The following is a 56528-nucleotide window of genomic DNA, read 5'->3' as shown; positions in this document are numbered from 1 at the left end:
CGATTCGGAGAACTATCCCTCGTTTGGGCCGGTGGAACTGGAGGATAATGGTTTACTGGAAATAGTGGTGTGATGACTGCCGATACAGGTCTCGACGATTCGCCGATTTCGAATGGAAGACGTTAACCAACATGTGAAGGGGTTTCCGCCTCAGGTTGGTTAATCTCCCCTGAGTGTCTGACGAGTGTCATACTCCACTATTTCCACTAATGGAATTACATGATGAGAGTGGACGAATATATCCACCCACCTACCCCCCCACTATTTCCAGTAAAACTAGTGACGAAGATGGGCGGGACTCTACTGTTGATTTCTTTCACTAGAACCAGCTCCAGCAGCAACCGCTTACTAGGTCTACTACGGACTAGCTTAAACGCCATCAGTATAAGCTTTTCCCTAATCCAGAGTTCTTTTTCATTAGATGCTTCTCTTTTGTGGCGCTTTACTGGAAATAGTGGGGAGGGGGTGTCCTATTGTTCTCGTCAGTTTCCCTTACCGCGGTATGGTGGTTCGCGTTCGTCCTGGATATACTGGAAACGGTGGGGTCTGTTCTATATATAAAGAAGAGTTTACTGGAAATACTGGAATCATGTGGTTCTCCTCTCTTGTGATCAGCCAACTGAGTTCTCAGTAAATTACTGGAAATAGCGGGGTGAGGTTCTCATCGAAAGTCCGATCGTCAGAGGAGCCCCCTCGTGACTGTCAATCAACATTTTCCATTAGACTGGAAACGGCGGGGTCAATATCGAATAGTGGAACCTGTGCCCCTGGTGGTTATACTGGAAATAGCGGAAATGACGGTCGGAACAGTTATGATTCTAGCCTGAATCAGTTGATCACAATATGACTCCGCGATTTCAGCCGGATGATACGTTATACAAACGTCGGAATACTCTCAAAGTCGAGTACGTTCCAGACGACATCGTCGGGAGAGATAACGAGATTGAGGAGTACGAAGCTGCTCTGCAGCCGATCATCAACGGCGAGTACCCCGACAACATCTTCATCTATGGCAAGACCGGCGTCGGCAAGACCGCTGTGACGAACTTTTTACTGAATGAGCTTCTGGAATCGGCGGAACATTTCGAAGTCGACCTCTCTGTCATCTCGCTCAACTGTGACGGTCTCAGCACGAGCTACCAGGCCGCGATTAGTCTGGTAAACAACCTTCGAGAGCCCGAACATCACATTGCCGAAACCGGTCACCCCCAATCCAAAGTCTATCGCCTGCTTTGGGATGAACTCAATAAACTCTCTGGGACCGTGATTATCGTTCTTGACGAGATCGACCACATCACGGACGATACGTTCCTTTACCAGATTACTCGTGCAGACAACAACGGATACATTGACAATATTCAACTCGGCCTCATCGGAATTAGTAACGACTCAACGTTCCGAGAGCAACTCGACGCGAAGGTTCAGTCATCCCTGTGTGAAACCGAGATTTCCTTCCCACCGTATGGCACGGAAGAGCTCCAAAAGGTCCTCGAACAACGGGCTGATATTGCATTCCACCAAAACGCCCTCGAGGACGGAGTTATTCCGCTGTGTGCTGCTCTCGGCCGCCAAGATGGTGGGGACGCTCGACGCGCTATCACGCTTCTCCGGAAGGCTGGCGATTTGGCCCGTACCGAGAACGCGGAGTCGGTTACAACCGAACATGTCGAACGAGCCCAAGAGAAACTCGAGGCACAACAAAGCATGGATATCATGCGTGGCCTCACTGAACACGAGCAACTCACTCTATATGCGCTAACTACGCTTGCTGCTGAAGATGCCACACCAGCCCGTTCACGTGTTGTCTATCAGCGATACAAAGAATTCTGTAAGTACCAAGGCCGGGATCCTCGTACGGCCCGTAGAATGCGTAGTTTCCTATCTGATTTCGAGATCCTCAACCTAACACTCTCACAGATGGTGCATCGCGGCCAGGACGGTGGTACATACCGTGAACATGAGCTCAACCGAAACATCGCGACCGTCGTCGACGCGCTACAGACGATCATCAGTGAATTCGGTGCCCATCGGAGTATTGTAGAATATCTTCCTGACTCTGGTGAAGAGTTTACCGCGATGTAGCGCAGGGAACTCTCTTGTACTTCTGCGGTTAGACGGCGTCGCTATCTCTGTCCATGACCTATCTAACCGATTTTGATCATATCCGCTCAAGTATTACAGTACGTTGTATACTCTGCATCGAATTCTCGTGGCGGTGGTTGCTGGAATTGTGAACCCATATCCTTCGATGTATAGGGGTTTTCTAATACGGTCAATAACTCCTTGAATTTGGATAGATCCCCAGTTTTGAGATACTCATCCAATGCCTGTTCAACCAGGTAGTTGCGAGGGATATACCGCGGATTGGATTCCTGCATCAACTCCTCATCTAGGCCGACAGCAGCCAATTTATCCCTAAGCCGTTCGAATTCTGCAGTTGCAAACACTGGGTCATCAAACGTACCAGGTGTCTCTAATTCGAGGAACGTATTGGTATAGTCTGCGTTCGATTTGCGAAGCCACCCCAGGAATTCATTGACAAGTTCTTCTTCGCCATCTGAGTTGATCCCCAGTTTCTTCCGCATCATCGTGTGATATTGCGCATCAAATCGATCCTCAAATTCGTCTAGTTTGGCTTTGAGTTCATCATACGTGAGCGCTGATTGTGTACACAGCGGTTGGAGTGCCTCTGCGAACCGTTCAAGATTCCACCGCAAGATAGGTGGCTGGTTTCCGAATGCATATCGCCCGTGCTTATCGATCGAGCTGAAGACCCTCTCCTCATCATAGTAATTCATGAAGGCACAGGGTCCGTAATCAAATGTTTCTCCATCGACACTCATGTTGTCCGTATTCATGACGCCATGGATGAATCCGACACGCAGCCAGTCAACAATCATCTCAATTGACGACTGCATGACTGCATCGAAGAACTCTAGGTATGTGCGATCGTTTGCATTTAGCTGCGGGTAGTGTCTGTCGATAACATAGTCAGTGAATCGCTGTAGTTCGTCGGATCCTTGACCTGCAACATACTGGAAGGTCCCGTATCGAATGTGGCTGTTCATCACTCGGACAAGGATGGCTCCAAGTTCTGTCCGTCGTCGTTCGACTGCTTCGTCAGTTTCGACGACTGCTAGACTTCTCGATGTCTTGATGTTTAGATTCTGCATCGCATATGAATACAGATATTCTCTGAGCATCGAGGTGACAGTTGCGTTGCCATCGCCTCTTCTGGAGTACGGCGTTCGACCAGACCCTTTCAGTTGAATATCGTATCTATTACCATCGTGTACATGTTCGCCGAGTATCATCGCTCTCCCATCTCCCAGGACGGTAAAATTTCCATACTGGTGGCCTGCATATGCTTGGGCGATTGGTTCTTCCAGGAGGTCCTGGCCTGCTAGAGTGTTAGCATTGAGCTCCGCTGTATCCAATCCAAGATCAGCACATAGCTCGTCATTAAGAACCAAAATTTCAGGATTATCGATATTTTTGGGCGTTACTCTCGAATAGAGGTTCAAATCTAAATTTTTATACGTGGTATCAAATGAAAAGGCCATTTATTCCCATATAACCCTATGTTGCTTGGCTTAATAACCTTGTCCTTGAAAATGTTATGGATGAACAGGCGCAAAACCTCGCCGTTTACGGCGTTGACGAGACGCGACGCGTCTCGTTCGCACACCAGAAATCTTCGATTTCTGGGGACGGGGATACGCGCCGTCACGGGATGACGCCTTCCACCGATTACTGCACGGCTGGATATTCCACGTCCAATTAACATCTTTAATCTTGACTGCTCCATAAGTACTTATGAACACAGGCGGTGGTGCAGAACAGTTCTCATAGCGTGATCGTTGAGCTAGCGACATCGTTTCCTCGATGGTGGTTAGCGAGCGCAACGGCAACCCGGAGGCAAAGAGTGAGGAAGACGTGCGATTTGACTCTGGCTCGGCCTCGGACCCGTAGGGATCCGAGGCCGAGGTCCTTGCAGACGCCGATCGCCGTTTCAACACGCGATCGCTGTGAATACGTTTCGTCGAGCTGACGCTGCCAAAGGCGGACTGTCTCACTATGCTCTTTGATTCGGTCTTCAACCCGGTATTCGATATCTAGCGGATCGTCAGTATTCCGTGGATTGTACGGTGCAACCGGCACGACCGCCTGCTCCAGCAGGTAGTCGTGCCAGTTCAGCATGTCAAACTCGGAGTCACCAACCATCCACCGTGGAGTTTCAACGGCGAGCGCGTCACGCGTGACGCGCATCGCCGTCTCCTGATCGACCTTCTTCCCGGACGTGAACGCTGCTGCAATCGGAATGTTGTTTGCTGCGGTCACGACACAGCACCCATAGCCGTAATAGAAGTCATCGTCAGTGTGGTCGTAGTTCCACTGAGCGTCCTCATCACGCTGACTAACCGGGATATCAGTTCCATCGATTTGGAAGAGCTTGCCGAGCGGGACTTGCTCGGCAAGCTCGTGGACTAACTCGATGAATACCTCTTCTGCAACGACTGCGAAGTCAGTGATGAACCGATCGAGCGTCCGCCGAGACGGCGGTCGCTCGAATCCACATTGTCGCCAGACATCTTCGTTCCGTAGCTCTCGCTCCATTGGCCGGAGTCCGTAGATGTCGCGGTAGAAGCAATGAAGGACGCCTTTCAGTAATTCTGGGGGCTCGTGTACCCGTGTTCGCCCCCTCGAATCGGGGGCGAACACGGGATAGTCTGTGAGAAACGAGAGATCAAGCGGCTCAAGAAGTGCTGTTGTCTCTGTCTCCAGAGCTTTGAAAACCTGTGCGACCGTATCGTTACCCGGTAGGACGGCTTTGCTGCTGGACACATCAAACTCGTCCTACCACTTCCTTGTGAAGACTTCTGCACCACCGCCTGTCCATCGACCAGCTTCGAGACGCCGAGACCACATTCTACGTGCCTGAGGTACTTGATGCGCTGGGCGTCTGAGCGACCCATTGGTTTGACCGATTCGCGCTCTGTATTCAGCACGATCGCTGAATCCTATCACTCATTAAGGATTTCAACAGAGCCGAAGAGATGTACACCTTTCCTGATTTCGAACGGCGCCAACCAAATGGTGGTTGCAAGCACCTTCGTCGTGTCGACCTAGAGGTCCGCACAGGACTCGTTCCGGTTCCAGATGGAACCTCCCTTCGGTGATTGAGACGACAGGAACACTCGCTCGAGACGGTTTTTAATGATTTCAGCAAAGCCTCTGCTGCCTATCGATTCCTATTCTCCCTGATCGGGCGTTTCGAAGGTTAGCACACCGAAATGTTTTCAAAGATAGATGACAGTGGCCAGTCATGGACATCGCTCCGCGACGCCTCATTCTCACCGCGGCCGTTGTCGTCCTCTTGGCTGCCGCCAGCGTCGGCCTCGCGTTCACCCTCCCTCTCGAGTCGACTGACCGGTCGATCCCGTTCGACACCACTGCCGGCACCGACGCCACCGCCCCCTACACCGAGACGGCGGCCGTCAATATCGATGGCGGAATATTCTTCGACTATTCGTACGTCGCGGCCGCCGAAGGCGCCGAGCACCTCGTCCTCGAGACGGACGGCGGCAACTACTACATTGAGCGATACTCGGCCGGCAACAGTTCCGTTACACACACCCGCATCAGCGTCGTCGACGAGGAGGAAGCCGACCGCCGCGCCGACAATTCCGACGGCGAGGTCGTCGACCGCTACCAGGAGGATAGCCGCCACGTCGTCCTCCTCAAGGGCGAGGAAATCACCTCGCCTGGGGAGTCCGCCGATTCCTGGCGGTACCTCGTCTGGTCGACGCTCTACCAGGCGGACTACGAACCAGCCAGCACCGCGGACGAGTTCGACGTGTACGCCGCCAGCGACGCCTGGCATTTGTACGACGGCCCCGGCAGAGACGTCCGTATCTCACACACCGACGGAGAGGTCGTCATCGACGGCGACCAACAGGTGCATCGGACAGACGTCTCCTACCGCGTCACACCCGGGATGTCGTATGCACACTACTATCGGAACCTCAACGACAGCGAGACCCTCTCCGTTGCCTACGACTTCGACGCTGTGGACGCCGAGGTCGACGCCCCCGACTGGATCGACGAGTAAACGCAGCGGCAACCATCAGTGACAGGAAGACGACGGCGGCGAAGGGAATGTCGAAACGACAGTACCCGAACACAACCAGACGGAAACCTATTACAGCCCAGAATCGTTTGAGTACAGCGATCGCTCAGCCCCCCTTGCTGAATCTGGCATATGATCGATAGGCCACATTATTAACCAGCCGAAAAAACAAGACCCCATGCGTATCAAGGAGTTCGATCAAGAGAACCCACCTACGAGCATCGACTTGGCCGCGACGAATTGCAGCTGGAATCGTGGCTCCACCAAAACGCTGACCTCCTTCTCGACGGAGGGTGTCATACAATTCATCTCATGGCGCGAGCTTGGTTCGGCCCGGATTTTTACCCTGTTCGTAGTTCGTGATGGCGACGATGACTCGAAGACACAGTCCAAGATACGCTTGTACCCGCGCATGGACGCGGCCTCGGGCGCGAAGCGTCCCGAGGCCGCAGTCTGAACACGCTCCAAACGTTCGCTCAACTTGCGTTCGACGCTTGTAGGTCTCAGCGAGGATCGAACGCTTGAGCGTCACATCCTCGGTAAATTCGCTGATTCGATCTTCGATTCGGTAGTCGATATCGAGCGGATCAGTGGTGTTTCGTGGATTGTACGGGGCGATCGGCACGATTCCTGCTTGAAGCAGGAAGTCGTGCCAGTCGAGGATGTCGTAGGCACTGTCTCCGAGCATCCAGATCGGTTGTTTGACGGCGAGCGCGTCACGGGTGACGCGCATCGCCGTCTCCTTTGAGGCCTGTTTCGCCTGCGTAAACTCCGCTGCGATCGGAATCTTTGGCCCTGCCGAAACAATCGTGAGGCCGAAGCCGTAGTAGTACTCCTCAGCCGTTGGATCGTAGTTCCACGAAGCGTCATCGTTCCACGCGAGGGCGTCGAGATCGGTTGAATCGATCCGGAAGGTAGAGTCGAGAAGGCCGCGGGCAGCGGCCTCCTCGACGAGGTGGTGGAATACGTCGTCAACAACGAGGGCGAGATCCGTGAGGAAGCGATCGACCGCGTCTCTCGACGGCGGTCGATCGAACCCACAGCTGAGCCAGACGGCCGTATTCTGGAGTTCTCGGGTAACAGGACGAGTCCCGTAGATCCCTTTGTAATATAGTAACCGTTAGAATTTTCCGCCCAGATATTGTTACTGTAGTCAATGGACCATCTCGACGAGATCTCCGTCGAAGAACTCCAAGACGCTCTCGACAGGGTTGAGGAGAACAAGCCGACACAGCGGTTACTAGCGGCGATCGCGTACAAAAACGGCGTTACGCAGACCGAACTTGCAGAGTGGCACGACACCGGTCGAAGAACGATCTACAGCTGGCTCATGCGACTCGATACGGACGAACCGTTTGAGCAAGCCGTTTCTGATGCTCACCGCTCCGGAAGAAACCGGAAGCTCTCAGAAACACAGCAGGAAGAATTCGAACAAACCGTTCACGAACCTCCCAAGGAAGTCGGGATCGACGCGCCGGCGTGGACGCCGGCGCTCGTCCAGCAATATCTTGAGGAAACCTACGATGTCGAGTACTCAATCCCGAGCTGCCGGCGGTTACTCAAAGAAGCGGGATTGAGCTATCAAAAACCACGCCGTACAGCCGCCGAATCTGATGCTGACGAGCAAGAAACCTTCCGCGAAGAGTTCAAAAAAAGCGGCGGGAGATGGACGCCACAGTAGTCTGTATCGATCAGACCAAGAAATCCGTGCAAGTCGAGCCGCGTGCCGCGTGGTTTCCTCGCGGCACGCGGCCGGCCGTCGAATTATCCGGCCAACGCGACTGGACGTGCCTGTTGGGCGCGATCACCGAAGACGGTGATCGCTTTTTCGCTCGATTCGAAGAGTACGTAACCGCCGAACACGCCAAACATTTCATTCTTGCATTATGCGAAGAATTTGCAGATGATTTGCTCATCGTGCTGGATGGAGCGTCGTATTTCCAGGCGTCGGCCGTCACGGACCTGGCGGCCCGTGACGACCTCGACTTCGTCACGTTACCGGCGTACTCGCCAGAGCTCAATCCTGTCGAGGAGTGCTGGAGACAACTCCAAGCCGCTCTCAGCAACCGTTTCTTTGAGTCACTCGACGATCTTACAACGGCGATTGATACAGCTCTTGACCAGATCTCTATACCAAAAGTGAGCAATTATTTCTAATTTTTACTATAGTAACGAACTGCCTGAAATGATCTTTTCCTTCGAAGATTTCTGGCGAAATCTTCCGTTTGAGTGTCTTCCAGAGCGGTTCGATTGCATTAAACATCGGCGAATACGGAGGGAGGAAGACGAACTCGATGCCGAGTTCGTCGGCCCGTTGTTGGGTGAGTTTTGCATGGTGTCCGCCATCGTTGTCAGCAATGAGCAGAATCCGTCCGACCGGATTCTGCTCGCGAATAGCCTCTAAGGCTGCGCAGATGCTCTCTTTCGTTGTTCGCTTCCGAAAGATCAGCGTACTCTTGCCAAGCAATGCGTAGAAGCCAAGCGTTTTCCACGGGACTGTGACCAGCGGTTTGTCGATCTCTACTGTTCGATCGTACGACCACATCCGCTGGGAGTTCTCGAACGGTTGTGGCCACGAAGCGTCAAAGAAGCCAAGAATGAGTGGCTCACCGCCACGGTCTTTCGTGAGCGCCTCTCCCAGGCGCTCACGAAAATCCTCCTCAGCGTCTGGCGATTGTCGCGGATCCATCGGTCGCGGTTTTGCGTACTGCATTCCATCAGCACGGAGAATTCGTGCAAGATGAGCTCGATCGTACGCAACACCGTAGCGGTCCCAAAGAAGATCGTCGATCTCCTGTGGTGTCCACGGCTGACCGTCTTCGAGGAGATCAAAGAACTCCTCAAACTGTTCAGTCGAGAGCTTCGCGGGGCGGCCGCCCGCGAAGCTCGGTCGAAGACCATCGACTCCACCTTCGTTCCAGGCTTTGAGCCAGCGTCCGCCGGTTGGCTGAGACGCGCCGACACGCCGTGCAGCCATTTCGTTGGTATCGCCGAAAGAGACGTTCTTGATGAAACAGAGTCGCCGGACGAGACGGGTCTCGTCCGACTTCTGAGCTTCATTGATCGCTTTATCAAGCTCTTTTTCCGACAAATGTTTCACCAGCTCAGTCCGACGATCCGTTCTCATCAGAGACTGTACGCGCTCTGTAGATTCAAACATAGCGCCCACCACTCATGCTCTCGTGGACGTCGGCGGGTCGCTCTGTGCCTCTGACAGTGTATGCGTCCAGTTCCAAATCGCGCCGTGAGACCGGTCAACACCGAGTAAATCGAGCACTGCGACGCCCTCCCGAACCGACAATCCCATCGAATGCAGGCACACCCCAAACACCCTGACGGTTGTCGGGGTGCGCTCGTTCTCCCAAACCTCATCACAATCCACGTCTAAGCTCTCTCTGAGCAGGTCGGCGAGTTGCTGGCGGAGATGCGTACTGTCCTCAGTGCGGATCGCGGAATCTATCGATTCCGACGATCCGCCAATCCCCAGCGACACACTTGGTTCACCATTGAGAGACCATTCATGAGACTGCTACGAAATCGGTCTGACGGCGGGTCGCTATCCAACTACATTTCTGTCTCAAGAGGGTGTCATACAATAGTTCTCAAGCGAATAATTCCAGCCTTTAGGCTGCAAATTGAACCCCGATACGGCGTTTTCAGGAGGTGAGGTGCAGAATGAGTCCCCTATAATCACCAGATAGGGGGTATGAGACGTATTCTATGACACCCTGGTCTCAATATTGCACCCAGTGTTTAACCTTGTCGAGCCATTCATCCTAGTCAATGGAACGCCTTCCCCGTCAGAAAGAGCGCGATACTGAAACAGAGCACGAAACCACTGGACAAGAGGGCGTTCGAAGCTGTCCTGAATGTGACTCAACGTCGCTCACGAGAAGTCCAGATGGGAGCGAAATTAGCTGTGAGGATTGTGGACTGGTTTTGGAAGAGGAGACTATCGATCGAGGACCAGAATGGCGGGCGTTCAACGCAGCCGAGCGTGACTCCAAATCACGCGTTGGTGCGCCGACGACCCAGACGATGCACGATAAGGGACTGACGACGACGATCGACTGGAAAAACCAGGACGCCTACGGACGGTCTCTCTCCTCGGAGAAGCGCAGTCAGATGAATCGGCTGCGGAAATGGCAAGAACGGATCCGAACGAAGGACGCTGGCGAGCGAAACCTCCAGTTTGCACTCTCTGAAACTGACCGAATGGCCTCTGCCCTGGGTGTTCCCCGCTCTGTTCGTGAGGTCGCAAGCGTTCTCTATCGACGCGCACTCGAGGAGGATCTTATCCGAGGGCGTTCAATCGAAGGTGTGGCCACGAGTACATTGTATGCCGCTTGTCGGATGGAAGGAATCCCACGATCCCTGGATGAGATTACCGCCGTCTCACGGGTTGATCGGATGGAGATCGGCCGCACGTATCGATACATCTCGAAGGAACTGGGCCTTGAGATGCAGCCCGTCGATCCAAAGAAATACGTCCCCCGCTTCTGTTCTGAGCTCGAACTTCCCGACGAGGTACAATCGAAGGCCAACGAAATCATCGATACGACGGCCGAGAAAGGGATGTTATCGGGGAAATCACCGACTGGATATGCCGCAGCTGCCATCTATGCCGCTGCGCTCCTTTGCAATAAGAAAAAGACCCAGCGTGAAGTCGCTGATGTCGCTCAGGTAACTGAGGTCACTATTCGAAATCGGTATCAAGAGCAAATCGCCGCAATGGGTATTCACGACTAACTCAGGCGATTGAGAGCTGGTTCACAAGTAGTAATCCTCCCGTTCGATAACATCAGCGAAGCCGACGGTTTCTTTCACATCTGTGATTTCGATGGTCACCCGTTCTCCCTTCTCTGTATCGGGGACGATAATCACATATCCTCGTTCGACGCGAGCAATACCATCACCTTGCTCTCCAATCCCTTCGATATCAACAGTGCGGGTTTCTCCCTCCTCAACAGGTGGCTCTGGATTACCCACCTCTCTTCTCTGTGTACTGTCCTCTTTAGGTGCAGATTCTGTCCCAAGTAGTGCAACGCGGTAGGTTTCACCCTCTCGAAGATTTCCAGTTTCAATCTCGCGGTCGGGAATTTCGATACTGTGTAAGCTACCACGGCCTGAAGGCCGTGGCATTCAGCGTGGACTCCCGTTCTACCCCGATAAAGGGGTAGGCGAATACTCGCCATTCACGTTCAACGTCCCGCTGTTCAAGCGCACGCCTACGGGTGCGCCTCCGCGCCCAGACTTTTGCTGGTCGCGGAGATACTTCAAGCCGATATTCTTCGCGGCGTTGTAATCCGCGTGGACATCGTACCCGCACTTCAGACAACCGAACTCGTCCTGTCCGTTGTTGTGTGGACGATTATTCCCGTGTGTGAACCCACACTTCGAGCAACGCTGACTCGTGTACGCCGGATTAATTTGTTTCACCTCAAGCCCTTCCGACTCGGCTTTGTACGTGACGTACTCGAACAAACGGTGGAACGCCCACTTGTGAACCGCCTTCGCGTGCGGTAGGCGTTCGCGGATGTCTTTGAGTTGCTCGAACACGATATGCGTGCAGTCGGTTTCGAGAGCTTCCTCAACCAGTTCGTTTGAGATCGTGTGAAGCATCTGCCCGAAGCGTCCGGTCTGTTTATCGCCGACTCGCTGAACGTTCTCGTGTGCCCACCGAGTTCCAGTCTGCTGAAGCGATCCTCGCCGTTTCTCGTATTCTCGATGCCAGTGGTTGAGTTCGCCGCCGCTCCAGAACTTGCCGGTTGAGGTGGTTGCGATGTTTGTGATGCCGAGGTCAACACCAAGGACGGAGACGTGCTTGGAGTTGCCTGTGTCGGCCTCATCGTTCTCCACGGCGGGCTTTGTCCGCACGTGAAGGTAGAAACAGTCCTCAACTGTCTCGTAATGGAGCGTAGCTCCCTTCACTCCGTAGTCATCGTTGAACAGGTACGCCGAGTGTGGCGTGTCACGTTGTTCGTCGGGCAGGACGAAATCTGCGGTGACTCGCCCGTCGATGGTGGCGAGTGTGGCGTGGTCGTCGTTGACGGTGACGGTTCGTGCGTCGTAGCTGGCGAACCGAGACGTGAACTCGGGTTTCGAGGCTTTCTTCCCTTCCTTCCAGCGTTCGACGACACCTTTGACGGCTTCTGCGGCTCGGTTTCGTGCGGCTTGCACGAGGTTGGCCGGAAGTGGTGAGTCGTCTCGAACGTCGTAGTAGGTGAGATCGTGGAGTTTCTGTTTACTGGTGATTTTCCAGTCAGGTTCCCACGCTACGTCTACGACGTGGTTGGCGGCGTCGAGGAAGTGGTCGATTGTCTGGTGGAGGAGGTCAGCAGCACTCTTGTCCACATCGAGCTTGATGGGGACGGTTCGAGTGCGTGAGTCTTCCACCATCTGTGTTTCATATGTAGACGCCTGTATTTATACTAATTTGGATTAGCGTGGGGGAGTCAGCCTACTATCGAACGCGGTTTGTGTCCGCTTGCGACGATATTGGAACGGGGCGGAGTTTTCGAGTTGTCCGCGCTCGTGCTCATCGCCGTTGCAACCCGAGAAGCGATGCTCTGGCACCAGGAATCACCACCACGATGGCGCGAGGATTTTGAGCGCGTCTGAACAAACCGGTGAGTACCGCATGCCGACACAACTGTGTGGATAATAGGTTGAATAGGCTTAGTAGGTGAGATAGGTACCTATTGGACTGCTAGCGAGGCAGCGATCGGTTTCCGCGGCGAGTTCCCGTGAGTATCTGGCTCACTCGAAGGTAGTTCGAGATTCTTCAACGCCCATCTCAAACACACTGAGTCACGCGAGTCGAAGCAGCCGAAGCCCATCATGTGTTCATCGCCCGACACTACGAGCAACCACTCAGGGTTCCGATTCCTCCTCGAGTGTGGCGAACACGAATTCAGTCTGACTACCTAGCGGATCGTTCGCAGTTTCGACCCGGATCTCCCCGAAGCCCGACGCGCGTAGCTGTGTCAGCGTTCGGTCGCGACCGGGCGCTGAAAAGAACATTCGACCGCCCATCCAGCCATGACGGACGGTCTCGAACCGACCGCCCGGTAACGTCATCAACAGATGCCCGCCATCTCGGAGAACGCGAGCGAACTCGTCGTACACAGCTGGGTGACGCTCTCGTGGGACGTGGAACACCGCGTGGTAGGCCGTGATCGCGTCGAACTGTTCGTCGACGATCGGCAACTCCGACATCTCGCCGTGGATCAATCGAGCCGTCGGTATCGTCTCCGCTGCAAGCTCGAGTCCGCGCCGGGAGACGTCGAGGCCGACGCTCCCCGACGGAAGATTCGAGAGCGTCCGTGCGCCGTCTCCACAGCCGATGTCGAGCACATCGGGATTGTCCGGGAGCAAAGCCAGTAACTCGTCGATCAACCGCGCGTCCGATCCGTCCGGATCCCGGGTTTCAGCGTATTGTTCCGAGACGGCATCCCAGGCACGCCGTACCTCGTTTCGGTCCATGTAACGTATTGGGGCGGCAAGGATATCAGTGAGACTTCGGAGGCATCGCTCCCGTGGATGAGAAACTCGAGTTCCTTGAGGACCGATGCAACTCACGCAGAACGTTTCTCTGCGGGCGACGGAATACCCCTTCAGCCGTTCGTGGACTCGTTCGACAGCGACCAGCAGTCGACCTCATCGCCGGTGGTGGAGTCACGCTTGGCGACGTTCTCGAGGACCTCTCGGAGGACTTGTCCGCTCGAGTCGAGAGCTTCCCCTCGATCGACAGCCTCGAGCTGTCCGAGCGCTGCCTGGGCTCCACTTCCGAGCGCAGCGACCGGGTCGGACAGGACGCTCCCGTCGGACCCAACCTGACGGATTCGGGCGACGCCGTCGTCGTCGTGGGCCGCGACCACCGCCTCGACCTCCGTCTCCTCGGCGATTGGTGCCGCGATCCGACCGAGAACGTCGGTCGTGACCTCCCGGTCGCGTCTCGCATCTTGGAGTTCGACCTCGAGTCGGCGCTGGAACGTGTCGACTGCTCCCTCCTCGCCGACGGCACCGGCACCGGCTCCCTCGAGGTCGACGACTCGCGTCGCGGACTCGCCGGTGACGGTTCCGCCGCGTGTCACGCGCGTATCGCCCGCAATCGCTGCCCCACTGTCGGTCTCGATAGCTACAACCGTGCCCATGGCTGTGGGTTGGACAGTGACGGGGAAGGGATTTGCTCTCGATCGATAGGCACTCTTTCCCAGGCATACGACCACCGTTATCGACAAAATCCCCGGCGTTTGCCCGGGCGACGGTCACGTCGAACGCGGCTCAGAAAACACGCCGACGAGGTCACGTTGGGACTCGAGCACACCATCGTCTACCTCGACGACGAGCGTTCCTTCCTGTCTGCCGAGTTCCCGATGGACAGCCCCATCCGGGCGTGCCACGAGCGAGTGACCGGCGTAGGTCACAACCCGGGAGTCGGGAGTGTCGCGTTTCCCGGTGCGGTTCGCTCCGATTGCCCATCGAACGCCATCGAGTGCCCGTGCACGGACGAGGAGCCGCCAATTGTCGCTGTGAGCGTCCGGCCACGCTCCAGGCACGATCAGCGCCGTGACGTCTTGCCGGGCGAGCGCCGCGCTGTCCTCAACGAAGTTGAGATCGTAGCAGGTCAAAAGCCCCGCAGTCCCGAGAGGGGTTTCGACCGTGACCAGCTCGTCTCCGGGAGTGAGGACGTCCTTCTCGCGGTCCCACAGGTGACGCTTCCGGTACACGGTGAGTTCGCCCGCGGGGTCGACGTACGCGGTGGCGTTGAAGAAGTCGTCGTCCGCTACCTCGATGAAGCCGACGACGAGCGCGATGTCGTGCCGCCGAGCAAGAGACTGCAGGTCGGCGATCGGATCACTGTCGAGTGTGAGTGCAACCGCCTCAATGCGCCCGTCGGCGACGAACCCGGTCAACGTATGTTCCGGAAAGACGGCGAGGTCGACATCGCTATCGAGATCGTCGATGTGCTCTCGAACGCTCTCGAGGTTCGTATCGACGTCCAGATCCTCGAGTTCCAGCTGGCACACTGCGACTGCCGAGTCCATGTGTCGTTCATCGACTGATGGAATGTAAACTACTGCGGTTCCTCGAGATCGGATCCAGTTCGTTGGCGGCTGGTAGCGCAGGGACCAATAAAATAGACTGCCCTCGTTCATGGCTTGGATTTCGAGGTGCCTCACTATGAGGACCAGCGACGTCCGGGCAGTCATTCGGCAAGTGTGAATTATCTTCGTCGAGCCCCTACCTGTGGTGATGGTTCACCCAGTTTCCCGTCGGATCGCGGCAGTCGAACGCGACCTCGAGCGTCGAGGGTTCACCCTCGAATCGGGGGAGGCGGCGACGACAGCCGTCGACGGTCCCGCAGACCTGACCGGGGTCGACGCGCCGCTTCACGTCGTCCATCTCGTCGACGGGACTCCCCTGACGATCGTCTCGGCGATCGCGAACGCCGCCCACGAGGGGCGAATTCCGCTGCTCGTTGCTGATCGGTGGACACACGAGGAGACTCGAGACGTGCTAGCGCCACCGTTCTTGCTCGCTGGCCGAAGGGACGGTGCTCGAGCGTTTTACACCATCGAGGATCGCATCAGGCTCTCCGACGACAGCTTCGCCTGCGTCGGGTCCCACGGACGGATGGAGTGGTCCGAGGCGGCGACCGACTCGGATGATCCCAAACTGCATCTCGATGTCGGTGGCGAGACTGTCGCTATCTTCGACTCTGTCGACGAGTTGTGCTGTCCCGGCCCCGAACCAACGGCGTTCGAGTATCGCTACAACCGTGGTGACGATAGGAAACTACCAGGGTGTCATAGAATACGTCTCACACCCCCTATCTGGTGATTATAGGGGACTCATTCTGCACCTCACTTCCTGAAAACGCCGTATCGGGGTTCAATTTGCAGCCTAAAGGCTGGAATTATTCGCTTGAGAACTATTGTATGACACCCTCAACTACGCGTTTTCCAGCGGGAGCAGACGGTCGGTCAGTACACGAGCTTCCGTTCGATGCGTGCAGATGGATTCCGTCCCGTGTCTCTCCCACTCGTGCCTGAGCACCACGTTCGCCGGAATGGTGACCTAGCGCGTGCAGTCCTCCTCGCATCTGTCGAAGAGGACCGGGTCGAATACAGTACGTGGCGGTCTAGCTGACCGTTCCACGGTCAGGGCTGTAAGCCACGATCTCGTCGATTCAGTTGTGCTATTGTGGGGGAATCGATGCCAGAAGTGCCTGGGTCGGTATTTGTCGTAGGTAGCTCAAGCAGGCTCATCACGGAACCGTTCAACGTCGTCTTCTAGGTCGTCGAAATCATTGTCTGCTCCAACAAGTAGTGTCCCATCAACCGCGTCAGCCGTCGCAAGTGCGTATGCATCTCCAAGTGCCATGGTATACGCTTCTTTGAGCGCAGCGGCAATCTCCCAGCATTCTCGAGGATCATACACTGCAACACCGAGTTCCTCGAGCCGATCAAGACTCGCTCGGACATCGTCGAGGCGGAACCCGACTCGTGAGCCAACATACAGTACCTCTGTTTTTGTGACCGGACTAATGTACCCATCAACTTCTCCAGATGCTACGCGATCGATCCACGCTTCGACGACGTCACTCCCAGGTTCGTCATCCAGATAGGCGATGAGTGGTTCGGTGTCGAAAACGATTGTGTCCGTCATTCTTCCTCTGTTTTGCCGGAAAAGCGCTCGGCTAGTTCATCGGATCGCTGCTTGTCGCGCTCCCGCTCCTCACGGAGAATAGCTGTTGCAGGACGCTCATCATCACTTTCTCGCTCGAGGCCGCGAAATTCTCGCATCGAGCCAACTGGACGGACGACAATTTCGCCATCTTCGTTCTCGACGAATTTGACTCGACCTGGAGCAGGGATGCCGTGTTTTTCTCGGAGGCGCTTTGGGATCGTCGCCTGCCCTTTTTCGGTGACTGAGACAATGCGCTCCTCACCGTTCGATTTTGTATTACTCGACATGAGTAATACTTACTCAGTGTACTACTTAGCTCTGTTCCTGGACCACAACGGTACAGCAGAAAGCGTCGTTATTGCTCGAATGACTCGAGTTTTCGAACGAGCTTTGTGTACAAATCGGGCGCACAGTACCAGCCTGCTTCGATCATTGAATCAACGATCTCACGCGCTTTGGAGACGCTGATGTCCTCGTGCTTTGCACACAAGAGAACGATGTAGGCTGTCCCTCGAGTCTCGATACCCTCAACTTCTGCAGCCGTCCTCCCATAGGCTTCGTCCATGACCGCAATCGCATCACGAGATACAGCACATTCAAGGACTGCCACATCAGCGTCGCTCAAGTTCGGATTCTGCTGGAGCTGGCCCACAAGCTGAGAGTCATCGACTGAGACGACCTCGAAAAGCCCGGCATCAATGCACTGTTCGATACGGCGGGCATCAGTGTACCCCGCTTCAAGACCGGTGGTAACAAATTCTGAATGGACTTGTTAGGTAATATAACACTGCCCTTCGAGAGTAGAGACAAGTTGGTGTGATCGTCCTTCGCGAGGTAACTGAGCGGCGCTGCGTCGAAGAACGGATCTACCGGATGCTCGGTCGCGGCGGCGGCGACGACCGCGGCGGGGAGGTAATCGACGCCCCGCCAGAGGAGGCGGCCGAGCGCGTGGTGGTGGAACTCGAGGAGGCCGATCTGCTCTGAGTTTTCCGTCGGACTCGAGTACTGCCCCGATCTCCTCGACAGAAAGCTTCTCTATGGCGTCACCGGATGCACAGTGGTCTTTGGTTAGGCCTCAATGGTAAGCAGAGGACAGAGAGTCTTGCAGCCAGTTCCAAATTAGCCTATTTTGAAATAGACTATTTTGGAATAGCCTATTCGAAAGTATTATCCTCTGGAGGGATGACGTGGAGGTATGGAGCGCTTCGTCGACCGGGAAGATGAGCTCTCTCGGCTCCGCAGGTGCTATGACTCCGACGACGCTGAGATGGTCGTCATCTTCGGCCGGCGACGCCTTGGGAAAACACAACTCGTCCAGCACTCGCTTGCCGAGCGCGACGACGCCGTCACCTATCAGGCTACGGAAACTACTTCACAGATACAACTCGACGAGTTCGTCGACGTCGCTGCCGACACGTTTCCAGGGATCACGGATATCAAGCAGAGCTGGGAAGCACTCCTGGGGTATCTCGGCGACCAGGACGGGATCGTCGTCCTCGACGAATTTCCCTACCTGATTGACGCCGATGAGAGCCTTCCCTCGGTCATTCAGCGGTTGTGGGATCAGCGGTTCCAAAATACATCGGGAACACTCATTCTGGTCGGCTCATCGATCAGCATGATGGAAGAAGCGACGCTTCTTGGGAACAGCCCTCTGTACGGGCGTTTCACCGAGAAACTCGATCTCCGGCCACTCGAGTTCGCCGCTGCACAAGAGTTCCTTCCAGACGAGTATTCCCCCGAAGAGCGTGTTTTCGCGTGGGGAATTTTCGGTGGTGTCCCATACTATCTCGACGGTATCGATCTCAATCAGGACCTCGGGACAGTCCTCACGAAGGAGGTGCTTTCTCAGAAAGGGTACCTCCAAAACGAACCAGAATACGTTCTCCGGACCGAACTCACAGACCCGAATCGGTACTTTGCGATCCTCACCGCAATAGCCGCGGGGAAGACGACGTCGAACGAAATCGCTCAAACGGTGGGAATCGACGGGAAGCAAATCTCGACATACACCCAGAAGTTAGAACGGTTGCGGCTCATCGAACGGGAAGTCCCGATCACCGAAGAGAAAGCGAAGTCACGTCGCGGACGCTATCGAATCCTGGATCCCCTCTTTCGATTCTGGTTCCGTTTCGTCTACGGCAAAGAAGATCGATACGAACGTTTAGGTGAGGACGCCTACGAAGCAGTTATCGAACCAGAACTCCCTGATTTCGTCAGTCAAGAGTTCGAAACGCTTTGCCAGGATGCCCTGCCGAATCTGTATCCAGAGAAGCTGTTCCTCGATATCGGCCGCTGGTGGTACAAAGAACACGAGGTCGACGTCGTCGGGTTTACCGCAGACGGAACAATGGTCGTGGGAGAGTGCAAGTTCACTAGCGCGCCGCTTGATTACAGTGCACTCGCCTCACTCGAAGATCATGCATCGGAGATTCGCTGGACGCCGGATTCTGGCGAAGCTGACACGGAATACGCGTTGTTCACACGGAGTGGCGCAACACGATCAGTACAGGAAGCCGTGTCCGAGCGTGACGATCTTCAATTATTCAACCTGAAGGACATCGCTGTCTCATCGTGAAAAGGAAATTCACGTTCCGGTTGAGGTCGTCAGCGAGTGCCGTCCCGATCGTCGTCGCGCCGAGACCTACACGCGCCGAACGACGGACTCGGGGACCCGCGAGCGGCCACTGCCGAAGCGGGCGAAACGATCCTCGAGTGCGTCGTCGACGCGTACGTCGGGTTCGTTCGAGAGGAGTTTCGCGCGCTCGAGGATTGTCCCGACGGGGGCTGAGAAGGCGCACTCGCTGCGTAGCCACTCGGCCTCCGCCACGGGTGTGTATCTCAAGTAGCGAGGATTCGCGGTGAGGTTTTGCTGATGGATTGTCAGTGCTGTTTTATGTAGCCTGCCAGCAATGTAGCCAGTCAGCGTCGAGACAGGCGGAGAGACTCGAGCGGTGAGAAGAGTCACCGACCGATGAACCGGGTGCGGAGCCACCCGACGAGTCCGGAAGGCGGTGAGTCACCTTCTTCGCCGTATTCCTCGTACAGATACGTAACGATGTCATCACTCTCGGCAAGACCATTGACCCCGTTCGTTCGATCGACCAGGACGGGCACTTCGTACTGGCCGCTCACTTCGTACACGACCGTCCGATCGCTTCGTGACGACGGAACAGCGTGCGATTCGTAGTCGAGGTCAAGATCGGCAAGCGCCCAGCGTACCTTGGCACAGTACGGGCAACCTTTGAGTTCGTACAGTTCAATATCGGGGCCAGTCATGTAGAGTATTGTAGACACTACGAAATGAGTCTTTCCAGATTCTCCTGAACGAGAAGAGTTAGGAGCGAGTGGTTAACTCACTCCAATATGTCACTCCTCTTCGAGAGTGCAATCGGCGACTTCGATCTCTCGAGTGCGACACTCTACTCGCCGACAGCCGACGCCCTCGAGCAGACGCGGGACGACCCGATTCCGCTGGACGGGATCATCGAGTATGCGAGTCACCACGAGCGGCTTGCGCATCCCAAAAAGGACGACTGGGTGGCGATTCCACTCCACGGGCACGACACTGCAGCGTTGTCCGGCGAGTACGTTTCACAGCCCACACGCTACACGGTGAGGTCTTCATTCACGGCGAGGAGGATGTCACGGATGTGACGACCGAAACTCAGGTGCTCTCACCCGCTTCCCAGTCCGGACGTGGTGTCGGCGACGGGAGCTCGGCAACTGCAGTTCGAAGTTCTTCCTTCGTTGCCCATGGGAAGCATCGGTCGTGTAATTCGAATTTTCGGAACTTGTTGAGATGGACCCAGCTGTACGTCGCTGGTTCCTCTTCCTCATCCGTTCGCTCGCCAATAACATCCCAGATCTCGTCTTCAGCGACATCGATACCAGTAGCTTGCGCACTCTCAACGAGCGATTCGATTTTCGAATGACCCTCAGCCTCCGTCAGATCGTCCGTGAACGCCATTTCGAGGGCAGCTTGGATGACGTGTTGTTTCGACTCGAGATGCGTGTCAGTCACCCACGCGTAGTCGCGTGGGAGCACGTACGATTTGTCGAAAAACGGCGGGTCATCGATCTCACCTAATTCCGGCGCTTCACCACCGCTCCCTTTCTCGAAGACACCAACGATGTAGTCGCTATACGTTGCCAACAAGGAGAACATGATATCGAACGAATTGAGCCGCTCAGTTGGAAGTTCGATGAGATCCCCCATGATGAACGGGTAGGCACCGAGTTGCTTCGTGAGTTCGTTCTGTACAGCGCGAAGACGACGGAGATAGGGGTCACGATAGCTACCGAGGATAAAGTACGACGTCCGTTGACTCCAGAGGTACGGCAGTTCACGTTGAGCGAACCGCCAAATTTCGCGTTTCTCCGCTGGTTCGAGCTCGAGAGTACCGACTGCTTCGTGAACCACCGTCATAATCTCTGCAGCATCCGGTGGGGGACTCGGATCGCTCATTAGTCCTGGTTCAAACTGGACTACCTTATCCCTTCTGAACCACTTTGGTATTTTCATCAATAACCAACTTGGACGACCCTAACCGTTATTGCGTCGCTACTCGTAGAGACACGTATGAGCGAGAGTCACAGCGGAACGGCCGACTCGGGACCGTTTGCGGAACAGCAGCAACTGTTCAAGCTGCTGTCCCAGGATACGCGCCACCTCATCATTCAGGAGCTGCTGGGCCATCCCACCCATCTCATGTCGCTCGCCGAACTCGAGTACATGACCGGGAAGAGCCAAGCGGCCATCAAAGATCAACTCGAGACGCTAACCGAGGCCGGAATCCTCGCACGCTATACGTACGAACCAAGCGAGGGGAAACGTGATCTTCCCTCGAAATTCTACGGCTTCACGGAGCGGGGCGTCGAAATCCTTCACGAATATAAGTACCTGCGCGGCCTCCCAGTCGCCCGCGCTCTCTACGAGAATACTCGCAAAACCGAGAAAATCGAACGCCATGAAGCAGCACCGCGTCCGGCGCTCCCTGACGCTGTGGCGGACGCACTCGAGTTCGATGAGCCGGATCTCGAGTAGTACAACCCGGTGAACCGCCTCGAGGGGGCTTATTCACAGCTCGGAAGATACCCTCTGGCACGAGAGCACTTCTCGCCGCTACTCCATCGATTTTGGACGCAGTAGCAGATTACACGGTTTCAAACTCTAAAGAAACAGCGAGAGTTCCACGGGTCACCTGACCCGTGGGTGAATCGCGTACGCTCGCTTAATGTTCCGTCTCCTCTATGTACCGACGAACCACATCCTCGGAAACAGCACCAGTCGTCCCAACGTAGTATCCATCCTTCCACAACCCACTACCCCAGAAGTACCGTTGTTTGATTTCTGGGTATCGCTTGAGGATTGCCCGTCCCGAGTAGCCCTTGAATTGTTTGGCAATCTCGGCAGGGCTCCATTTCGGGTCAGTCTCCACGAACAAGTGAACGTGGTCGGTGGCAATCTCCATCGACACAATATCGTGACCGAACCGTTCAGCAGTTCCTTGGAACAATTCCGCAAGTTCGTCTCGAACTAACTCCAACATCCCGTGGCGGTACTTCGGACACCACACGAAATGATACTTACACAAACTAATCGAATGTGCATGACTCCTGTAGTCTCCCATCCAAATCCCTACGTTTATTATCATTTGATACGATAGTCAAGGTATGGGTATCGAAGAAGTCACGAAGACCGCACGCACCCGGCTCTGCATCGAGTCTGGTGAGCAGTCGTGGCTCAAAGATGCCCGTTACACTGCACGAGACATCGCCAACGACACACTCCGGCTCAAACAACAAGGCTACAACCGCACTGAGATTCAGAACGAAGTTGACCGCAATGACTTCCTTCGGAACAACAAGTGTGCGGTCGTCGGGAAAGCCCTGCAAGCGTGGGACTCCTACAAAGAACTCCTCAACTGGTGGCACGACCAAAACGACACCAATGTCGGCAAACCGTCGCCACCAGCCACGGATAAGAAAGGAGCCTACCCCCTCGTCATGGCACACACTGAAGGGTATCGACTCACCTACGATGACGAGGACGACCGCGTTCAGTTCCGTGTGAGCCCGAAGCCGTACAAGAAGGTGAAAGGCCACCTTCGAGGGCGACCGGAAGACCTCAACCTCATCGAGTCAGCCTTGACCGAAGATGAATGGTCGTTGGGGCAGGCCGAACTTCTGTACCGAGATGGCGTGTACTACCTACACGTCACGGTCAAAACAGAAGTCCAAGTGCCTGAACCCGAAGATGCTGGCACACTTGTCGGCGTCGATATTAATGAGCGCAACATCGCTCTCACCGCTCTTAATCGTGAGACTATGGACACGCTCGGAACACTCGTGCTTGATTACGGCTCGGTGAAAGCCGAACGCCAACGCTACCACACCATCACGAAACGTTGTCAGGAACACGGCCAACACTCTATCCATCACCAACTCGGTGAGAAAGAAGAACGCTACACTGAGTGGGTTCTTCACCGACTGTCCCGAGTCGTGGTGGAGTTCGCTCAACAGTTCTCGAACCCAGTCATCGTGTTCGAGGACTTGAGCGGGATTCGAGACGCCATCAAGTACGGCACGTACATGAACCGTCGTCTGCACAAACTCCCGTTCCACAAGTTCGAGCAACAAGTTCGATACAAAGCAACGTGGAATCAGATTCCGTGTGAGACGGTTGAGTCGCCGTACAACTCGAAGTCGTGTTCGTGCTGTGGACACCGTGGCTACCGCCAAGGTCGGCGGTTCCGGTGTACGAATGATTCGTGCGGGGTTCAGCAAGACCACGCTGACCGAAACGCGAGCGTGAACGTGGCGTGGCGAGCGTGGGCGAAACACGCCGACGTGGACGTTGAATCGGTTAATTACCGGACTCGCAAAACCCAACCGTTTGTTCGGAAGGTGAGCCTGTCTGGGTCGGGGCGCTCTGTAAACCGCCCATCCTCATCCCGCGAAATCGCTTCGCGTGGAGTGCTATCGGCATAGGCTGAGGGAACTACAAAAGCCACGGGTCACCCGACCCGTGGTCGTTTACTAGTACTAACATTCATACTAACTCAAATAAATCTCACCGACGTGCTACCCCCCGAATTTTCGATACCAGACTTGAGACCCAACTGGCGACTCATCGTCCTCGAGGTTCAATCTGGACAGGACCAGCTCCTGGATAGCGACTGTAACCGTAAGTTCGACTGTGTCTCCACCAGCGGTCCGTACCTCGAAGACGTAGTGTCCATCCCGCTTGCTAATGTGTTCGATGGTCCCGACAGACCACCGTTCAACGTCGTGTGTCGGTTTTCGTGCGTGGATTCGATCGTGAGTCATAGGGTTGTTAGTAGTCACCGAGAACGCCAAGTCGCCTCGCCCGGCGGGTGGCGTACTGAAAGACGGCATACCCCAACAGCAAATACCCAGCCGCAACGCCGACCAGCAGCCCGACATCGAGTGTGGTGAATTCCCAGAGCCGGATCCCGTCGATCATCGCACGCTGGAGGAGCGCACTGCCATGAGCCAGGGGGAGAAATCGCATCCACCCGAGGTCGAACGCAGGTGCAGAGATGAGGACGATGAACCCGAACTGGAGGAGATTCAGCCAGTTCCCGATCTGTTTGTACAGAACGGTAACTCCACCGGCGGCGAGCCCGAGTCCAAGCACCGAGACGATACTGAGGGTCGCGATGACGACAATCGTCAGGACGTTCAACTCGAGTGTCGTGCCGGTGATGACGATCATCACGGCGAGGATTATCGTCGAGATGATGAACGTCCGCACGATCTTTGCCACACCTTTGAACAGTGCAACGGGCGCGAACCCAAACGGCGTCATAACGTGACGCTCGAGGGTCCCCCACTGTACCTCGCTCGCGATATCGTTCGAGATCGAAGAGTACGCGCCTACCGACAGCGTCCACAGGAAGTAGCCGACGATGATTCCCTCGATCGAGTCGGTGAGTGCCTGCCCGGCAACCATTTGCCCGCCGTAGAAGAGCACGCCAAAGAAGAACAACGAGATGACGATCCCACCGATGGCGTTTGCGGGATAGCGCACGAAAATCAGGTACTCTCGATAGAGCACGGCCCGTGCGAGGTGATAGTAGCCGGCCGGACGTGGCCTGTCAGTCATGTCGTGCTGGCGAGTCATCGATTTCGCTCGTCGACCGTTGTCAAGTCGACGAACACGTCCTCGAGGTCTGGTTCGATCGTTCGGACGCGCTCGAGCGTTACGGCTTCGGTGCGGAGGTAGTCCAGTAGCTCGTATAGCCCGTCACTATCGGTCGTCACTTCGATTCGACTGCCGCGGTCGCGTTGCTCGACACTGACGGTGTCGAAGCGGGTCTTGAGAGGTGAAACGACCGAAGCAGTGAGATCGGTACTCGTAATCTCGATGCAGTGAAGGTCAGTACTGTGGAGAAGGGCGTCGACGGAGTCGTCCGCGATAATCTTCCCGTCAGACATAATGAGAACACGATCACACACCGTCTCGACCACGTCCATGTTGTGACTGCTGAGAACGACGGTGAGTGCTTCTTCCTCGACGAGCCGTCGCAATTCCCGTTGGAGCGTTCGGGAACTCTCGATATCCAGCCCCAGCGTTGGCTCGTCGAGGAAGACTACCTCCGCTCCCCCGGCTAAGACGCTCGCTAACGACACTTTTTGTTTCATGCCACGCGATAGTTCGCGGACGGGGACGTCTGCTTTCTCCGCCAGTTCCAACTGTGTCAGGAGCCGATCATGGTGTTCGCTCACGGAATCTGGATCGACACCGCTGATCGTAGCGAAGTACCGGAGGTTCTCCCGGACGGTCAACCGCCAGTAGTCGTTTCGCGCCCCCTCGAGCATCGCATCGACGGACGCGTACGCTTCGCGAGGCCGGTCGTAGACGTCGATTCCCCGAATCCGAACGGAACCCTCCTCAGGAAGAACCATTCCAAGGATCGACTTGATCAGCGTCGTCTTCCCAGCGCCGTTCGGCCCCAACAATCCTACTATCGATCCGGTTTCGATGTCGAACGAGACGTTGTCAACGGCGGCGATCGCCTCAGGCCCGTCGCCGAACTGCTTTTCGAGACCGGTAACGGAAACGGCGGTGCCGGGATCGCTCGGTGTCGAGGTGTCGACACTGGTAGCGGCAGCATGGGGGGATTCGGTCCCTGCACTGACTGCACTATCCTTGAGCGATCGACAGTCAGTGACTTTCACACGCAACCGTCCATCCGCTGGGCGACCAGCAACATTACTGCGTTCAGGCCCTCCATTCTCACCCATGCTCAAGATCACTTTTAAGCGACCTGGCTACAAAAACTCGAGGCCGACACGACAACGAATCAGTAGTATACGCGGCGTCATTGAACGGGTTCGAAGGAGACGCGTCAAGCTTGAGGTACGCGCACCGTCGCGTCTCAACCTGTCAGACGGTGAGTCGGAACATCGTCGTACTAGATCGGATACCCGAATATGTTCGGCTATAATCAGGGTGTCATAGAATACGTCTCATACCCCCTATCTGGTGATTATAGGGGACTCATTCTGCACCTCACCTCCTGAAAACGCCGTATCGGGGTTCAATTTGCAGCCTAAAGGCTGGAATTATTCGCTTGAGAACTATTGTATGACACCCTCCGGCTATAATCGTTAGTGCTTCCGAACCGAACGTGTTCGCATGTCACAGATGTCGCTCACCATCACGCCGCCGAAACCCGTCTGGGTCAGGCAGGTTTCGAGTGACCATCCGGACGTCGTCTTCAAGATTCTCGCGGCCGTGCCGGCCGAACGGACGGGGTTCGCGCTGGCGCGGATCACGGGACCGGACATTTCGTCGGTCGTCAGGGATATGGACGACCACCCACAGATCACCGAACTGACCCCGATTCAGGCAAGTGAGGACGAGGCAACTCTCCACTTCAAGGCGAACACGCCGTTCCTGTTCCAGGCCTCACAGGAGTCCGGCATCGTGATCGATTTCCCGGTCGTGATTCGAGACGGGAGTGCGACCCTCGAGGCGACGGGCTCACGCGATCGGCTCTCGTCGCTCGTCGGCCACCTCAACGAGTTCGGGTTCGAGTACACGATCAACACGATCGGCGAGCGACGCCACGAAAGTCAACTCCTCTCTGACCGCCAGCTCGAGTTCGTCGTTGCCGCCCTCGAGGCGGGGTACTACGACACGCCGCGGCGGTGTTCGCTGACCGAACTCGCCGACGAACTCGGCGTCGCGAAGTCGACGTGCAGCGAAACCCTCCACCGCGCGGAGGAGACGATGATCAAACACTTCGTTTCGGACCTCCCGGGCGTCGATCTCCCAGAGACTGCTCCGCTCGAGTTTTGAGTGCACGGAAGAGGGCGATCGAGCGGCGGACACCGATCGGTCGTCGGTTGAGAGTGACGTAAAGATGCCTGAGTCGAACCAGTTTCGAATCAGTCGGCGCCCTCCTGTACGCCTTCGTCGTATTGTCGCTGTTTCTCGAGCGTCGCTGAGTCCCCGTCGGTGCGGAGGCTGCAGATTTCGAACGGCGTCCGTGACGCGTCCAGTCGGCGGACAGCGAACACCTTCGGCCGAATCCCCAACCTGCCTCGACACCACCTGCACGTTCTGACGAGACCTGCAGACGACCCCGAACGCTGGACATCCGCACGATCGACGGCCCGCCGTTTCAGGATACTACGGACGCGTTAGACGCACTCGAGGAGGACGACCACCTGCGGCTGATCGCTTCACTCGAACCGGTCCCGCTTTACAGTGTACTCGAGGGACGTGGGTTCTCCCACGAAAGCGAACGGCGTGGCGACGACGAGTGGCACGTCCTGATTCGGTCGGCGTGACCGTGTGGGACGCAGAGGCGAACATGTTCGCCCAAAGGGCGATCCGTGTGGCCGCCGAGAAGTTATCATATGACCGAACTCGACGTCCGACCGATCCCGCCGGTCGACCGACGCCAGACAGTCCACGCGGCGTTCGAGGAACTCGAGCCCGGGGAGACGCTCACGATCCTGAACGATCACGAGCCGAAGCCGCTCTTCTACGAGTTCCAGGCCGAAATCGACGCGTTCGACGCCGACGGCTACACCGTCGAGCAGGCTGAGGACGGAACGTTCGTCGCCACGTTTCCGAAACAGAGCGATTGACGCCAGTGGACGATACCGAATCGCACCCCCGCCGATCGGCGCTCGGTAGTTCTCGACTTCTCGAACGACCAGTGAGGAGCCGATTCCGGAGCCGTGAAGGGTAGTACGATCAGGACAGGAGTTCGACGAGCGAGAAAACCCCACGTTCGTTCGACCGGCAACTGTTCAGATTAGCTGGTTCCAGCAGCAGGCGTAGCTCTCGAGCCAATTTTTGGCAGTTCCTGGCTCGAGTTTGCGGAATTGATTTCAAAACTAGTAGGTTCGTCGTTTTTTCGCTTTGGATGTATGTTCGGTACTGTTGCGTCGGCCGTGTCGTTCGTATCGGTAGTCGTAGCCACGGTGGTGAAGCGCCGCTTTGAGCCAGTCGGCTGAATCGACGAGACTCTCGACGTGCTCGACGTCGTCCTTCTCGTGGACTCCGTCGAGAAAGAGGTTGGTACAAGTTTACTGCTGGAAAGAGTCGAACGTGAATTTGATTGTGACGTCGAGGATTCCGACAGTGACAACGCGGGTGAACGCTCTCACGACTCCATCGAACCATTAGAACCCGACGCTGTATGGTGACTCACCAAAGCCTAGCAGTGGGATCGAGTTAGGATCTGTGAGAGGCGACACCGCCTGAGATGAAGCGGTTCCGTACCCAGCCCCACCTGCGAATATATATATATATTTCATATACTGTATAAATAATTGGTATTTGGTATCGGTCCTGCTCGATCGGCCGTTTAAAACTGGGTTCGGAAGGCGGTGTTACAGCCTAACGAGGGCAAATTACCGATTCACGTCGATGTTGACGAGACGGTGGTCCAACTCACCGACGAGCAATACTGGCTGTTTGCAGTCGTCAATCTGAGGCCGAACCAATTCCTGCACATCAGCCGTTCCCAACGTGAATCACTGGCCATACCAGAATCTTCCTGGCCGAGTTCAGCGAGAAATGCGACGTCAAGGACGCCGTGTCGCTCGTCGGTTCTGCCAATTGGCTGAATGCCGCTCTCCATCGAGTCGGCTACGGATTTCGATACGAACGGTACGATCGATGTGACAACGCAGAACATCTCTACCAAGGAATAGTATTTCAAGTATGTTGATTGAGAGACTATTCCAAAATCGCCAATCTAGAAACCACTGAACTCAGCTGCAGAGCTTCGTCTTCTGCTTGAACAAACTAATCTGAACAATGTTGGTGGGCAGTTCGCAACTCTGCTGAGCGGTTCCCTCGGCGTCGATTGTCCGAAACAAATACCATCGGTTTGTCTCATCCATCCTCTGTATCTTACACAACCGTTCTACCAGCTGCTGGGTAGTAGGTCGAGTGAAACGTAGGAGGTCAGGGCGCGTATCGACCACTCTGGCGATTCAGATACTATCCGGATGCTTGTTCCGTAGGAACCGCTAGATCTGGTCTGTTGAACCGCTCCGCGCAACCGCTACCCCGGTGTCGTCGATCAACCTCTTCAACTCGCACCTGAGACTGGGCGGAGATGGCGGTCGATACGGTCGGTTGCCAAAACGTTTTCTACGCTCAGTATGTCACTTCAGCCGTGGAATCCACGCGAGATGTACCTGACGGGCGCCGGAGCTGGGCGGTTGCGATAGTCGGGGCGCTTGGTATGGTGTTTACCTTCGGGACAGTGTTCTCCTACGGGGTCTTCCTGGACCCGTTCACCGAAACGTTCGGCATCAAACCGGTTGCCCTCTCGACGATCTTCTCGGCGATGTTGTTCATGTTCTTCGTCGGCGCCGGGGTCATGACCATCTTCGCCGCTCGCGTGTCCGCTCGCATGGTGCTCCTCGCGTGTGCGATCGCGACCGCCGCGATTGCTCCCGCACTATACGTCGTCGAGGGTTACCTCGGGCTGTTCGTCGTCTTCGTGATCCTCGGGCTCGCGCTCGGGACGGCGTTCATCCTGATGGCGGCAGTCATCCCCCAGTGGTTCGAGGAGCGCCGCGGCACCGCGACGGGACTCATCTTTGCCGGCAACGGGCTCGGAATGTTCATCTTGCCGCCGACTTGGCAGTTCGCATTCGAACGGATCGGTGTCCGTGAGGGGTTCTTGCTCATCATGGCGGCGACCGCGGTCGGGTTCGTGTTCACGGGCGCCGCGTGTCGCCGCCCGCGGTGGGTCGAGCCCTCCACCATGGCGACCGACGAAGTCGTTCGGTGGCTCGGACAGATGAGCCGCACCCGCACGTTCAGGCTGGTGTTCACCGGCGTCGCCCTCTCGTTCGCGTGGCTTCACATGGTCACGGCCTACGCGATCGAGCTGTTCACCTACCGCGGCATGGCCGGGGCGGCGGCGGCGACGGCGTTCGGCGCCATCGGCGGCGTGAGCATTGTCTCGCGGCTCGGTAGTGGCTACGTCGCCGACATGGTCGGGTTCAGACGGGCATTTCTCGCCTCCCTAAGCTGTTCTGCCGCGGGTATCGCACTGCTTGCCGCACCGCAGTTAGTGATGCTCATGGTAGCGATCTTCTTGATCGGGATGGGCCTGGGTGGGATGGCGACGCTGTACGTTCCACTGCTCATGCAGATCTACGAAGACGAGAGCGACACGATCATTGTTGGGCTCTCGAACGTCGCTATAGGGTTTGTCGCGGTCGCCGGTCCGCCGCTGGTAGTCGGCATCCTCGTCCACACTGGGTCGTTCCCGGCGGTCATCGCTATCACGTTCCTAGTGGCCGTTGGGGGGATCTGGACGGTCGCGGCCGGGACCAAGGGCGACTGATGATCCGCCTGAGTGGAAACGGTGTCACGCGCTGGTGCAGGGATCCAGCGCGTCTCAGAGGCCCTCGAGAACGTTGATCGACCCGTCGGTTTCGAAATCGATCGCCGCTTGCTTTTGACCTCCTCGAACACCGATTCTTCATCGACGGAGTCGGATCCCTCGAGGCTGTAAGGCGCTTCTCGAAGTGAACAACGTGATTGGCCGACGGACAGGTGCTATGCCTGTAGGCAACGAGAATATCCGCTCGAGCCTTAGCACTTAGCAGACTTTCATCCTATCGGTGCCATTTTGGCCAGTTCTCTAATCCCTGTTCACCCCCGTACTTTTTGGAATGATGGCGAACCAAACACTTCCGACGCCGGCATAGATCAGGTCGCTGCTCCAATACCGCCGTTGGTACATCCGATCCCGACACCGATCTCGCCAGAGATGAGTGCACAATTTGCAGGCTGGAAATCGTCGATGTGCTCGATGTAATCGGGTTTCTCGACCTTCCGCCGGGGACTGGCATCAAGATTAATACGTCCGAGTTTCGTGTAGTCCGTATGTACACCGTTCTAATGGCGGTTGACTCGAATGAGGACATGGCGAGCCGATTAGCCGAGGCCATCGCATCACTTCCCTGTAGCGCGACGGACGTGGACGTCGTGATTTTGAACGTCTTCAAGGAGTTCGAGGTTCGTGATGACAGTATCGTCGACTCAGACGAACATTATGATCCGTCGGACTACCCCGAGAGCGTCTCGACAGCAGTCGAAATCCTCGAGAATGCGGACGTCCCCATAACGACCCGTCGCGAACACGGTGATCCTGCCGAGTTGATCACAGCTGTCGCGGAGGAGATCAACGCTGACTGTATCGCACTCGGGGGACGAAAACGGAGTCCGACGGGAAAAGTGCTCTTCGGGAGTGTCACACAGTCAGTTATGCTTTCAGCCGATCGGCCCGTACATGTAGTCATGAGTTGAGCAGGCGGCGAGGAACGTCGGCCGAGCTGGAGTTGAGAGGGTAGAGATACTCGGTGTGGACGGATACCTGCTTAATCAGCGCTTCTCGACAGAGTCTGACACGACAACGGTGACGTCCGATGAGCGCGGTCGAACGCTGGCAGAGGCAGCGATCGAGCATAGAGACACAAGACTATAATCTGTGGTAACGGAAGGGGCGGAACTCCCAAGATCGCTTGCACGAAATTCAAGGCTGGCGTCGATTTCATCACGTGGGGCGGAGTGCACTCGGTAACACGGACTGCCTGAAGCATAATTCCGAGAGTCAGGAGCCGGCGTTGCCCGATTACCGACTATTTTCACTACGCAAGTGCGGATCGGCGACCACCACCTTTCTGACGACGCCTGATCTGTTGAGAACTGCGGCTCGACGCTCTTCGGAGACGTCAGTCATCTGTGAATGTTGAGTGTTCCGACGTGCGAAACTAGGGGGCAATTGATGATACAAGCAGATTTATATAGTAATAATCCTAGGAATAGACGTATGGGTAGCAGTAACATCCCTATCAGTCGTCGAACAGCAGTCAAATCAATAGGTGCTGCGGGGATCGTTTCGCTCGCTGGATGTATGGGAGATGATGATGGAGATGGAAACGGTACTGGCAGCCGTGATGGCGTAGAGACGATTTCGATCGAGGCAGGTGGGTGGCCTCCCGAAAACAGTTACGCATCACACATCTTCATCTATGAGTATTTCGACGAGATCAACCGGATCCTCGAAGAAAACGATGAGCCGTACGAGATAGAGTACACCTGGCACAGTGGTGGCTCTGTCGTGGGTGCAGTTGAGGGCTTCTACGGCGTCCGAGACGGTATCGTCGATATGGCGTTCGATCTGCCAACCTACTACGGAACCGAAATGGCACTTGCCGGCTTCCTCAACAATCCGTTTATCTGGCCGGTCGGTGAGGCAGACGCGGCCACTCAGGCCTTCACCGAGATGGTTCAACCGGGCGGATATCTCTCACACTACTGGGAAGATCTCGACCAGTACTGTCTCATTGGTGGCACGCCCCCTGGATACCAGCTTTTCTCCCAGGAGGAGATAACGAGTCTGGATCAGTTGGAGGGGATGGTAATCCGATCCGGCGGCGGAGCGATGTCGCTCGTCATCGAGGAACTGGGCGGGTCGCCAGTCGAAACAACTGCCGAGGAGACGTATGAAACGCTTCAGTCTGGAACTGCAGATGGCGCAATCTATCCGCAGACCGGAATTCTGGATGCCAGCCTTCACGAGGTCACCGATTTCAAGACGACCAATCTTCACCTTGGTGGATTCCCGCTCTGTTTGTCCATCAGCCAGGACAAATTCAACAGTATGCCTGAGTCGGTTCAGGACGTGTTCCTCGAGGTCGGCACCTGGACTGGCGAAACGCTGATTCAGCGGATTAACGACTACGTCGAGGAGAATATCTACGCTAACGAGGACTGGTTCGCTGACGAACGGCCGCCGGGAGGCAACCAGCTGTTCCGATACGAGAGTCCGATCCGAGAGGAAATCCACGCAACGGTAGAAAACCTCCCCGAGGAGTGGATCCAAGATCAGGAAGCGGAAGGACGAAATGGAGAGGAGTTCCGCGACCACTGGATCGAACTCATGGAGAAATACGGTAGTTACTATCCACCCGCGGAAAGCTAATCGGCTTTTCCTCCCGTACACTTCTCGAGGATTGATCACCGCTGCAGTCAGCACCGATAGGGATCGTTGACTCTGGCCATGCCTCAGCTGACGAAACAGCCGCGATCGCCCTCAGAATGACCGTAAGGCGAAACCCTGTTACTTTCGTCGTCCTCAGAACGCTTTGCGTTCTGATGGGCTACACGACACCGTGTCTTGTGAACACGGGAGGAAGCCGCCACTGTTGAGGTCTCCGTTCTGACCCCACGAACAACTCAAATCCACGTCGATCGCGCGATCTTCACGAACGGCGTCCGCTCGAGGAGCCCACAACACATCCGGTACCACCCGTCAAACGTGCGAGCAGATGCCGCGTGTCGGTTTGAACACCGTGGGCATTGGGCTACGATGATACGCGTCGATCAAAAGCGCTCACACACGTGCCGTAAGTTTTGTCGAGGCCCGCCTCGAAATCCGTATCAATAGGTGGATAAACTGTCTGGTCAGCTCCAGAACAAGGAAGAGGATACCGAAAGTTATGATGAATCTCGGTAACCAGATGGGAAGCTGAATGGCCCCGGTTGTCCAGTGTTGCCCGTGCCAGGCATCCAGAGAGGCGTTCCAGGAAAAGTACACGAGACCTCCGAGGATGCCGATCATAATCGGCAAGTACAGTAGTTTGATAAGTTCGTTCGTTTCTCTACTCAGTCGGTTGGCCAGAAAATCGACCGTGATGTTGCCCTCTCGGCGTGTTCCCTCCGACGTGGGATCTCCGTACGAGCGACCCTCGTTGTACTGGAGGGTTGCAGCATAAAACCAGATGGTCAATGGCATGAGGATGAATGTGATGATGTCGACCGATCCCGAGATCGGTGCCTGTATTAGATATCTTGACACCGAATTGATGAAAGTGAACAGCAGGATCAACGCGATACTTGCGACGGCGATCTGGCGGTTTCCATTTGAGATCACAAAGAGAAATCCTTCTCTCAAGGAATCGAGAGCCGACTTCCCCTTATCGGTCAGCGCCATACCCTACCATAGGTATACCCCATGGCTTAAACCCTCCGCACGCACCGGTTCACGATACGCGAATCCAGCACCCGTGTATGCATGGCCAGCCCTGAAGCAATTGCCCGAATGCGGCCCCGAAACGACTACAATCATGAAATTTGTACACATGATCGGCGAAACGACTCACACCCGATCACAGAAGTTTCAACGATCACTAGAGACGATCCGGCGTCTCTCCGACGAGGGAACTGGCTTCCATCTACTGCCCTCTTCAGTTGCCCAATGAAATGGGTTATCGACGAAGTCGATCGAGAAGATCCTCGACCCTGTTCTCGGAATCCTGGTCAACGTGACCGGTGTGAGACGAACTCTCGACAGGGACAGGACGGGGCAAACGTCGAACCCATTATGTGTGCCTTGTTCCTGTGAGAAAAGAACAACGCTTGAAAGGACATCATTTGGGTAACGTCTCAGCACCATTCATTAGCTTGCTGGAAACGCAATCTTTAATGAATCTATTAGTCGTAAGACTAGGACAGGGTAAATATGAGCTCGATCCTAACCGTCCTCGCATTATTACTTGTCATGATCTTGTTCCTGATACTGGGAGTTCCTATCGGGTATACGTTTTTCTTTGTCGGATTCGTGGGGATAACGCTACACTTAGGGGTGTTCCAGGCGTTTTCGCTGATGCGACAGACGGTGTACGGGGAAACGCAGAATTATCTGCTGGCGACGATTCCGATGTTCGTGCTCATGGCAATCGTTCTCGATGAATCTGGTATACTCGAGGACATCTTCGATGCGATGGATTCGTGGACCAAAGGGGTCTTCCCGGGTGGACTCGCCATCGGGACAACGTTCGCAAACGGCGCGTTTGCCGCGATGTCGGGTTCGAGTACCGCTGGTGCCGCGGCGTTTGCGAAGATCGCTCACCCGAACATGAAACGGTTCGGGTACGATGACAGGTTGACGATGGGAACGGTCGCCGCGTCCGGCACGTTTGCGATGATGTTTCCGCCTAGTATCGCCCTCATCATTTACGGCATTCTCACGGAAACGAGCATTGGTCAACTGTTTATCGCGGGGATGATACCGGGGATACTAACGGCATTTGCATATGTTATCATAATTCTGGCTTGGGTAAAGATGAATCCGTCTATCACCGGGGAAGCAGTCGAAACCGATTCCTGGAGCACACGCATCGGATTGTCAAAACCTTTGATCCCCGCTTTGCTCTTAATCCTGTTCATCCTGGGAGGATTATACTTTGGCGTAGTCACCGCCGTCGAGGCGGGGGCGTTCGGCGCTGCGGGAGCGATCATTCTTAGCGTCGTCATCTATGACATGAGGTTGGATGGATTGTTGAGAGCGATAAACGAGACGCTCAGGATAACGACGTTCATCTTCATCGTCATCATCGGTGCGATGTTCTTCTCGAGGTATATTGCAATCACGGGTCTCGTAACCGACCTCATACAACTGGTCACTGCGCTTGACATCGGCAAATATCAGCTGCTGGCCATTATCATCCTCTGTTATCTCTTCCTCGGGATGTTCATGAACCAGATCGCAATTCTAGTGCTTACGCTGCCGATCACGTATCCGACGATGGTCGACGGGTTTGGCATGCATCCGCTGTTGTTCGGTATCGTGATCATCAAGACGGTCGAGATCGGGATGGTCACTCCGCCGCTCGGCTTGAACGTTTATGTCGCATCCAGCTCCGTCGATATCGATCCCTGGGTCACGTTTAAAGGCGCAGTGCGATTTATCGTTCCGGATCTGTTGATCTTGATACTCCTCGTGGCATTCCCAGTTCTTGTGCTGTATCTCCCTGGGCTAATGTATTAAGAAGCGGTCTACGATTGAGCCTACTCGATACCGATACGCTGTGTGAAGCGGCACTCGGTATCTCTACTAACCACGGACGGCCGATCCGGTTCTCGCAACGCCATTCCTGTTCGAACGTGGATCGGACAGGAAGAGCAGCAAGCCGACTCAGATCCGATCAATCTGAACGAATTCCGTGCCGATAAATCGAGGACGCCCATCGATAGAGTGGAGATTTTCGGCGTCTTCCCGCAGCGCCTTCGCCGCGGGATTGTCCGGAGCATAGTCTCGGGACGATTCGTGGCCTAATGCTGCACGTAGTGCATCGAGGCTTTCAAAGTATAGCTCGGCAACCCCGTCGAAGGCCGCGCGCTCGGGGGAGGTTGGTATGACGCGTACGTAGCGTACGACGCCGGGCACCTCACGCGCTATCGGCGCATGTTCGTCGGCCCAGTACTCGAAGAACGCCTCCTGAGACATTCCCTCCTTTCGGTCGAGGAACGCCGAATGTTTATACAGCCCGTCCGTCTCACCGTCTACCTCGTCTTTCTCGATGACCTCTTTGCCGACGATGCTTTGGACAGTTTCGGCCTGCAAGAAATCCCCCGAATCATCCCGATCGTCGGCTACCGTCTCGCGGTGTGTGGAAAAATTCCACGTTCCCTCAGTACCGAGCGCATCGTGCAACGATTCGACCGTCTCGAAGTGTAGCTCCGCGATACCGTCGAACTCCGCACTCTCCGGCGTAGTTGGCAGCACTGTCCGATACTGCTTCAGCCCCTTTAGGTGTGTAATCCCTTCACACGCGTTCTGCCAGTGTTCGAGAAATTCCTCGTGTGTCAACGTCTCCTTCCGCACCAATAACTGGATGAGTTTGTACATTACAGCGAACCCTAGACGCAACCGAATAAATATTTACGCATGATTACTCCGAGTGTCAACGGCAGTTGGCACTCAGGCATCCGGTGACGGCACCGATCGAAGGAAATTCCCAACGGAAGATCGTTCATCAGACGGGCTCGAGCCCGTGTTCTTCCCGCAGCACGTTGATGTACTTGCGGAAGCCGGATTCGAGGTCGTACTGAACTTCGTAGCCGAGATCCTCCTGTGGCTTCGTCATGTCGAGGTTTTGTGTCCAGGGCAGTTCACCTTCATCCGAGACCTCGATATCGGCGTCGGGCATCACCGCCTCAACGGCCTCAGCTGCCTCACGCACCGTCGCAAGCACACCACGTACGTTGTAGACGCGCTGGGTCAACTCCTCTTCGGGCGTGAACGTCGCCTTTCAAGAACGCCTGGGTGATGTCCTCGACGTGTTGCCAGTCAACGTACTGGTCGCCGTACTCGACGCTGTAGGACTCTCCGAGCGCCGGCTTCTCGATGATGTTCGCCAGAAATGCGGAGCCACCGGTTTCACGGTAAGGGCCATAGGCTACCGTCGGGCGCAATGCAACGTGATCAAGGCCGTAATCTTCGTGATAGACTCGGGCCTGGTGTTCGTTGTATTCTTTGGTCGCGCCATACAGCGTGTCAGGGTAGACGAGGTCGGTTTCGTCAACCCACTCGCGTAGTTCACTGGTGGGGCGTAGACGGCCGCCGAAGACGCCCACGCGACGCGTTCAACCTGGTCGTCAAGTGTCCGTGCGGCGTCGAAAATGTTACTCGTCCCAGTTACGTTCACATCCGCGACCGCCCGTGAATTCTCCCGTGCTGTGGTCGTCAGTTCCACGGTGACTTTGGTCCATTGGTACGACGTCTCACCGTCAGCTGCTCGATTTTCGCGAGCGCGCCCGCCGGGGCAGAGGCTGATCAATCGGTGAGACTCGTTGAACGCTCGTGGTACTCGATATCAACGGAAAGCAAACGTTTTCCGTGGCGGGATGGATCTCCTCGTATGAGTTCGATAGCGTTCGACTTCGAGGATGAGGTAGTGATCGTAACTGGTGGTAGTTCCGGTATCGGGAGGGAGATCGTGCTGGGCTTCGCCAGGGCCGGTGCAACAGTTCTGAGTGCTGATATCAGAGAGTCCCCCCGTGAATCGCACAACGAGCTCCCGACCCACGAGGCCGCCAGCGATCTTCCCGGTGACGTCACGTTCGTCGAGACGGACGTTTCAGACCCCGATGATGTCCGAGGGGTCGTCGACGAAGCCAGAGAGTTCGGCGGCGTCGACGTGATGGTAAACAACGCCGGAATCCACATTCCTCAATCGATTCTCGACGTGACCGCCGAAGAGTTCGATACAGTGATGGACATCAACGCACGCGGTGTCCTTCTCGGGTGCAAATACGCTGCCGCGGACATGCTCGATCGCGACGCGTCCGGAGCCATCGTCAACACCGCCTCGATTAACTCGAGCCACGCCATGCGCGAGCAGGTGGCCTACTGTGCTTCGAAGGGGGCGGTTCAGATGATCACGTACGCCGCCGCGTTGGATCTCGCCGATACCGGCATCAGAGTAAATGCGGTCGCTCCCGGTGTCATCGAAACGGAAGTCGCCAGACCGATCGAGGAAGTGCGGGAGAGCGCATCCGAAGGCGGATTTATCAAGGAGATTCCACAGGGTCGCTCGGGCCTTCCCGAGGAGATTGCCAATGGAACGCTGTATCTCGCGAGCGATGCGGCCGGGTACGTGACCGGAGAACTCCTCTACATCGATGGGGGATGGCACACGTTCTGACGCTGCGAGCGCGAAAACGAGATCATTCCGAATGCGGGGTGGCGCTGCTTAGATCGACCGGCCAATCTCGTGGCCGTGATAGACCGCGTCGGCGATCCGACGCGGGGAGACACAGTCACCGACCGCATGTACTTCCTCGATCTCAGTTTCGGATCGAAGTTCGTCGACGTCGGCTTTCAGCTCCTTGTAGAGCTGATCGTTGGAGACGCGCATTGTCGTGAACACGACGTAATCTGCGTCGACAGTGTCCGTCTCACCCGAGTATACGTTCGATACCTCGACGGTGTCTTCGCTGACGGACGCAAGGGAGTGTTTCGGGAGGAACGTGACGTCCTTCTCGTACAGCGATTTAAAGATCTCCTTCTGCTCGAACGTGTGAAATGCCTCCTGGAACTCGCTCGTTCGGGGAGTCACGAACGTGACGTCGTTTTCGTCGGCCAACGACTGTGCAATGCCGGCACTGACGTTGTACCCCTCCTCGTCGAAGATGACGACCGATGAATCGGAGATGTCTGCATCGTTCGCTTCTTCGGGGGTGAGAACGTGGTCTTGGTTCCAGCCCTCGACCGGCTCGTGGGTGCCGGACGTGATGCCTTTTTCGGACCACCTCGCACCCGTCGCGATGATTACGATTTCGGCGCCGTACGTCCGAACGTCGTCGTAGTCCATTTCGGCCCGGGGGCCAGTGTGGATCTCCGCCATGTCCAATCGCTGCAGTTCGGTCTTCCGCCAGTCGCGGACGCGTTTCCACTCGCCAAGGTCGGGGAGGCTCCCTTCGAAGTTGACGCGTCCACCGACGTCACGCTCTTTTTCTTTCAGATGAACGAAGTGCCCTCGTTCGGCCGCGACCCGCGCTGCTTCTAGTCCTGCTGGCCCGCCCCCGACGACGACGACGCCTTTCGGCTCATCCGCTTCGCGGTACTCCTCTGCTGGCCACTGTTCCTCCATGCCGATCGTCGGATTCTGCGTGCAAATAAGCGGAATGCCCTGTCTGGACTGTGAGACACAGATGTTACAGCCGATACACTCTCGGATCTGATCGACGTCACCTTGTTTTGCCTTTCGTGCCCAGTGCGGATCCGCGATGGACTGACGGGCCATCCCAATCATATCCACGTACCCCTCCTTGAGCAGTGACTCGGCATCGTCGGGATCGGTGATCCGACCTGTACCTCCGACGGGTACGTCGAGTTCCTGAGTCGCCTCCCGAATATACTCCATCTGATAGTTCTTGTTGTGTTTCCGACTCGGGCCAATCATGTCATCGATAGACTGCTTGACACCGATGTCTATGTCCCAGAAATCGAGATCGTCGCCGATCTGACGGATGATCTCCATCCCGTCTCCGTCCTTCGTGAGCCCACCGTCGACCCGCTCGTCGATCGTGTACCGTGTCCCAACCGCCATGTCGTCGCTCACGTTTTCCCGGACCACGTCGATGAGTTCTTGGAAAAAACGCATCCGGTTCTCGAGGGAGCCACCGTACTCGTCGTCACGGTTGTTGTAGAACGGCGAAAGAAACTGCGAGATGAGGTAGCCGTGAGCGGCATGGAACTCGACACCGTCATAGCCAATCTCACGTGCTCGGGAGGCTGCGTCCCCAAACGCATCGACGATCTCCTGAATATCCTCGTATTCCATCTCTTTCGGCGTGAAGTACCTCCCGGAGGGGATCTGTGACGCCGATAGCGGTGGATGTCGGGTTCCGTAGTTCGAGGCCGTTATGCCGCCGTGCCACAGCTCGACGAACACTTTCGAGCCCTGCTCGTGGATCGCCTCGACCATTTCCTTTTGTGGCTCGATTGTTTCGTCCGTATGTATATACCCCGTGTCAACGGGAGTCGCATCGGACGATTCGTGTACCTGACTGTACTCTTGAACGATGAGACCGAACCCACCTTTTGCCTTCTCTGCTCGGTGGTATTTCTGACGGTCACCGAGTCCATATGCGTTCCCGTGTGGGGGCTGATACACTCTGTTCGGAATCGTGACAGGACCAATGTCTATCGGTTCGAAAAGGCGGTCGTACGATTTCGCCATATCTGGCATTATTTATCTGAGCATATATCAGTTTCTTTGCTGGGTGAATTTCGCCGCTAGGGACGATGCTCGTCGGCAGTTCGTTCGTTGTCCTCCCACTAGGGTGGAGACCGGTAATCGACTATCTTCGACCCAATTTCGACTGAAAAGCTTGACTTCGAAATGTTCGAATCCGATTTCACGTGCAATAGTATACAATGACATACCGAGAGACATTGTACGACACTCCGATGTTCGAGACGAGGGTAAACAACCCACAAAAGCCTATTCGAGGAACTCGAATACGTTTCTCCCGTGTTACGTGCTGATCTGGGCCGATACCAATTAGGGAATTACAGGGCATTCCCCTTTCACAATGTCGAGAGTATCTGTCTAGACCGATAATCCTCTCGACGAAAGTACGGTCAACCGTCATCCGAAACGCGTCCAATACAACAATCGTTCGGCTTATTCGAATCGATAAATCGGCATAAAGTCTGATATCGATTTACGTAGTTCACCAGTTATTATTAATTTTGGTTATTGCTACCAATGTGGATCGTGCACTGGTGCGCCTGTCAACCCCCGCCGATGGAAGCTATCGTCACGCGGATTTGTCTGTCAATATCAGTAGCCATGACGACGCACGAACTGCAGGGGTCACGAATGAACACGAGCGAGCGCATCGTACAGGTTCTCGAAGAGGTCGTGCCGAGTATCTATCCGGGTATCTCGACGGCCGGACGAGCGAACTGCTGGTGTAGCTTTCGGGCCCATCCATCGACGTTATGCGTCCGAGGGAGGTACGTGAGGCGATCGTGATGGCTGAGATGGACGGCCGTCTCACACAGACCCCTGGACCGTTGGTAGGACAGAGTTCGTGGATCGGTAACCTCGGTATGGTTCGCCAGATACAACCGGAGGATGGGGGAGATCGACGGCGTCGAGTTTCACGATACTCACCTCGTTTGCGTTGCCACGTGATTCGGGGCCAACGCGCAGCGTATCGTCGGTTCGGACGAGCTCGGCGGGGCACTCCGAACTGCGAGGGCCGCGAACAAGCTGACCGTTCTCGATGTTCAGATCGACCGTGAACCAGACATGGCGGAGACGTTACAACCCTCGTTCTACGAGACGGTCCTCGGGCTTCACGAGTAGCGACTCACACGCTCTCCTCGAGACCACTATTTCATCGAATAAATTCCCGTGTGAGATGTTTGCTGAGCCGAGAAGTAAATCCACAACCAGTGCGACTACGGTGGATCCCGAATCGTGGTAGTTCGACTGGTGAGGCGTTTCTGACGGAGGGCACCCGGCTAGCCGGGCCACCTACTTCGTCGTCTGGGAGTACTTAGCAACCCACTCTTTGAGGGTGATTCCCATCGTCGCCTGGGTGATCGCGTTCGAGGACGCGGAGTTGGCGCTCTTTACGAGTTCCGCTTCCAGGGTTCGGGTTGGGATCTCGCCGATGAAATGCGGGATCGCCCGCTGAACCGCAAGCGGACAGCCCACCTCGTGAGCCAGCGCGTAACCGGATAGCGAGTGAGGGATTTCATCCGTGGCGTACTCGAGGTTGGGATCTGCGGTTAGATCCTCATCGACGTACTCGACGTACTCGTAGCACTTCCCGACGTCGTGGAGCAGACACGCCGCCCGGATGACGTCTAGATCCGGATCCGCGCCGTGGAAGTCACGCTGCTGTCGGGCCGAGTCGACGGCGATACGGACGACCCCACGGACGTGTTCAACGTTACTCGTTTCGTGAATGTTCCACGCATAGGGGATATCGTGAATGTCACGCCACCCACCACGCTCAAGGGCGAGCACCCATGCCTTGCGTACCTTCGCGCGGAGACTGTCGGATTCTATCTCGGACAGTTCAGGGAAGGCATCTTCAACCTGTGAGCGGTACTCGGTCATCTCTGTCTATTCGTCGGCTTGCTTTTGGACGCGCTCGCGGCCGATAAAGCGGGGACGTTCGTCGATCGCGAGGAAGTTATCGACGTCCTCGCGTGCCTCTTTGGCTTTGCCGCCTGCTGGATCGTAATCACGGCTCCCTTCGCCTCCGAGCGCCGCGTGCAGGTCCTCGAGGCTTTCGAAGTACAGTTCGGAAACGCCGTCGAACTCCGCGTTATCGGGATCCGTTGGAAGGACGGTCGTGTACCGAACGACACCTTCGATCTCTTTTGCGATCGGTGTGTGGGTGTTCTGCCAGTGATCGATGAACTCCTCGTGGGTCATTCCATCCTTTCGAACGAGGAAGGCGGAGTGCTTGTAAAGCCCAGCGGTGTCACCGTCCGTCTCGTCTTTCTGAACGATTTCTTCGCCGATGAAGCGAGGTCGTTCGTCGATCGCGAGGAAGTTATCGACGTCCTCGCGTGCCTCCTTCGCTTTCCCCTTCGCTGGGTCGTAATCTCTGGATCCCTCGCTACCGAGTGCCGCATATAGTGCGTCGAGATCCTCAAAATACAGCTCCGCGATTCCGTCGAACTCAGCAATTTCTGGATCGTTCGGCAGCACCTGTTGATACCGTGTGACCCCCTCGATCTCCTTTGCGATCGGGGTGTGTGTGTTCTGCCAGTGATCGACGAACTGATCGTGGGTCATGCCGCTCTTGCGGACGAGCAGCGCTATGTGCTTGTACATAACTTCCGTCCGTGGAATTATTGTGCAGTGTAATAAATATGTTGTATATTCATTTCCTGTGCGTAGACGATAGCCATGCCTCCTGGAGGTAGCAACGTTCTGAGATCGGCCGGTTGCGACGCAGCCCCCAGTTCTTGCTCAAAACGCTGGCCGAAGGGATCACAGAAGCCATAGCGAAGTGTGGTGTCAAAAACGAGACTCACAGTGTCGACGGTGGGAAGCAAAAGGCTACTCCGCGCACGGAGGTAAGAGACTCGAGCCCAACGTCGAGATTTGTATACGGTTCAGAGAGGACGCCCAGAGAGTGAAAAACGACGACGAGACCGAGTGTCTACTGATAGTGGGAGCAATCTGTGAGGTGGCTTTCCAGCGGATCAACGAGGAGGCCAAGCCAGGGGCGTACGAGATGAAGTGAGGGGAATCGGTCAGCGAGTTGTGGCGACACGACGCGTTCGTTGGCGGTGGGGACCTCATCTCGAGGTCGAACACGTGGCCAAAACATCAGGCCACCACCATGGTTGAGGTAATTCGTCCCAACGGCAGACAGCGCGACACTATGGACTATCGCACGCTGTCACCGATCCTGAGCCGGATCGTTAGTGTCCGATGGGTGGTTCGCTCCTCGGCGTTCGAATTACTCGAACGAAGAAGGTCGCCACCTGTGTTCGAACTACTCGAATAGATTTATCTGTGAGTGTCGAAAACGTACGGGTATGAAGGACACACCGGCTCGACCCGTCACGACCGTCGAAACAACAATCAAGATACTCGAGGAGATCAAGGAACGGGACGAAGCGACCCTCGATGAACTATCGAGTGCGGTCGGTATCGCCAAAAGTACGACCCACCGTCATCTCCAAACGCTTGAACAGCAGGACTTCGTGACACGATCCGAGGAACGTTACCGAATCGGTCTCCGAATGCTCGGTTTCGGCATCCACGCGAGAGCACAACGAGAGCTGTTCCACGTCACCAGACCAAAAATCGACGAGCTGGCTGAAGAGACGGGTGAAAGAGTCTGGTGTATTACACACGAACACGGTCGCAGTATTCACCTGTATGGTGCAGCCGGATCTCAGTCGGTCAAGACACAAGCAAACGAGGGGGACAGGGAGTACCTTCATCACACTGCCGCCGGGAAAGCCATTCTATCGACGTTCGACCGTGATCGGATCGAGGCAATCATCGAAGCACACGGGCTTCCAGCCAGAACCGAGGACACGATTACAAGCAAAGAGGACTTGTTAGAGGAACTCGATTGGATTTCAAAGCACAACTATGCTTTCAACAGGGGTGAATCAGTTCCGAGACTTCACGCTGTCGGCGCGCCAATCACAGATTCAGACGGTGTCGCGATCGGTGCAATCAGTATCTCCGGGCCGTCAAACCGTCTGAAAGGGGACGTCATGACAGAGAAAATCCCCGACCTGTTGCTCGGATCGACAAATGAAGTTGAAATAAACATGAATTATTCATAGATAGTGTGTTGCTTCAAATACTGATAGATTAGTTATTAATCTCGTGTGATAACTCGTTGGCACTATGGTCTAGCTGTTGTGTACTCGGAGATCACATCCACGAAGTTGTAAGGACGAAGGAGCCCCAACGGAACCGAATCCATTACAACCATATGTGTGTAACACACGGTGCGCCAGTAAGTCCCGACCTATAGTGACGGTGCAGTGACGACCAAATTTAGCGCCCATTAGAATTATTTACTCGATAAGTCTTGTGACAGGCAGTGGATCACCTCGACGAGATCTCAGTCGAAGAGTTGCAAGATGCTCTCGACAACGTGGACGGAAAGAAAGTACGGATGAGTCGCTTGAGCAGGCCGTCACTGATGTCCATCGATCTGGGAGAAAACGAAAGTTCTCGGAAAAAAGCAAGAACAATTCGAAGCAACTGTTCACGGATCTCCTGAAGAAATTGGGCTCGACGCGCCGGCGTGGACGCCGGCGCTCGTCCAGCAGTATCTTGCCGAAACGTACGATGTCGAGTACTCAATCCCGAGTTGCCGGCGGCTGCTCAAGGAAGCGGGGTTGAGCTATCAAACACCGCGCCGTGCAGCCGCCGAATCCAATGCTGACGAGCAAGAGACGTTCCGCGAAGAGTTCAAAAAAAGCGGCGGGAGATGGACGCCACAGTAGTCTGTATCGATCAACCCAAGAAATCCGTCCAACACGTTATCGGCGTACTCGCCAGCGCTAAATTCTGTCGAGGAGTGCTGCAGACAACGTCAAGCTGCTCTCGGCAACCGCTTCTTTGAGTCACTCGGCGATCTTACAACGGCGATTGATACAGCTCTTGACCAGCCCACTATATCTACGATGAGTAATTATTTCTGATTTTTACTATAGACGGTGCCTAATTCACTACTTAGTATCCCCTTCGTGCTATCTGTTTTTGTTGCACTACAACACAGATCGCGGTCATCAGAGGGGTCCCTGTCTCAAAAATGGTAGAAGCCAACTACGGTGACAAGGTTAGATGAGGAAACACGAACCCTATTTCCGGAAATTCCGGAATCGACCCCCTTCCACTTATACTCACCCGTGAGAATCTCTCGGACGATGATTCGGGATGCGAGGGTGCTTCGGCCGGAGTTCGTCCCCCAGGAACTCGTCCACCGTGATGCCGAAGTGAACCACCTCGCTCACGTCCTCGAGCCACTGACTCGAGGCGAGCCAACTGACGTGGCACTCCTGACTGGACCGTCGGGGACGGGAAAAACCTGCATTTCGCGGTATATGGCCGACCGGCTCCAACAGGAAACGCTCTCAGTCGAGACGCAGTACGTGAACTGCTGGCAGAACTACTCGCGGTTTCGAACCGTCTATCGAATCCTCGAGGGCCTCGGAAAGACGCTCGATATCCATCGCCAGTCGACGCCGCACGACGAACTGCTCGAGCGGCTCCGGCGGTACGACGGGCCTCCGTGTCTGGTGATCCTGGACGAGGTCGACCAACTCGAGGACAAACGGCTCCTCTACGATTTACACGCGTTGTCTCGGTTTTCGCTGATACTGATCGCAAACCGTGAAGCAGAGCTGTTCACCGATCTCGACGACCGGCTCGTGAGTCGGCTGCGCGGTAGTGAACGCGTCCAGTTCGATCGGTACTCGACCGACGCGCTCGTCGAGATCATGCACAGACGCGTCCGGATCGGGCTCCGGGATGGTGCCGTCGACAGATCGGTGCTGCAGACGATCGCCGATGTGGCAGCTGGCGACGCTCGCGTTGCGTTGAGCATCCTCCGGAGTGCAGCCCGACGGGCACAGCAAAACCACCTCGAGACGATCACTGCGTCGGTGGCCGAGCAGTCAATTCCCGATGCTGAAGCCGAGATCCGACGGAAAAACCTCGATACGCTCACCCCCCACCAACGCCTCCTCTACGAGATTCTCGACGAGCACGACGAACTCGCACCCGGTGACATCTACGCCACGTACCGAGAGCGAGCCGAGAATCCGAAAACCGATCGGACGGTCCGAACGTACCTCTCGAAGATGGCTCGATACAATCTGCTCAGTGCTGAAGGGAGCAGCCGAGATCGCGTGTACCGAACGCTAGAGTGAACCGGAAACAGCGTGGTCACTCGAGTGGATCATCGAACGATTCACGGGGGAGAGGTTCCTGATACTGAGGAGACCGTTCGCTACGCGGCAAAGGCGGCGTTATGGCTGTTCGACGGCAGCTCCATCACCTCGTTCACGCTCAGAGCTTCACCCGCAAGGAGGTCGTCCTCCCGAGCACAGTAGCTCGAGAACCTGTGCAAGAAGTCTCGACCGCTTCACTCAGCGTCGACGCCGAGGACGGTGTCGACGACCTCCTGGACGCGCGTCGCCTCTGCGAAGGAGACGAGGTCGCCGTCGCCGCCCTCGAGCTCGGTCACGAACTCGTCGATCAGTGTGAGTGTCGTCTCGCCCGGTTCCTCGGTAATCACGCGCTCGTCCGCCTCGCCGGGGTTGGCGACGAGGCAGCGCCACGCCTGTAGCGACAGCGACCCCTCGGTTCCCTCGACGGTGAGGCTATTTTCCTCGCTGCCGGCACAGTCACAGAGGAGGTCGATAGTCCCGTGGACGCGCTCATCGAGGGCGACAGCACCGCCGACGTCGGTGACGGTCTCGGCATCCGCTCGGTCTGCCTCGCTCACATCGGCGCCCGCAACATCGCCACCGGCGAGGAATGTGCCAACGATGGACTCCTCGTACTTCTCTGGGGCCGTATGCCGTACGTCCGCAGTGACGTCGACGAGACCACCGAACAGTTCCTGCGTCCCGAACACGAAGTGGCTCCCGACCTCCCGGAGCGGGCCGCCTTGCTCGCGGCCGGCGAGCCAGTCGACGTCCTGCCACTCGCGCGGCCACTGCGGGAAGCGAAATCGGAGGGCGACACGTTTCGGCGTGCCGATCTCGCCGGCTGCGATCCGGTCGCGCATCTCGACGAACCCTGGCGTGTAGCGGAACGGGAAGTTGATAGCCGTCGTCCGGTCGCTCTCGCGTGCAAGGCCGGTTAGCTCACGGCCGACCGCTGCGTTCTCCGCAATGGGTTTCTCACAGATGACGTGCGTTTCTGCGCTGAGTGCGGCCTGGACGACGGCCGCGTGGTGCTTCGGCGGGACGCCCACGTAGACGATATCGATCGTGTCGAGATCGACGAGGTCCTCTACCGCGGTGACCGCCTCACAGTCGTACGTTGCCGCCATCGATTCTGCTTTCTCGGCGACGCGGTCACAGACTGCCCGGATTTCGGTCCGTTCGTGTTCGTCAAACGTTTTCGCAAGGCGCGACCCGATGACGCCACAGCCGACGATTCCGACCTGGTGCATGAGCAGGAGATGGGTCGGTCGTCTCAAGAAGGTGCCCTTCGCAGTCGGACCTCGTTACCTACCCACTTGTCGACAGGATATGGGTTCGTGATTTCCTGCAACTATGCTCCCCTCTCATTCTCACCAACATCGAGTGCAGTAATCGAGACACTACCCACGGAATTAGGACTTCGGAAATTCCGGAAGCCACACGCCACGCCTTATTCTAACCGAAATTCTATCTTGTTGGCATGGGCATACACGATCAGACGATACCGGAACTACCGACGCTCGAGTCGGGGGTCCAGCTTCTCGAGACGGCAGGTGGTTCCAGAGGCCCGCTCCATGCGCTGGTTGCCGATCACGTGCTCCGAACCGGTGGGAGCGCCTACTGGATTGATTCACACGGCCACGCGACGACGCGTCCGCTCTACCGGCTTGCACCCCACTTCCGATTGCTCGATCGCATCCACGTTGCCAGAGGATTCACCGCGTTTCAGCATCACGCACTCGTCGATAGCGTTTCGCCACTCATCGATGAGGAAACATCGTTGCTCGTCCTCCCGGCGCTGGACGGCCAGTACCGGTCGGATAGCCTCCGACGGACGGAACGAACGAACCTGCTCACGAGGACGATCGCGACGATCGCCGCGATCGCTCGAGAACACGACCTTCCGGTATTGATCACGAAGACGCGTGACGACGCGTTCGCCGACCCAGTCGTAAACGCAGCCCGGGAGGTCATCGAGTGTGAGCACACCCGCTTCGGACCGCGGTTCGTCGCCGACGATTTCGAGACGCTCGTCTACCCGGCCAGCAGCGGCCACGTGCAGACGACGCTGACGTTCTGGAAACGCGTGCTCGCCGCCCGACAGCCACTCTACGAACGTCCGTCGACGACAATACCATCCCCACCGGAGGTGACCGCCGATGGGTCGTACTAACCCGACCTATCGCGACCTGCTAAGCGGACTCGAGACACGGTGGCAGCCGTACCGTCGGGGGCTACGCCGGGACGATCAGGAGCGATTCGACCGGCTCTTCGAGCACGCACGTGCACACGCCGACGCAGCAGGAACTCTCAACCACCCCGAACCGTTCTATCCGTTGCTGATCTCGATTCTCCTCGAGCAGGCACAACGGATCGAAGAACTCGAAGCCCAGGTCGATGCGATCGACGAGCTCGAGTAACATGGCCTTCAAAATCGACTTTCTCGACGACGGCGTCTACGAGTGGACGGCCACCGATGACGGGGTATCAGTCCGTCGGATCGAGGACTACACACCGTCGGTCTACGTAACGACGGAACACGAGGGAGACTCGAAATTCGATGCGGTGAACGAACTGCTGCAATCGCATCCTGCAGTCGTCACCGTCGACCAGGAACGGTGGCGACGGGGGTTTCGCCACGATGCCGAAGACGTACTTCGAGTCGATCTCGAGTCGATTGGCGTCGTCCGGAACGTCGCCGAGCGAGTGACAGCGCTCGATCGGCCGGGAACGCATCGCTGTTACAACGTCGACCTCTCGCGGGAGTTTCGATACTGTCTCGAACGCGACCGTGATCCGACGCCCGCCCGCGAGTTGACGACGCTCGAACTCGAGGTCGAACCGGTGGAACTCGCGACACCGCCGATCACCGAACTCACGGTTGGGTCCGAGCAGGTCGCTGGCGATGCGGTCTCCGTGCTCGAGGCGATCACCGACGCCCTTTCGACAGTTGCTCCCGACGTGCTGATCTGCTCGACGACCGAGATCGTTCCCGTCCTCTATCGGACAGCCGCAGAACACGACCTCGACTTTCAGCTGGGTCGGCGTCCGGGGTGGCAGCAGCTCGCGGGACGATCGACGTACGAAAGCTATGGCCAGGTCGGGCACTCTCCCGCTCGGTACGACGTTCCCGGTCGGGTGCTCATCGATCGGTCGAACACGTTCTTCCACCATCAGTCGGGACTCGATGGCTGTCTCGATCTCGTGCAGCGGTCGAGAAAGCCGCTGCAGGAACTCGCGTGGGCGTCGATCGGGAACGTGCTCACGGCGATTCAGATTCGCGAAGCCCGCGACCGAAACGTCCTCGTCCCCTGGCGCTACTGGCGACACGAGTTCTTCAAGCCGATGTCGACGCTGCACGACGCCGACCGTGGTGGCCACACGTTCGCACCGGAGGTTGGGCTCCACGAGAACGTTCACGAACTCGACTTCTCGAGTCTGTATCCAAACATCATCCGAACCCGAAACGTCAGTCCGGAGACGATCCGGTGTTCGTGCCACGCCGATCGCGAAGACGTCCCCGAACTCGGCTACAGCATCTGTGACGAACCGGGCTACCTGCCGGACGTCCTCGGCCCGTTGATCGACGACCGCGACGCGATGAAAGCCGAACTCCGCGCCGGCGTCGACGATCCCGAGCGCGAGCGGACGTTGCGTCGCCGGGCGGAGGCAATCAAGTGGATTCTCGTCTCCTGTTTCGGCTACCAGGGCTTCTCGAACGCGAAGTTCGGCCGGATCGAGTGCCACGAGGCGATCAACGCCTTCGCTCGCGAACTCCTGCTCGACGCGAAGGAAATCCTGGAGAAAAACGGCTGGCACCTCGTGCACGGCATCGTCGACAGCCTGTGGGTGACACCCGTCGAAGGCGACCGCCAGAGGCCACTCGAGGAACTGACGACTGAGATCACCGACGCCATCGGAATTCGTCTGGAGTACGAGGCGGCCTACGACTGGATTGCCTTCGTTCCACTCCGAGATAGCGACGAGGGAGCACTCAACAAGTATTTCGGGAAACTCACCGACGAGGAGCAGTACAAGTACCGGGGTATCGAGTGTCGACAACGCCACACCCCTTCGTTCATCAAGGACGCCCAGCGTGACCTGATCGAGACGCTCGACGTCCACCGAACACCCGAGGCAGTCTGCGACCGACTCCAGCGTCACCTCGAGACGCTCCGCACGGGTTCGATCGAGCCGACATCGCTCGTAATCACTCGTCGAGCGTCCAGGCGCTTAGGAGAGTATCACCAACGAACCCGAACCGTCGCAGCGCTCGAACGAGCGCAGGATGAAGGGCTCGAGTTCCACCCCGGAGAACACATCTCGTACGTGGTGACCGACGACGAGCGTGACTCGAGGAATCGCGTCGCGCTCGAGCACGAAGCGGTCACAGAGTACGACGTCGATTTCTATGCCGAGCTGCTGATTCGTGCTGCTGAAAGCGTGTGTTCACCACTCGAGTGGCGACAGTCAGATATCGAACATTACCTTGATGAGCGTGTCGACGCATCCATAACCGCCTGGCATTGAGGGGTCTGTTGAAACTCATTCTTTGAACGGATTGTAGTAACGTTTTGGGTGTACCGTTAGCGAGGTCGTCAACGCGTTCAACGAGCACGTGGAATCGATCCTCTCGGTGCTCGAGTACGCCAACATCGGACGGATCTGGATTGAGCGCCGCGAGCAGACTGTCCGAGAGGAGTGGCGGGCTGTGACCCGCTCAGCGTTCAACCTCCACGTCGTCCGGACCAGCGAGGAAGAGGCGACCTGCGAGGACACGATCGATCACCTCTCCGAGAGCGAATGGGAAGTGACCGTCCTCGTCTTCACGCTGGCGGGCTACCTCGTCCACGACATCCACGACGTCGTCCCGTTCATGCTGCTCGATTTGCTCGAAGCGGTCGATTCCGAACGCATCGCCGACCTGGTTGAGTACCGCGAGGAGTTCATCGACTGCCTCGTTGCCGCGTTACTCCCCGAAGACGCCCAGGCGCTATCGGATGAACACCACTACGTCACTGAGAGTTGAACCCCACATCGGGCACCCTCATTCGGTATAGCATTAAAGAGTGTACCACGATCAGATCTCATTCACCATTGAACACCTCACTCACGTCGTCAGCCAATTCACTCGCTTCGATGTGGGCATACATCTCCGAGGTGGTTGACGGGTCGGCGTGTCGAAGGGTTCGTTGGGCGGCTGCGTGTCCACGCTCACGATAGAGCTTTTCGCCAACTCCACGGCGGGCTCCGTGAAGCGTGAGATACTCATCTTCGCCAAGTCCAGGAACGTCGGCGGCGTCGGTGAGGCGTTTGAGGATCGATCGTACGCCTTCAGTAGTGATCGACGGCGGTTCGATCTCCTCATCAAGCACAACAGCCCAGTGGTGACTCGTCGAGACTCGTTTGCTACGTTCTTTCGGACCGAGTTCAGCTGCGATCTTCCGTGAGAGTGTAGGGACGTGCATCGATGGGAAGACAGGCCAGTCCGAGGCTGTCGGCTCGAGGGCGTCCTTCCACCGTCGTAACGGTCGTGCTGCTTGCGTAGGGAGTTGGGCATCTTCGACTTGCTGGTTCTTTCCGAGGATCCTGAGCCTGCCGTCCTCGAGGTCGACGTCTTTCCACCGCAGACCGGCCCGCCGGTCGTCGGTCGGGTCGTTCAGGATCTCTCCACCACGGACGCCCGTGTACGCGAGCGTCGCGACGAGGGCACGGTCTCGGAGGCGCTTGTGTAAGACGGGCTTCGGGGCGATCGGGTGCCGATAGGCGCTGTCGACGCGCCGGCGCACGTAGTCGACGACCGTCTGTCGCTGTTCGGACTGCCAGAACTGGCGGTTGTACTCGCCGCTCGAGGGACGAGCAGGCATCGGCTCGCGAGCCCGTGCTTTTTCCGCAGGATTCTCGGTGAGGTAGTCCCACTTGACTGCCCAGGAAAGGAACGCCGAGACGTAATCGTAGTACGTCCATGCGGTTGAAGCCGCGATCCCGCCGTCGACGCCATCAGATTGACCGGCCTCGACACGACGAGCGAGGTGACCAGCGAAGGCGGCCATGGTGCGTTCCGTGACATCCTCGAGGGCCTCGACGTTGCGCCGGTGGCAGAAGTCGATCCAGGAACCAACCACGCGCTCGAAGTTCTCCCGATAGTTCGGTGAGAGTCGACCTTTGGTCTCGAGACACTCCTCGAGGGCGTCTTTCAGCGGCGTTTTCCCTGGGGTAGCGCCGGAATCTCCGGGTTGCATCAACGTAGATGAGTAGACGGCGTTCGAGACAATAAAGGTACTTGTGATTACTGGACTAATGCAAAGTACTCTATCCAATCCTGTGGAGCGCTGAATTCAGACGTTTCAGACCCTGTAGCTCAAAGATCTATAATCATAGCCCAAGTATAAACTGCATAGTGATATACCAAATCTCGAGTCCTCTAGTCACAACCTCAGGATGTGAATTTCTACAAACCACTAGCTCTCCAACACCTGGACTAACTAGATACCATCATAGGTTCGAAGAATAATATCACTACATGCGTATGCTGTGCGTCTATCCAACATAGCATGTGCCGGTTTCAAAATAACCCCCGTTAAAACCAGGGTGATATCAGGATCTCGAGTTCGAGCCTGCGACCTGCCCCATCGGTGAGACGAACCACGAGCCAAGCAGGACGAACAGTCCGACGATGGCCAGGATCACGCCGATCGGTGGATTAAGAAACAGTAGCGGAATGGCGACGACGAAGGCGAGTACACCGTTTTTTCTCACCGCTCGTTTCGGTGCATTTCCACACGCAGTGCAGGTACCAGTTCCCTCCTCTAGAGGTTCGTTGCAGGCTGCACACGTTCTGGGCATGTTGTCTCTCTCGCTCTCTTCGCTCTTAGCCGTTGGTATTGAATAATTGATTAATAGATACACCGTCTGTTATGAGCCTCTCTCAACCACGAATTGACCTGTTGTTGTCAGTTAGGGGGGGGCTGCTTTATAGCTATCCGTTCTAACGTGGACAACAATGGTGTGTCAATGCCACCCATCCCCCCTATTTCGACTCGTGTACTGTAGCCGGCCAGACAGGCTCGGTACCGATGCTCGACTTCACTCTGTAAGGAGGGTTCGGATGAATGGCGACTGACTCGACAGACGTGGACGGCCAGCGCGTCGTGATCGTCGGTGGTGGGACCGGCGGCACGGTCGTCGCCAACAAGCTCTCGGACGCGTTGCGCGAGGAACTCGAGGCCGGCACACTCGAGGTGACGCTCGTCACCGACACGCCCGATCACGTCTACAAGCCGATCTTCCTCTACGTCGCTTTCGACAGGAAGTCGGTTGCCGACAGCCGTCGTCCACAGCAGGAATTGCTCGATCGCCGAGTCGAGTGTCGACTCGATCACGTCACCGCGATCGACACCGACGAGAAGCGCCTGTCCCTCGAGGACGACGATTCCCTCGACTACGACCACCTCGTGATCGCGACGGGTGCGACGCTCGACCCGGAGGCCGTCGATGGACTCGCCGAGGGCGGCCATCACTTCTACACCGCCGACGCTGCCGAGGCGCTTCGGGACGAACTCGCGACGTTCACCGCCGGCCACCTGGTGTTGAGCACAGTCGGCATCCCGCACATGTGTCCGGCGGCACCGATCGAGTTCGCGCTCATCGTCGACGACTGGCTCCGGGAACGCGGCCGTCGGGACGACGTCGAGCTCACCTACACCTACCCGGTCGACGGAGCACACACGATCGAGTCGATCGACGACTGGCTGACGCCGCTTTTGGCAGAGCGAGACATCGCCCTCGAGATCGCCTTCGAGGTCGAGTCCGTCGATCCGGACCACGAACACATCACGGCAACCGACGGCCGGTCGCTCGAGTACGACCTCCTCGTGACGATCCCGCCCCACGTCGGCGGGCCGCTCGTCGAGCGGGCGGAGCTTGGAGAGGAGTGGATCGAGGTCGACAACCACACGCTCGAGGCGACGCGTGCCGAGGACGTCTACGCGCTGGGGGATATCACCGACGTCCCGACGAGCAAAGCCGGCAGCGCCGCACACTACCAGGCCGGCGTCGTCGCAGACCGGGTCGCGAGTGCGGTCCGGGGACAGACGCCGACGACCACGTACGACGGCCGGACGCTCTGTTTCGTCGAGGCCGGCCTCGAGGAGGCGACGTTCGTCTCCTTCGACTACGACCTGGATCCGGTCGTTCGACCGCCCTCCCAGTTCGTCCACTGGGCGAAACTCGCGTACAACGAATCGTACTGGCTGACCGCTAGAGGCTTGCTCTGATCATGACTGACGAGACAATCACCGGCGAGGACGACCTCGACGACCTCCTCGTCGAAGCGATCGAAACGAATCCCGAGGCAGTCGCCGCGTTCGTCCACCAAGAAGGCCATCTCGAGGGGTTGTTCGACACCCCGGCGTTCGAGACGGACCGTCTCGACGACCGACTCCTCGAGGTGGCTGCCGACGCCGAGGCAGCCGAGGGTCCGGATCGACTGACTGCGGTCCTCGAGGAAAACGTAGACGACCTCGCCACCGGCCTCGAGCGGGTCGCCAGGCTCGAGGCGAACGGCGACCTCGAGACGCTGGTCGGGCTGGCGAACACGATCGCGTTGCTCGCCGCCGCGGTCGACGACGACATCGTCATGTCGGTCGGCGGGACCGCTGGTTCGCTCGGAGAGGTCGCGGATACGACGGCTGATCCGGATACGGTCGCCGGTGTCCAGACGTTGCTCGAGGGGCTCGGTGAGGCGGCCGGGGAAAAGCCACCGGAACAAGTCGGCACTGTCGAATTGATGCGGACGCTTCGAAACCCCGACGTCCAGCGTGGACTCGGATTTCTCGTCGCCATGGTTCGGGCCGTCGGGGTCCAGCTGGAAGACGAGCGGGAGGCGATCGACCGAGCAGCGGAGGAAAGTGAGTCGAGTGGTGAGAGACAGTGATCGAGCCGCTGTTGATCGACCCCGAACTGGGGAGTCGCATTCAGTTCGGCGGCACGCTTTCGGTCCACATTGTCTTCGCCGCCCTCTCGGTCGGGCTCGCCCCCTACATCGTCTACTTCACTTACAAGGAGATCTCGACGGGTCGTGAGAAGTACGAACGGTTGCGCTCGTTCTGGACGAAGATCTTCGCCATCGGGTTCGTGATGGGCACGGCGACGGGGATCCCAATGAGCTTCCAGTTCGGGACGAACTTTCCCGCGTTCTCGGAGTTCGCCGGTGAACTCATCGGCGGCCCCCTCGCCTTCGAGTCGACGATGGCATTCTTCCTCGAGGCCGTCTTCCTCGGTGTCCTGTTGTTCGGCCGCGAACGAGTTAGCGACCGCGTCTACGTCCTCTCGTCGGTGCTCGTGATGGTCGGTGCGTGGCTTTCGGCGCTGTGGATCCTCATCGTCAACTCCTGGATGCAGACGCCCCAGGGTTACGAACTGATCGAGGAAAACGGCGTGACAGG

General features: G+C 56.7%; 52 protein-coding genes and 6 pseudogenes (2 of these 58 running past the window's edge). 29 read left to right on the top strand and 29 right to left on the bottom strand.

All coding sequences use genetic code 11. From position 1 onward, the window contains the following. Positions 1-10: pseudogene (locus NMQ09_RS18275) on the top strand (DUF6788 family protein); its annotated part reaches 182 nt to the left of the window's first position; the annotation flags it as partial. 833 nt (positions 11-843) lie between these two features. Further along, positions 844-2082, top strand: coding sequence for an orc1/cdc6 family replication initiation protein (locus NMQ09_RS18270; protein ID WP_255192005.1), 1239 nt, complete (start codon positions 844-846; stop codon positions 2080-2082). 86 nt (positions 2083-2168) lie between these two features. On the opposite strand, the gene NMQ09_RS18265 is transcribed toward NMQ09_RS18270, so the two are convergent. Both NMQ09_RS18265 and NMQ09_RS18260 read right to left on the bottom strand, forming a co-directional pair. After that, positions 2169-3563 (bottom strand): protein adenylyltransferase SelO, encoded by a 1395-nt coding sequence (locus NMQ09_RS18265; RefSeq protein ID WP_255192004.1) that lies wholly within the window; start codon positions 3561-3563, stop codon positions 2169-2171. 283 nt (positions 3564-3846) lie between these two features. Continuing rightward, positions 3847-4845: a transposase gene (locus NMQ09_RS18260; RefSeq protein WP_255192003.1), complete on the bottom strand. Its 999-nt coding sequence runs from the start codon at positions 4843-4845 to the stop codon at positions 3847-3849. Positions 4846-5326: 481 nt separating this feature from the next. Here NMQ09_RS18260 and NMQ09_RS18255 point away from each other — a divergent pair, with 481 nt between their 5' ends. Next, complete coding sequence (locus NMQ09_RS18255) at positions 5327-6112, top strand: hypothetical protein (protein WP_255192002.1); 786 nt, start codon at positions 5327-5329, stop codon at positions 6110-6112. A gap of 328 nt (positions 6113-6440) precedes the next feature. Here NMQ09_RS18255 and NMQ09_RS18250 read toward each other — a convergent pair. Further along, positions 6441-7241 (bottom strand): annotated as a pseudogene (locus tag NMQ09_RS18250) (transposase); the annotation flags it as partial. 45 nt (positions 7242-7286) lie between these two features. On the opposite strand from NMQ09_RS18250, the gene NMQ09_RS18245 reads away from it, so the two are divergent. After that, positions 7287-8287, top strand: a protein-coding gene (locus NMQ09_RS18245; protein ID WP_255191903.1) for an IS630-like element ISNma5 family transposase whose coding sequence is annotated in 2 segments (ribosomal slippage) — positions 7287-7779 and positions 7779-8287 — 1002 coding nt in all. Because the reading frame shifts where the segments join, the coding sequence is not laid out codon by codon here. On the opposite strand, the gene NMQ09_RS18240 is transcribed toward NMQ09_RS18245, so the two are convergent. Continuing rightward, entirely contained in the window at positions 8259-9257 is a 999-nt protein-coding gene (locus tag NMQ09_RS18240) for an IS630 family transposase (protein ID WP_255192001.1), read from the bottom strand. The two genes, NMQ09_RS18245 and NMQ09_RS18240, sit on opposite strands and share 29 nt — an antisense overlap. A gap of 57 nt (positions 9258-9314) precedes the next feature. Continuing rightward, positions 9315-9578 (bottom strand): annotated as a pseudogene (locus NMQ09_RS18235) (hypothetical protein); the annotation flags it as partial. Between the two features lie 335 nt (positions 9579-9913). Between NMQ09_RS18235 and NMQ09_RS18230 the strand changes: the two are divergent. Beyond that, a complete protein-coding gene (locus NMQ09_RS18230; RefSeq protein WP_255192000.1) occupies positions 9914-10879 on the top strand; it encodes a transcription initiation factor IIB in 966 nt (321 codons plus the stop codon). Positions 10880-10900: 21 nt separating this feature from the next. On the opposite strand, the gene NMQ09_RS18225 is transcribed toward NMQ09_RS18230, so the two are convergent. From NMQ09_RS18225 to NMQ09_RS18205, 5 genes are all read right to left on the bottom strand, one after another. Further along, complete coding sequence (locus NMQ09_RS18225; RefSeq protein ID WP_255191999.1) at positions 10901-11272, bottom strand: TRAM domain-containing protein; 372 nt, start codon at positions 11270-11272, stop codon at positions 10901-10903. 18 nt (positions 11273-11290) lie between these two features. Beyond that, on the bottom strand, positions 11291-12529 hold the full coding sequence (locus NMQ09_RS18220) for an RNA-guided endonuclease InsQ/TnpB family protein (protein WP_255191998.1): 1239 nt from the start codon (positions 12527-12529) through the stop codon (positions 11291-11293). 474 nt (positions 12530-13003) lie between these two features. After that, positions 13004-13615, bottom strand: coding sequence for a class I SAM-dependent methyltransferase (locus NMQ09_RS18215; RefSeq protein WP_255191997.1), 612 nt, complete (start codon positions 13613-13615; stop codon positions 13004-13006). 131 nt (positions 13616-13746) lie between these two features. After that, positions 13747-14286 carry an Ntn hydrolase family protein gene (locus NMQ09_RS18210; RefSeq protein WP_255191996.1) on the bottom strand — a complete coding sequence of 180 codons (540 nt, stop codon included), beginning with the start codon at positions 14284-14286 and terminating at the stop codon, positions 13747-13749. A 114-nt stretch (positions 14287-14400) separates the two neighbouring features. Beyond that, a complete protein-coding gene (locus NMQ09_RS18205) occupies positions 14401-15180 on the bottom strand; it encodes a carbon-nitrogen hydrolase family protein (protein WP_425607273.1) in 780 nt (259 codons plus the stop codon). A gap of 208 nt (positions 15181-15388) precedes the next feature. On the opposite strand from NMQ09_RS18205, the gene NMQ09_RS18200 reads away from it, so the two are divergent. Further along, entirely contained in the window at positions 15389-15976 is a 588-nt protein-coding gene (locus NMQ09_RS18200; RefSeq protein ID WP_255191994.1) for a hypothetical protein, read from the top strand. Positions 15977-16390: 414 nt separating this feature from the next. On the opposite strand, the gene NMQ09_RS18195 is transcribed toward NMQ09_RS18200, so the two are convergent. The 3 genes from NMQ09_RS18195 to NMQ09_RS21120 form a co-directional block, all read right to left on the bottom strand. Continuing rightward, a complete protein-coding gene (locus NMQ09_RS18195; protein WP_255191993.1) occupies positions 16391-16804 on the bottom strand; it encodes a type II toxin-antitoxin system VapC family toxin in 414 nt (137 codons plus the stop codon). Beyond that, positions 16801-17112, bottom strand: coding sequence for an AbrB/MazE/SpoVT family DNA-binding domain-containing protein (locus tag NMQ09_RS18190; RefSeq protein WP_255191992.1), 312 nt, complete (start codon positions 17110-17112; stop codon positions 16801-16803). Before NMQ09_RS18190 ends, NMQ09_RS18195 begins: the two co-directional genes overlap by 4 nt. Before the next feature lie 68 nt (positions 17113-17180). Further along, a complete protein-coding gene (locus tag NMQ09_RS21120) occupies positions 17181-17537 on the bottom strand; it encodes a PIN domain-containing protein (protein WP_486637757.1) in 357 nt (118 codons plus the stop codon). A 104-nt stretch (positions 17538-17641) separates the two neighbouring features. Here NMQ09_RS21120 and NMQ09_RS18180 point away from each other — a divergent pair, with 104 nt between their 5' ends. Further along, positions 17642-17809 carry a hypothetical protein gene (locus NMQ09_RS18180; RefSeq protein ID WP_255191991.1) on the top strand — a complete coding sequence of 56 codons (168 nt, stop codon included), beginning with the start codon at positions 17642-17644 and terminating at the stop codon, positions 17807-17809. A gap of 211 nt (positions 17810-18020) precedes the next feature. After that, a complete protein-coding gene (locus NMQ09_RS18175) occupies positions 18021-19403 on the top strand; it encodes an ATP-binding protein (protein WP_255191990.1) in 1383 nt (460 codons plus the stop codon). 66 nt (positions 19404-19469) lie between these two features. Here NMQ09_RS18175 and NMQ09_RS18170 read toward each other — a convergent pair whose 3' ends face one another. Continuing rightward, positions 19470-19655: a hypothetical protein gene (locus tag NMQ09_RS18170; protein ID WP_255191989.1), complete on the bottom strand. Its 186-nt coding sequence runs from the start codon at positions 19653-19655 to the stop codon at positions 19470-19472. 134 nt (positions 19656-19789) lie between these two features. Next, positions 19790-20104: a glutathione S-transferase N-terminal domain-containing protein gene (locus NMQ09_RS18165; RefSeq protein WP_255191988.1), complete on the bottom strand. Its 315-nt coding sequence runs from the start codon at positions 20102-20104 to the stop codon at positions 19790-19792. A gap of 87 nt (positions 20105-20191) precedes the next feature. Between NMQ09_RS18165 and NMQ09_RS18160 the strand changes: the two genes are divergently transcribed. Next, positions 20192-20482: a hypothetical protein gene (locus NMQ09_RS18160; protein ID WP_255191987.1), complete on the top strand. Its 291-nt coding sequence runs from the start codon at positions 20192-20194 to the stop codon at positions 20480-20482. 10 nt (positions 20483-20492) lie between these two features. On the opposite strand, the gene NMQ09_RS18155 is transcribed toward NMQ09_RS18160, so the two are convergent. Next, complete coding sequence (locus NMQ09_RS18155; RefSeq protein WP_255191986.1) at positions 20493-21293, bottom strand: DUF8170 family protein; 801 nt, start codon at positions 21291-21293, stop codon at positions 20493-20495. Positions 21294-21407: 114 nt separating this feature from the next. On the opposite strand from NMQ09_RS18155, the gene NMQ09_RS18150 reads away from it, so the two are divergent. Further along, the gene (locus NMQ09_RS18150; protein ID WP_255191985.1) at positions 21408-21872 is read left to right on the top strand and encodes a winged helix-turn-helix domain-containing protein; all 465 of its coding nucleotides are present in this window, start codon (positions 21408-21410) and stop codon (positions 21870-21872) included. A gap of 187 nt (positions 21873-22059) precedes the next feature. Here NMQ09_RS18150 and tnpA read toward each other — a convergent pair whose 3' ends face one another. Next, positions 22060-22458, bottom strand: coding sequence for an IS200/IS605 family transposase (gene tnpA, locus NMQ09_RS18145; RefSeq protein WP_255191984.1), 399 nt, complete (start codon positions 22456-22458; stop codon positions 22060-22062). 43 nt (positions 22459-22501) lie between these two features. Between tnpA and NMQ09_RS18140 the strand changes: the two genes are divergently transcribed. Further along, positions 22502-23818, top strand: coding sequence for an RNA-guided endonuclease InsQ/TnpB family protein (locus NMQ09_RS18140; protein ID WP_255191983.1), 1317 nt, complete (start codon positions 22502-22504; stop codon positions 23816-23818). A 93-nt stretch (positions 23819-23911) separates the two neighbouring features. Here NMQ09_RS18140 and NMQ09_RS18135 read toward each other — a convergent pair whose 3' ends face one another. Genes NMQ09_RS18135 through NMQ09_RS18125 form a run of 3 tightly spaced genes read right to left on the bottom strand, consistent with a single transcriptional unit; the run spans position 23912 to position 26032 of the window. Next, positions 23912-24157 (bottom strand): DUF7861 family protein, encoded by a 246-nt coding sequence (locus NMQ09_RS18135; protein ID WP_255191982.1) that lies wholly within the window; start codon positions 24155-24157, stop codon positions 23912-23914. 7 nt (positions 24158-24164) lie between these two features. Next, positions 24165-24974, bottom strand: a complete 810-nt coding sequence (locus tag NMQ09_RS18130) for an ABC transporter permease (protein WP_255191981.1) — start codon at positions 24972-24974, stop codon at positions 24165-24167. Beyond that, on the bottom strand, positions 24971-26032 hold the full coding sequence (locus tag NMQ09_RS18125) for an ABC transporter ATP-binding protein (protein ID WP_255191980.1): 1062 nt from the start codon (positions 26030-26032) through the stop codon (positions 24971-24973). Before NMQ09_RS18125 ends, NMQ09_RS18130 begins: the two co-directional genes overlap by 4 nt. A 460-nt stretch (positions 26033-26492) precedes the next feature. Here NMQ09_RS18125 and NMQ09_RS18120 point away from each other — a divergent pair, with 460 nt between their 5' ends. The 6 genes from NMQ09_RS18120 (at position 26493) to NMQ09_RS18095 (ending at position 33330) form a co-directional block, all read left to right on the top strand. Then, entirely contained in the window at positions 26493-27158 is a 666-nt protein-coding gene (locus tag NMQ09_RS18120; RefSeq protein WP_255191979.1) for a helix-turn-helix domain-containing protein, read from the top strand. Between the two features lie 293 nt (positions 27159-27451). Further along, a complete protein-coding gene (locus NMQ09_RS18115; protein ID WP_255194615.1) occupies positions 27452-27652 on the top strand; it encodes a DUF2249 domain-containing protein in 201 nt (66 codons plus the stop codon). 69 nt (positions 27653-27721) lie between these two features. After that, positions 27722-27955: a DUF2249 domain-containing protein gene (locus tag NMQ09_RS18110; RefSeq protein WP_255191978.1), complete on the top strand. Its 234-nt coding sequence runs from the start codon at positions 27722-27724 to the stop codon at positions 27953-27955. A gap of 1484 nt (positions 27956-29439) precedes the next feature. After that, entirely contained in the window at positions 29440-30684 is a 1245-nt protein-coding gene (locus NMQ09_RS18105; RefSeq protein WP_255191977.1) for an MFS transporter, read from the top strand. Positions 30685-31229: 545 nt separating this feature from the next. Then, a complete protein-coding gene (locus NMQ09_RS18100; RefSeq protein WP_255191976.1) occupies positions 31230-31652 on the top strand; it encodes a universal stress protein in 423 nt (140 codons plus the stop codon). A 523-nt stretch (positions 31653-32175) separates the two neighbouring features. Next, a complete protein-coding gene (locus tag NMQ09_RS18095) occupies positions 32176-33330 on the top strand; it encodes a type 2 periplasmic-binding domain-containing protein (protein WP_255191975.1) in 1155 nt (384 codons plus the stop codon). Between the two features lie 411 nt (positions 33331-33741). Here NMQ09_RS18095 and NMQ09_RS18090 read toward each other — a convergent pair whose 3' ends face one another. Further along, positions 33742-34341 (bottom strand): TRAP transporter small permease, encoded by a 600-nt coding sequence (locus tag NMQ09_RS18090; protein ID WP_255191974.1) that lies wholly within the window; start codon positions 34339-34341, stop codon positions 33742-33744. Between the two features lie 528 nt (positions 34342-34869). Here NMQ09_RS18090 and NMQ09_RS18085 point away from each other — a divergent pair. Continuing rightward, on the top strand, positions 34870-36177 hold the full coding sequence (locus NMQ09_RS18085; protein ID WP_255191973.1) for a TRAP transporter large permease: 1308 nt from the start codon (positions 34870-34872) through the stop codon (positions 36175-36177). 147 nt (positions 36178-36324) lie between these two features. On the opposite strand, the gene NMQ09_RS18080 is transcribed toward NMQ09_RS18085, so the two are convergent. Both NMQ09_RS18080 and NMQ09_RS18075 read right to left on the bottom strand, forming a co-directional pair. Beyond that, a complete protein-coding gene (locus NMQ09_RS18080) occupies positions 36325-37038 on the bottom strand; it encodes an EthD domain-containing protein (protein WP_255191972.1) in 714 nt (237 codons plus the stop codon). A gap of 127 nt (positions 37039-37165) precedes the next feature. After that, positions 37166-37879, bottom strand: a pseudogene (locus NMQ09_RS18075) (NAD-dependent epimerase/dehydratase family protein); the annotation flags it as partial. 171 nt (positions 37880-38050) lie between these two features. Between NMQ09_RS18075 and NMQ09_RS18070 the strand changes: the two are divergent. Continuing rightward, positions 38051-38836: an SDR family NAD(P)-dependent oxidoreductase gene (locus NMQ09_RS18070; RefSeq protein WP_255191971.1), complete on the top strand. Its 786-nt coding sequence runs from the start codon at positions 38051-38053 to the stop codon at positions 38834-38836. 48 nt (positions 38837-38884) lie between these two features. Here the strand turns inward: NMQ09_RS18070 and NMQ09_RS18065 are convergent, their stop codons facing one another. The 3 genes from NMQ09_RS18065 to NMQ09_RS18055 all read right to left on the bottom strand — a co-directional run bounded on the left by NMQ09_RS18065 (position 38885) and on the right by NMQ09_RS18055 (position 43501). Beyond that, positions 38885-40876, bottom strand: coding sequence for an oxidoreductase (locus NMQ09_RS18065; RefSeq protein ID WP_255191970.1), 1992 nt, complete (start codon positions 40874-40876; stop codon positions 38885-38887). Positions 40877-42184: 1308 nt separating this feature from the next. Continuing rightward, a complete protein-coding gene (locus NMQ09_RS18060; protein WP_255191969.1) occupies positions 42185-42775 on the bottom strand; it encodes an HD domain-containing protein in 591 nt (196 codons plus the stop codon). A 6-nt stretch (positions 42776-42781) separates the two neighbouring features. Continuing rightward, positions 42782-43501: an EthD domain-containing protein gene (locus NMQ09_RS18055; protein ID WP_255191968.1), complete on the bottom strand. Its 720-nt coding sequence runs from the start codon at positions 43499-43501 to the stop codon at positions 42782-42784. Positions 43502-44214: 713 nt separating this feature from the next. Here NMQ09_RS18055 and NMQ09_RS18050 point away from each other — a divergent pair. From NMQ09_RS18050 to NMQ09_RS18040, 3 genes and pseudogenes are all read left to right on the top strand, one after another. After that, the gene (locus NMQ09_RS18050) at positions 44215-44979 is read left to right on the top strand and encodes an IclR family transcriptional regulator (RefSeq protein ID WP_255191967.1); all 765 of its coding nucleotides are present in this window, start codon (positions 44215-44217) and stop codon (positions 44977-44979) included. A 263-nt stretch (positions 44980-45242) separates the two neighbouring features. Further along, positions 45243-45849, top strand: a pseudogene (locus NMQ09_RS18045) (winged helix-turn-helix domain-containing protein). Between the two features lie 225 nt (positions 45850-46074). Beyond that, complete coding sequence (locus NMQ09_RS18040) at positions 46075-47079, top strand: Cdc6/Cdc18 family protein (RefSeq protein WP_255191966.1); 1005 nt, start codon at positions 46075-46077, stop codon at positions 47077-47079. A 215-nt stretch (positions 47080-47294) separates the two neighbouring features. Here NMQ09_RS18040 and NMQ09_RS18035 read toward each other — a convergent pair whose 3' ends face one another. Continuing rightward, positions 47295-48332 carry a Gfo/Idh/MocA family protein gene (locus NMQ09_RS18035; RefSeq protein ID WP_255191965.1) on the bottom strand — a complete coding sequence of 346 codons (1038 nt, stop codon included), beginning with the start codon at positions 48330-48332 and terminating at the stop codon, positions 47295-47297. Positions 48333-48562: 230 nt separating this feature from the next. On the opposite strand from NMQ09_RS18035, the gene NMQ09_RS18030 reads away from it, so the two are divergent. From NMQ09_RS18030 to NMQ09_RS18015, 4 genes and pseudogenes are all read left to right on the top strand, one after another. Then, positions 48563-49255 carry a P-loop NTPase family protein gene (locus NMQ09_RS18030; RefSeq protein WP_255191964.1) on the top strand — a complete coding sequence of 231 codons (693 nt, stop codon included), beginning with the start codon at positions 48563-48565 and terminating at the stop codon, positions 49253-49255. After that, a complete protein-coding gene (locus NMQ09_RS18025) occupies positions 49242-49502 on the top strand; it encodes a DUF8156 family protein (RefSeq protein WP_255191963.1) in 261 nt (86 codons plus the stop codon). The genes NMQ09_RS18030 and NMQ09_RS18025 overlap by 14 nt, the downstream gene beginning before the upstream one ends. Position 49503: 1 nt before the next feature. After that, positions 49504-51612 carry a type B DNA-directed DNA polymerase gene (locus NMQ09_RS18020; protein ID WP_255191962.1) on the top strand — a complete coding sequence of 703 codons (2109 nt, stop codon included), beginning with the start codon at positions 49504-49506 and terminating at the stop codon, positions 51610-51612. Between the two features lie 58 nt (positions 51613-51670). Next, positions 51671-52111 (top strand): annotated as a pseudogene (locus NMQ09_RS18015) (archaea-specific SMC-related protein); the annotation flags it as partial. A gap of 58 nt (positions 52112-52169) precedes the next feature. Here the strand turns inward: NMQ09_RS18015 and NMQ09_RS18010 are convergent. Then, a complete protein-coding gene (locus NMQ09_RS18010) occupies positions 52170-53324 on the bottom strand; it encodes a tyrosine-type recombinase/integrase (RefSeq protein WP_255191961.1) in 1155 nt (384 codons plus the stop codon). 355 nt (positions 53325-53679) lie between these two features. Beyond that, positions 53680-53841: a hypothetical protein gene (locus NMQ09_RS18005; RefSeq protein ID WP_255191960.1), complete on the bottom strand. Its 162-nt coding sequence runs from the start codon at positions 53839-53841 to the stop codon at positions 53680-53682. Positions 53842-54194: 353 nt separating this feature from the next. On the opposite strand from NMQ09_RS18005, the gene NMQ09_RS18000 reads away from it, so the two are divergent. The 3 genes in view from NMQ09_RS18000 to NMQ09_RS17990 are tightly spaced (at most 2 nt apart) and all read left to right on the top strand, a layout consistent with a single transcriptional unit that may run on beyond the window. Continuing rightward, on the top strand, positions 54195-55358 hold the full coding sequence (locus NMQ09_RS18000; RefSeq protein ID WP_255191959.1) for an NAD(P)/FAD-dependent oxidoreductase: 1164 nt from the start codon (positions 54195-54197) through the stop codon (positions 55356-55358). Between the two features lie 2 nt (positions 55359-55360). Further along, on the top strand, positions 55361-56017 hold the full coding sequence (locus NMQ09_RS17995; RefSeq protein ID WP_255191958.1) for a helical membrane plugin domain-containing protein: 657 nt from the start codon (positions 55361-55363) through the stop codon (positions 56015-56017). Next, positions 56014-56528, top strand: the beginning of a protein-coding gene (locus tag NMQ09_RS17990; protein ID WP_255191957.1) for a cytochrome ubiquinol oxidase subunit I. It continues 913 nt past the right edge of the window; 515 of the gene's 1428 nt are visible here — the first part of the coding sequence; it begins with the start codon at positions 56014-56016; the stop codon falls past the right edge of the window. Before NMQ09_RS17995 ends, NMQ09_RS17990 begins: the two co-directional genes overlap by 4 nt.

The sequence above is a fragment of the Natronobeatus ordinarius genome, assembly GCF_024362485.1.
GTDB classification, from domain to species: Archaea; Halobacteriota; Halobacteria; order Halobacteriales; family Natrialbaceae; genus Natronobeatus; species Natronobeatus ordinarius.
The sequence above is the reverse complement of the archived record's forward strand: the minus strand, read 5'-3'. Positions and strand labels throughout refer to the sequence as shown.

Excerpts from the sequence above, each read along its gene's own strand:
- NMQ09_RS18270 (WP_255192005.1), top strand. The coding sequence starts at position 844 with ATGACTCCGCGATTTCAGCCGGATGATACGTTATACAAACGTCGGAAT.
- NMQ09_RS18265 (WP_255192004.1), bottom strand. The coding sequence starts at position 3,563 with ATGGCCTTTTCATTTGATACCACGTATAAAAATTTAGATTTGAACCTC.
- NMQ09_RS18255 (WP_255192002.1), top strand. The coding sequence starts at position 5,327 with ATGGACATCGCTCCGCGACGCCTCATTCTCACCGCGGCCGTTGTCGTC.
- NMQ09_RS18240 (WP_255192001.1), bottom strand. The coding sequence starts at position 9,257 with ATGAGAACGGATCGTCGGACTGAGCTGGTGAAACATTTGTCGGAAAAA.
- NMQ09_RS18230 (WP_255192000.1), top strand. The coding sequence starts at position 9,914 with ATGGAACGCCTTCCCCGTCAGAAAGAGCGCGATACTGAAACAGAGCAC.
- NMQ09_RS18225 (WP_255191999.1), bottom strand. The coding sequence starts at position 11,272 with ATGCCACGGCCTTCAGGCCGTGGTAGCTTACACAGTATCGAAATTCCC.
- NMQ09_RS18220 (WP_255191998.1), bottom strand. The coding sequence starts at position 12,529 with ATGGTGGAAGACTCACGCACTCGAACCGTCCCCATCAAGCTCGATGTG.
- NMQ09_RS18215 (WP_255191997.1), bottom strand. The coding sequence starts at position 13,615 with ATGGACCGAAACGAGGTACGGCGTGCCTGGGATGCCGTCTCGGAACAA.
- NMQ09_RS18210 (WP_255191996.1), bottom strand. The coding sequence starts at position 14,286 with ATGGGCACGGTTGTAGCTATCGAGACCGACAGTGGGGCAGCGATTGCG.
- NMQ09_RS18205 (WP_425607273.1), bottom strand. The coding sequence starts at position 15,180 with ATGGACTCGGCAGTCGCAGTGTGCCAGCTGGAACTCGAGGATCTGGAC.
- NMQ09_RS18200 (WP_255191994.1), top strand. The coding sequence starts at position 15,389 with ATGGTTCACCCAGTTTCCCGTCGGATCGCGGCAGTCGAACGCGACCTC.
- NMQ09_RS18195 (WP_255191993.1), bottom strand. The coding sequence starts at position 16,804 with ATGACGGACACAATCGTTTTCGACACCGAACCACTCATCGCCTATCTG.
- NMQ09_RS18190 (WP_255191992.1), bottom strand. The coding sequence starts at position 17,112 with ATGTCGAGTAATACAAAATCGAACGGTGAGGAGCGCATTGTCTCAGTC.
- NMQ09_RS18175 (WP_255191990.1), top strand. The coding sequence starts at position 18,021 with ATGGAGCGCTTCGTCGACCGGGAAGATGAGCTCTCTCGGCTCCGCAGG.
- NMQ09_RS18165 (WP_255191988.1), bottom strand. The coding sequence starts at position 20,104 with ATGACTGGCCCCGATATTGAACTGTACGAACTCAAAGGTTGCCCGTAC.
- NMQ09_RS18160 (WP_255191987.1), top strand. The coding sequence starts at position 20,192 with ATGTCACTCCTCTTCGAGAGTGCAATCGGCGACTTCGATCTCTCGAGT.
- NMQ09_RS18155 (WP_255191986.1), bottom strand. The coding sequence starts at position 21,293 with ATGAGCGATCCGAGTCCCCCACCGGATGCTGCAGAGATTATGACGGTG.
- NMQ09_RS18150 (WP_255191985.1), top strand. The coding sequence starts at position 21,408 with ATGAGCGAGAGTCACAGCGGAACGGCCGACTCGGGACCGTTTGCGGAA.
- tnpA (WP_255191984.1), bottom strand. The coding sequence starts at position 22,458 with ATGGGAGACTACAGGAGTCATGCACATTCGATTAGTTTGTGTAAGTAT.
- NMQ09_RS18140 (WP_255191983.1), top strand. The coding sequence starts at position 22,502 with ATGGGTATCGAAGAAGTCACGAAGACCGCACGCACCCGGCTCTGCATC.
- NMQ09_RS18135 (WP_255191982.1), bottom strand. The coding sequence starts at position 24,157 with ATGACTCACGATCGAATCCACGCACGAAAACCGACACACGACGTTGAA.
- NMQ09_RS18130 (WP_255191981.1), bottom strand. The coding sequence starts at position 24,974 with ATGACTCGCCAGCACGACATGACTGACAGGCCACGTCCGGCCGGCTAC.
- NMQ09_RS18120 (WP_255191979.1), top strand. The coding sequence starts at position 26,493 with ATGTCACAGATGTCGCTCACCATCACGCCGCCGAAACCCGTCTGGGTC.
- NMQ09_RS18110 (WP_255191978.1), top strand. The coding sequence starts at position 27,722 with ATGACCGAACTCGACGTCCGACCGATCCCGCCGGTCGACCGACGCCAG.
- NMQ09_RS18105 (WP_255191977.1), top strand. The coding sequence starts at position 29,440 with ATGGCGGTCGATACGGTCGGTTGCCAAAACGTTTTCTACGCTCAGTAT.
- NMQ09_RS18100 (WP_255191976.1), top strand. The coding sequence starts at position 31,230 with ATGTACACCGTTCTAATGGCGGTTGACTCGAATGAGGACATGGCGAGC.
- NMQ09_RS18095 (WP_255191975.1), top strand. The coding sequence starts at position 32,176 with ATGGGTAGCAGTAACATCCCTATCAGTCGTCGAACAGCAGTCAAATCA.
- NMQ09_RS18090 (WP_255191974.1), bottom strand. The coding sequence starts at position 34,341 with ATGGCGCTGACCGATAAGGGGAAGTCGGCTCTCGATTCCTTGAGAGAA.
- NMQ09_RS18085 (WP_255191973.1), top strand. The coding sequence starts at position 34,870 with ATGAGCTCGATCCTAACCGTCCTCGCATTATTACTTGTCATGATCTTG.
- NMQ09_RS18080 (WP_255191972.1), bottom strand. The coding sequence starts at position 37,038 with ATGTACAAACTCATCCAGTTATTGGTGCGGAAGGAGACGTTGACACAC.
- NMQ09_RS18070 (WP_255191971.1), top strand. The coding sequence starts at position 38,051 with ATGAGTTCGATAGCGTTCGACTTCGAGGATGAGGTAGTGATCGTAACT.
- NMQ09_RS18065 (WP_255191970.1), bottom strand. The coding sequence starts at position 40,876 with ATGGCGAAATCGTACGACCGCCTTTTCGAACCGATAGACATTGGTCCT.
- NMQ09_RS18060 (WP_255191969.1), bottom strand. The coding sequence starts at position 42,775 with ATGACCGAGTACCGCTCACAGGTTGAAGATGCCTTCCCTGAACTGTCC.
- NMQ09_RS18055 (WP_255191968.1), bottom strand. The coding sequence starts at position 43,501 with ATGTACAAGCACATAGCGCTGCTCGTCCGCAAGAGCGGCATGACCCAC.
- NMQ09_RS18050 (WP_255191967.1), top strand. The coding sequence starts at position 44,215 with ATGAAGGACACACCGGCTCGACCCGTCACGACCGTCGAAACAACAATC.
- NMQ09_RS18040 (WP_255191966.1), top strand. The coding sequence starts at position 46,075 with ATGATTCGGGATGCGAGGGTGCTTCGGCCGGAGTTCGTCCCCCAGGAA.
- NMQ09_RS18035 (WP_255191965.1), bottom strand. The coding sequence starts at position 48,332 with ATGCACCAGGTCGGAATCGTCGGCTGTGGCGTCATCGGGTCGCGCCTT.
- NMQ09_RS18030 (WP_255191964.1), top strand. The coding sequence starts at position 48,563 with ATGGGCATACACGATCAGACGATACCGGAACTACCGACGCTCGAGTCG.
- NMQ09_RS18025 (WP_255191963.1), top strand. The coding sequence starts at position 49,242 with ATGGGTCGTACTAACCCGACCTATCGCGACCTGCTAAGCGGACTCGAG.
- NMQ09_RS18020 (WP_255191962.1), top strand. The coding sequence starts at position 49,504 with ATGGCCTTCAAAATCGACTTTCTCGACGACGGCGTCTACGAGTGGACG.
- NMQ09_RS18010 (WP_255191961.1), bottom strand. The coding sequence starts at position 53,324 with ATGCAACCCGGAGATTCCGGCGCTACCCCAGGGAAAACGCCGCTGAAA.
- NMQ09_RS18000 (WP_255191959.1), top strand. The coding sequence starts at position 54,195 with ATGGCGACTGACTCGACAGACGTGGACGGCCAGCGCGTCGTGATCGTC.
- NMQ09_RS17995 (WP_255191958.1), top strand. The coding sequence starts at position 55,361 with ATGACTGACGAGACAATCACCGGCGAGGACGACCTCGACGACCTCCTC.